The following is a 54,584-nucleotide window of genomic DNA, read 5'->3' on the forward strand; positions in this document are numbered from 1 at the left end:
GCCGAGCTGCAGCGCGAGGTGTCCAAGGCGGCCAACGCGCTGACCGAGCTGGGCGTGGGCGCCGAGGACCGGGTCGCCATCTACATGCCGATGATCCCCGAGGCGATCTTCTCGATGCTCGCCTGCGCCCGCCTGGGCGCGCTGCACAGCGTCGTGTTCGGCGGCTTCTCCGCCGAGGCGCTGCGCACCCGCATCGAGGACTCGCAGGCCAAGCTGGTGATCACGACCGACGGCCAGTACCGCCGCGGCAACCCGGCCGCGCTCAAGCCCGCCGTGGACGAGGCCGTCGCCAACGCCGCGAGCGTCGAGCACGTCCTGGTGGTCAAGCGCACGAACACCGACGTCGAGTGGACCGAGGGCCGCGACGTCTGGTGGCACGACCTGGTCGAGCGGCAGTCCGACCAGCACACGCCGGAGGCGTTCGACTCCGAGCACCCGCTGTTCATCCTCTACACCTCGGGGACCACGGGCCGCCCCAAGGGCATCCTGCACACGTCCGGCGGCTACCTGACCCAGGCGTCCTACACGCACCACTACGTGTTCGACCTCAAGCCGGACACCGACGTCTACTGGTGCACCGCCGACATCGGCTGGGTCACCGGCCACAGCTACATCGTCTACGGCCCGCTGTCCAACCGCGTCACGCAGGTCGTCTACGAGGGCACGCCGAACACCCCGCACGAGGGCCGGCACTGGGAGATCGTGCAGAAGTACGGCGTCTCCATCTACTACACCGCGCCGACGCTGATCCGCACGTTCATGAAGTGGGGCGCGGACATCCCCGCCAAGTACGACCTGTCGTCGCTGCGCGTGCTGGGCAGCGTCGGCGAGCCGATCAACCCCGAGGCGTGGATCTGGTACCGCGAGACCATCGGCGCGGGTCAGACGCCCATCGTGGACACCTGGTGGCAGACCGAGACCGGCGCGATCATGATCTCGCCGCTGCCCGGCGCGACCTCCACCAAGCCCGGTTCGGCGCAGCGCCCGCTGCCCGGCATCGGCGCGAAGGTCGTGGACGACCAGGGCAACGAGGTCCCGCACGGCGGTGGCGGCTACCTGGTGCTGGACGAGCCGTGGCCGTCGATGCTGCGCGGCATCTGGGGCGACGAGGAGCGCTACCGCGACACCTACTGGTCGCGGTTCGGCGAGCAGGGCTTCTACTTCGCGGGCGACGGCGCGAAGTACGACAACGACGGCGACATCTGGCTGCTGGGCCGCGTGGACGACGTGATGAACGTGTCCGGGCACCGCATCTCCACCACCGAGGTCGAGTCCGCGCTGGTCTCGCACCCGACCGTGGCCGAGGCGGCGGTCGTCGGCGCGACCGACCCGACCACCGGCCAGGGCATCGTCGCGTTCGTCATGCTGCGCGGCGGCGTGGCGGACGAGGCGTCCGGCGCGGAGGCGATCAAGGCGCTGCGCGACCACGTGGCCAAGGAGATCGGCCCGATCGCGAAGCCGCGGCAGATCATGGTCGTGCCGGAGCTGCCCAAGACCCGGTCCGGCAAGATCATGCGCCGCCTGCTGCGCGACGTGGCGGAGAACCGGGCGATCGGCGACGTCACGACGCTGGCCGACTCCTCGGTGATGGACCTCATCTCCAGCAGCCTGAAGTCGGGCGCCTCGGAGGACTGACCAGCGGGGCCGCGTCGGCTTGTCGTGTCGCCTTTCCCGACGATCACGTTCTTCGATCGGCGGGAAAGGCGGCGCGACGAGCCGACTCCACAGGCGGCCTCGCCGCGACGCCGGAGGCGGCGCGATCCAACACCGTTGGCGGGGCCCACGATCGTGTTAAGGTCCCGTACTGGTGAGCCGGGAAGTCTGGTCGGCACGAGGATGTCCTGTAGCCGATCTGCCCCGGAGCCCGCCCCATGAACCGCAAGCGCCAAGTCGTCGCCGAGTTCGCCCGCTACCTGCGCACCGAGACCGTCGGCGGCCTGATCCTGCTCGCCGCGACCGCCGTCGCGCTGCTGTGGGCGAACTCGCCGTTCAGCCCGGCGTACGAGGCGGTGCGCGACTTCCACATCGGACCCGAGTCGCTCCACTTGAGCCTGAGCGTCGGCGACTGGGCCAAGGACGGCCTGCTGGCGATCTTCTTCTTCGTCGCGGGGCTGGAGCTCAAGCGCGAGCTGGTGATCGGCGAGCTGAACAACCTCAAGGCCGCGATCCTGCCCGTGGTGGCGGCGGTGGGCGGCATGGTCGTGCCCGCGGTGGTCGCGATCGGGGTCGGGTGGGGCGAGCCGGGCATCGAGCGGGCGTGGGCGATCCCGGTGGCCACGGACATCGCGTTCGCGCTGGGCGTGCTGGCGATCACCGGGTCCGGGCTGCCGAGCGGCCTGCGGGTGTTCCTGCTGAGCCTGGCCGTGGTGGACGACCTGGGCGCGATCGTCCTCATCGCCGTCCTGTTCACGGCGTCGTTCAACCTGGTGGCGGCGCTGGTGGCGGTCGCGTTGCTGGGGTTGTACGCCTTCTTGCAGCACAAACGGGTCACCTCGCCGTTCTTGTACGTGCCGCTCGCCGTCGGGACGTGGGTCGCGGTGCACGAGGCGGGCATCCACGCGACCATCGCGGGCGTGGCGCTCGCGCTGCTGACGCGCGTGCGCAAGGACCACTACGAGCACGAAGCGCCGGCGCTGCGGTTGGAGCACCGGTTGCAGCCGTGGTCGGCCGGGGTGGCGGTGCCGGTGTTCGCGCTGTTCGCGGCGGGGGTGCCGGTGAACGGGGAGGCGTTGGGCTCGCTGTTCTCCGACAAGCTGGCGCTGGGCGTGATGCTGGGGCTGGTGGTGGGCAAACTCGTCGGCATCGTCGGGGCGTCCGCGCTGGCCGTGCTGTTCAAGGCGGCGGTGTGGCCGAGCGGTGCGGGGTGGCGGGACATCACGGCGGTGGCGATGCTCGGCGGCGTGGGGTTCACGGTGAGCCTGCTGATCGCCGACCTCGCTCTGGACGGTCAGGCCGCCGAACAGGGGAAAGCCGCGGTGCTGTTGGCGTCCATGGCGGCTTCGCTGCTGGCGGCGATCTTGTTGATCCGGCGCAGTCGGGTCCACCAGCGCTTGGACGAAGAAGTGTGAGGCTGTGTTGGATTGCGCCGCCTCCGGCGTCGCGCGCTCGCGGGTCGAGCGGCCGGCTGAAGGCGTGCATGGCACGATGAGCTTCGTGACCAGCGCTCGGGAGAACACCAACGGCAGCGGGCTGCCACCTGTTCCGTCGATCCCGTTGACCGCGGAGAGCGCGGCGAAGATCGCGGAGGAGACGTCCATCGGCGGGTTGGTCCGCGACGCCACGGCGCACCTGTCCACGTTGGTCAGGGCCGAGGTCGAGCTGGCCAAGTCGGAGATCGCGGGCGAGGTGAAGAAGGGCCTCAAGGGCAGCGTCTTCTTCGTCCTGGCGCTCACCGTGCTGGCGTTCGCCATGTTCTTCCTGTTCATGGCGCTGGGCTTCGGCCTGAACGACCTGTTCGGGCTGGGGCTGGGCTGGTCGTTCCTGATCACGTTCGGCGTCATGCTCCTCACCGCGGGCGCGTTCGGGTTCCTGGGGTACCGCAAGGTGCGCAGGATCAGGGCGCCGAAGCGGACCATCGCGTCGGCCAAGGACACCGTCGCGGCCCTGCGCCACCGCGGCGACGGGTCCTGAGCCGCGCCGTGCGGTTGCCGCCGGACCCGTCCACCGCCCGGGTCGCCGGACCCTGGGTCCACCGGGACGTGTCCGCCAACGGCATCCGCCTGCACGTGGCCGAACTGGGCGACGGCCCGCTCGTCCTGCTGCTGCACGGGTTCCCGGAGTTCTGGTGGACCTGGCGGCACCAGCTCGTGGCGCTGGCCGAGGCCGGGTACCGCGCGGTCGCGGTGGACCTGCGCGGCTACGGCGACTCGGACAAACCGCCGCGCGGCTACGACGGGTTCACCCTCGCCGGCGACATCGCGGGCCTGGTCAAAGCGCTCGGCGCGGCCCGCGCGCACCTCGTCGGGCACGCGTGGGGCGGCATGCTCGCGTGGACGGTCGCGGCCATGCACCAGCGGCTGGTCGACTCGATCACCACGATCTCCGCGCCGCACCCGCTCGCGCTGCGCCACGCGATCCGCCGGCACCCGCGCGGGCAGGGCCGGGCCAGCGGGCACGTCTTCCGGTTCCAGCTCCCCGTGTACCCGGAGCGGTGGCTGACCGCCGACGGCGGCGCGGCGGTCGCCCGGCTGCTCACGGCGTGGGCCGGTCCGAAGTGGACGGTGTCGCCGGAGTTCGACGAGGTGGTGCGGCGCAACCGGGAGGCGGTGCTGGTCCCCGGCGTCGCGCACTCCGCGATGGAGTACTTCCGGTGGGCGGTGCGCTCCCAGTTGCGCGGCGACGGGCGGCGCTTCGCCGAGGCGGTCGACCGGCGGCTGGACGTGCCGGTGCTACAGGTCCACGGCGCGCTGGACCCGGTGATGCTGGAGTCCACGGCGGCCGACTCGGGCCGCTGGATCGGGGCGGGCTCGCAGTTCCGCGGGCTGGCCGAGGTCGGCCACTTCCCGCACCAGGAAGCGCCGAACACGACCAACGGGCTGATCAGCGGGTTCCTGGCCGCAGTACAGCAGTGAACAGCATGAAAGCGGCCAAGAACCGCTCTCGCTGGAGGTCGTGCAGCCACTCGGCGGCCTCGTCGGCGTCGAGCTGACCGGCGCGCACGGCCCGTTCCGCGTTGCGGCTCAGCCCGAGGATGTCGTCGGCGGTCGCGAAGTCCCGCAGCACCGGGGTGGTGATCCGCAGGTCCACGGTGAACCCGGCGTCCTCCGCGAGCCGCACGACCCGCCGACCCACGGTCGCGTTGGTGACCACGTGGTCGCACACGAACTCCCGGACCTTCCGGTTGGTGCGCACGTCGCCGGGGTCCACGGTGATCGTGTCCCAGTCGGGCTGCGCCACCACCACGACACCGTCGTCCTTCACCACCCGGCGCAGCTCGGCGAACACGTTCTCCGGGTCGGGCACGTAGTGCAGCACCCGGTCCACCCGCGCCCGGTCGACCATCTTGTCCGCCACGGGCATCCTGCGCGCGTCCCCGGGGTGCACGGCGACGGCCGGGTACTCCTCCGTGCGACGCCGCGCCTCGGCGACCATCAACGGGTCGGCGTCGATCCCGATCACCCACTCCGCGCCGGTCGCCGCCAGGTCGAGCAGGTCGGTGCCGGGGCCGCAGCCCACGTCCAGGACGGTGTGGCGGCGGTGCACGTCGAGTGCGTCGAGCAACCTCAGCTTGTAGGCGCGGGCGTCGTCCAACGCGGCGGCCCGGTCCATGTACCCGATGGCGTCCATGCGCCCAGGCAAGCACTCACCTGTGGAGATCCTGTGGTCAAGACGCGCAGGTTTGGGTGGAAGCGCGACGGACCATGGTCGGGGCCTTGGCCACCTCGTCCGCGACTTCCTGCGCGGTGAGGACGAAACCGGTCTCCTGGTCGTCCACCGCCGCGCCGAACACGACGCCGATGACCCGGCCCTGCGGGTCGACCAGCGGTCCGCCGGAGTTGCCGCTGCGGACCTTCGCCCGGACCGTGTAGACGTCCCGCGTCACGGTGGTGGCGTCGTAGATGTCCGGTCCGCGCAGCATCTTGATCCGCTCGCGCACCCGCGCCTCGGACGCCGTGTACGGGCCGTCCAGCGGGTAGCCCAGGACTATCCCGTCCTCGCCCTGCTTGATCTCGTCGGTGCGGAACTGCAGCGGCGCGGCCTCCAGGTCCGGCACGGCGAGGATCGCGATGTCGGTCTGGGCGTCGTAGTGCACCACGGTCGCGTCGAACTGGCCGCGCCCGACCTCCACCGTCACCTCGGTGGTGCCCGCGACGACGTGCGCGTTCGTCATGACCCGCTCGGGCGAGATCACGAACCCGGTGCCCTCCAGCGCCCGCGAGCACGACGGCGCGCGACCGCGGACCTTCAGCACCGACGGGCGCAGCCGCTGCACGACCGGGTTGGCCGCCAGCGCCGGGTCCGGCGGGCCGACCTCGGCCAGCGGGGTCCGGTCGAACGGGTTCATCGCGGCCGGGAAGCCCGACACGTCGAACAGGTTGCGCAGGTCCTCGGACAGGGTGCGGGCGGCCTGCGGCATGGTGTCGTCGACCGTGGACAGGATCACCGACTGGTTGAGCGCCTTGGCCAGCGACGGCAGCCCGGCGACCATGGTCAGCGGCAGCGCGATCATCCACGCGACCACGAACACCACCGCGCCCTGCACGATCGCGCCCAGCGCGTTGTCCGCGCCGCGCAGCGGGCTGGAGTTCACCCGGGCCTTGAGCATCCGGCCGACGTACACGCCGAGCGTCTCGCCCAGCGCGACCAGCAGCACCACGATGCCGACCGCGAACACGACCTTGGTGACGACGTTCTCGAACTGCGCCACCACCAGCGGCGCGAGCTGCGTGCCCAGCACCAGGCCGACCAGGACGCCGACGAACGCGGGCAGCGCCACGACCATGCCCTGGCGCGCGCCCGAGACCGCCGCGAAGGCGGCCAGCGCCAACACCAGCAGGTCCACCCAGTTCACGCCGCCCAACCCTCCGTCACGTAGCGCGCAACGCTAGCTCAAGGTCGCGCACGTCGGTGGCATCCCACGGCCTTTCCCAGCCACCCAGCGCGAGCAGGCCGTTGAGCAGGCCCGCCGTGAAACCCCACACCAACATGCCCGGCGCGGAGAACGCCGGACCGACGTACCCCGACGAGTGGGTCACCCGGAACCGGTTCGCCGGGTCGGCGAGGTGCGCGATCGGCACCCGCGCCACGGCCGCGGTCTCCGCCGGGTCCACCGGGGCGACCGGCGACGGCTCGTCCCAGTGCGCCAGCACCGGCGTGACCACGAACCCGGACACCGGCACGTGCAGCTTCGGCAGGGTCGCCACCGGCCGCACGCCCTCGCGCAGCACCCCGGTCTCCTCGAACGCCTCGCGCAGCGCCGTGTCCACCGGCCCGTCGTCGGTCGGGTCGGCCGCGCCGCCCGGGAACGCGACCTGCCCGGGGTGGGAGCCGAGGGTGTCGGCACGGCGCAGCAGCAGCACGTCCGGCCCGTCCGCGCCCTCGCCGAACAGCATCAGCACGGCGGCCTCGCGGCCCGTGCCCGCGGGCGGCGGGGAGATCCGGGTGAACGCCCGGTGGTCGATCTCGGCGGTGGCCTTGACCAACCCGCCCATCCACTCCGGGACGTCCTCCGGCGACACCAGGGCGGTCATCCGACCACCTCGCGCACCTGGTCGACCGAGGTGAGCACGGTGTAGCGGGTCACCTCGGCGACCGCGCCGTCCGCGCCCACCACGTAGCTCTTGGGCAGGTGCGGCGGCGAGCCCAGGGCCCGGCGCACGGCGTCCGCCTCGCTGTGCACCGCGGGCAGGCGCACCCCCAGCTTGGTCAGCAACTCCAGCCCGTCCCCCTCCTTGCTGTTCACCAGCACGGTGAGCACCGGCACCGCGCCGGGCTGCCGGGCGTAGTCCTCCAGCACCCGCAGCTCCTCGTGACAGGGAACGCACCAGGTGGCCCAGAAGTTCACCAGCGCCTTGCCGGGCAGGGCCGCGCCGACGTCGACGGGCTGCCCGTCGGCCAGGCAGGTGACCGTGACACCGCGCAGGACGGCCGGGCCGCCCTCACCACGGGGGCACGGGTCCAGGGCGGCCTTTTCCCGCGCCGGTCCCAGGTCCTCGGCGGCGGCGGTCCGCTGTCGGTCGACCGGCGGCTCGGCGTCGCGCGGCCACAGCGCCACCACGGCGGCCACCGCGAGTACCAGGACGACGACCGCCCAGCGCACTGCTCGACTCACGCCAGTTTCTCCCCCGATCGCACCCGCTCGGCCAATGCGATCAGGTGCGGGGCCTCCTCGCCCTTCACCAGCTTCTCGGCCTTGACCGGATCGACCTGGCCGATCCCGTAGGACGGGCACTGGGGCGCGAGGAAGCACGCGCCGCACGCGGGCGTCCGGGCGTGGCAGACGCGGCGGCCGTGGAAGATCGTGCGGTGCGACAGGAGGGTCCAGTCGCGACGCTCGACGAGCTTGCCGACGGCGTGCTCGACCTTGACCGGGTCCTCCTCCTCCGTCCAGCCCCAGCGGCGCACGAGCCGGCCGAAGTGGGTGTCCACGGTGATCCCCGGCACGCCGAACGCGTCGCCCAGCACGACGTTGGCGGTCTTGCGGCCGACGCCGGGCAGCGTGACCAGGTCGGCGAGCTTGCCGGGCACCTCGCCGCCGAACCGCTCGACCAGCGCGGAACCCAGGCCGATCAGCGAGGTGGCCTTGTTCCGGTAGAAGCCGGTGGGGCGGATGTGCTCCTCCAGCTCGGTGCGGTCGGCGGAGGCGTAGTCGGCGGCCTTGCGGTAGCGCTGAAATAGCGCCGGCGTGACCTGGTTCACGCGGACGTCGGTGGTCTGGGCGGACAGGACGACCGCGACCAACAACTCCAACGGGTTGGTGAAGTCCAGCTCGCAGTGGGCGTCCGGGTACCCCGTCTCCAGCAGGCGGACCATCTTGCGCGCCCGCCGCGTGAGGCCGAGCGGGGTCTCGGGCTTCTTCACCGTGTTGCGCGCCGCCATGCGTTGAAGGCTACTCGTGCGCTCGACGGGCGGAGTCGGCGTCGCGGATGCACCATCTGATTGGCCAAACGGAACCTCGGGTAGTCGATGGGCAGACGCAAGAGGGACGCAACCGGCGGGGCCGGGCACACGTCCACCTCGTACAACGGCGGACTCGACACGCCGTAGTGACCCCCTCGCACGCGCGTCCCGGGGGATGCGCAAGGATCGGAGCCATCATGACTGCCTGGTTCGTCATCGCCGTTCCGATCGTGATCATGTTCTTCGCGCTCTTCATGGAGCGCGTTGAAGCTCGTCTCCGCCACGTCGCCGTCCAGGAGGACGAGGTCGAGGAGTTCCTGGAGTCGGCGCGCCCCGATGAGGTCAGGGCGCTGTACGGGCACGGCATCGGCCGCGCGCTGGAGCTGTTCCGGCTGCGCCGGCTGGGCGGTCGTGCCAGGAACCTGCGTCAGCGGCGCACCCGCCGCTAGCGCCGGCAAGGACCGGCGAGGCCCGCGGGGCACACCCCGGCGGGCCTTATCGGGCTGTCCGGGTCTGGTCGCACGGCGCGCCGGGAGGCGATCCACGACACAGCCCTTAGACTGCACTCAGTGATCGACGGCAGGCGCCGATCCGCCAGAAGGCGGAACGCACTCGACCGTCGCGTCGACAGGAGGGACGAGGTGGACGAGACCCTGGCCCGCGCGGGCATCTTCCAGGGGGTTGAACCGGCGGCAGCGGAGGCACTGGCGCAGACGCTGGAGTCCGTTGAATTCCCGCGTGGCCATGTGATCTTCGCGGAAGGCGAGCCGGGCGACCGGCTCTACATCATCCAGTCCGGCAAGGTGAAGATCGGCCGCAAGTCGCCCGACGGTCGGGAGAACCTGTTGGGGATCTTCGGGCCGTCCGACATGTTCGGCGAGCTGTCGATCTTCGACCCGGGCCCCCGCACGTCCACCGCGACGACGGTGACCGAGGTGCGCGCGGTGAGCATGGACCGCCCCGCGCTGCGGCAGTGGATCACGAACCGGCCGGAGATCGCCGAGCAGCTGCTGCGCGCCCTGGCGCGCCGCCTGCGGCGGACGAACTCCATGCTGGCGGACCTGATCTTCACCGACGTGCCCGGCCGCGTGGCGAAGGCCCTGCTCCAGTTGGCGCAGCGGTTCGGCAGCCAGGAGGCCGGCCTGCTCCGGGTCACGCACGACCTGACCCAGGAGGAGATCGCGCAGTTCGTGGGCGCGAGCCGCGAGACCGTGAACAAGGCCCTGGCCGACTTCGCGCACCGCGGTTGGCTGCGCCTGGAGGGCAAGAGCGTCCTGATCCTGGACCCCGAGCGCCTGGCGCGACGGGCGAGGTAGCGCCACACCGCTAGCGCGCGCCGGCCGCTAGCCCGAGCCACGCGGCCCCGCGGCTTCCCGCGAGGGCCGCGTCGGCTTGTCATCCGGCTCTCACCAGCAACAAGACCGGGCGCCGCCCCCGACGCGGCGCACCGGTCTTGTCGTGTGCGCGGCCCATCCCCCGACAGACCGCGCCTCTCCACACATCCGGTACCCGCAGGCCCCGACCCTCTGGCACCGGAAGGAGGTCTGGTTACCCCCGCTGACCTCGACCGAAACCGGTCAGCTGGCGTCTCGTCCACGATCGCACGGCAGTCCCCCCGCAACTCAAGCGAATTCACCCTCAAGGACCCGCCGTTCAGCGGTTTCGTTGCATGGTTTCACCCGGTCATCCCATTGTTGTAACCGAATCGCAACCTTCCAGGCCCCGGTGACCGACCTAACCGGTAAAAAGCTGGTACGGGCGTACCAAAGACGTGCATACTGGTACACATGTCCCACTCTGCCCGCCTCTCCGACTACCGCACCGCCCTGACCACCCCCGGCATGCGCGGCCCGGTGGTCGCGTCGCTGCTCGCCCGGCTGCCCATCGCCATGGTCGGCCTGTCGCTGCTGCTCTACGTGCAGCGCGAGACGGGCTCGTTCGCGGCGGCGGGCCTGGTGTCCGCGGCCTCGCTGGTCGGTGTCGCGGTCGGGTCGATCGTGCAGGGCAGGCTGATGGACCGCCTCGGCCCCACCCGGCCGCTGCTGACCGCGGTGGGCTTGTTCGCGGTGTTCGTGACCCTCGCCGTGACGGCCGTCGAAGCCGGCGCGGCGCTGGCGGTGCTGGTGCCGCTGGCGTTCGCGGTCGGGTTCACCGAGCCGATGGTGGGCTCGGCGTCGCGGGCGCTGTGGGCGCACATGCTGCCGCCGGGGTCGGCGCGGCTCGCCGGGTACGCCTACGAGGCGATCAGCATGGAGGTCTTCTTCATCCTCGGACCGGGCCTGTCCGGTCTGCTGGTCGCGGCCCCGTGGGCGGGCACCGGCGTGGTCGTCGGCGCGGCGTCGATGGTCGTCGGCGCGCTGTGGTTCGCGTTGAACCCGACCGTGCGCGGCGTGCGGCCGGAACCGGTGCGGCGCAACCTGCTGGGCGCGCTGGCGTCGCCGGGCATGCGGACGGTCGCGCTCGCCGCGCTCGGGTTCGGTGTGACGATCGGGTTCATCGAGGTCGCCGTGCCGGCCGCCGCGGCGAACGCGGGTCACGTGGGCCTGGGCGGTCTGCTGCTGAGCGTCTGGTCGGTCAGCTCGGTGCTGTTCGGCGTGGTGTACGCGATGCGCCCGTTCCCGCGGGCCATGCACCTGCGGCTGCCGGTGCTGCTGGGCGGGTTCGCGCTGCTGTCGGTGCTGCTGGCGGTGCCGACGTCGCTGCTCGGCCTGGGCGCGGCGCTGCTGGTCGTGGGCACGCTGATCACGCCGCAGGCCACCACGCACTCGGCCGCCATCGAACAGGTCGCGCCGGCGGGCACGGCCACCGAGGCGTTCGGGTGGGTCGTGACCGCGGTGACCGTGGGGCTGGCGATCGGGCAGTCGGCCAGCGGCCAGCTCGTCGAGTCGCACGGCACCGGGACCGCCTTCGTGGCGGCGGCCGGCGCGGGCCTGCTGGTCGCGGCCCTGGTGTGGGCGTTCCGCCGCACCGTGGCCGCCGGCGCGCCGCTGCCCCGGCAGGACGAGCTGGAGCTGGTGTCGCGCTGAACCCGGCGCGGGTTCACCCTTTCGTGTCCCCAGCCGACGGGCGGGAATTGTCGTACCCCGTCGATAGCGTCCCCGGCATGGACCTGACCGCCACCACCGCCGACCTGGCCGCCGCCGCCACCGAGGTGGCCCGCCTGCTGCCCACCCGGGTGCTCGACCCCGTCCTCGCGGGCCTCGTGCTGCGCGCCGACGGCACCGGGGTGGAGCTGGCGGGCAGCGACCGGGAGCGGGCCGTGCGGCTGCACCGGCCCGCCACCACCCACACCGACGGCGCGGCGCTGGTGCCCGCCAAGCCGTTCGCCGACACCCTGCGCGGCCTGGACGACCCGCGGGTCCGGCTGGTGGTGGAGGGGTCGCGGCTGGCGATCCGCACCACCACCGCCCGCTTCGCCCTGCCGCTGCTCGACCTCGCCACCCACCCGGGCGTCCCCGGGCTGCCGCCGAAGGCCGGCGAGATCCCGTCCGACGTCCTGGAGGCCGCGCTGGTCCCGGTCGCCAGCGCGACCTCCAAGGACGACGTCCTGCCGATCTTCACCGGCATCCGCATGACCGGCTCGGGTGACCGGGTCGAGCTGATCGCCACGGACCGCTACCGGATGGCGTACGCGACCGTCCCGTGGTCGCCTGAAGGTTCCCTGAACGTCCTAGCGCCGGCCGCCCTGATGGCTGACGTGTCGCGCCTTCCGCAGCACACTGTCGTGACCATCCACGCCGACGAAGATCGCATCGCCCTGTCCTGGCCGGGCGGCAGCGTCAGCACCGCGCTCCTGGCCGCACCGTTCCCCGACGAGAGAGCCCGCACACTGCTGGAGGCCATCATCGACAGCACCGTGGTTGTGGAGGCGGACGCCCTGGCCGGCGCCGTGAGGAGGGCGACCCCCTACTCCGGCCCGCACGGGTCCGTGACGTTGCACGTGGAGGACTCCGAGCTGCGCGTGCGCGGCAGCGACCCGCAGACCGGGGAGTCCGAGGAGTCGGTCAAGGCCACCACCGAGGGCAACCGGGTGACCAAGACCTTCCAGGCCCGCTACCTGGCCGACGCGCTGAAGGCGTTCAGCGGGCGGCGGGTCGAGCTGCGCATCCAGGACGGTCTGCGCTCCACCGTCCTCACCGCGCCCGCGGCCGACGACGGCATCGAGCTGAAGTACCTGGTCGTGCCGCTACGCACGGTCCACTGACCCCCACTCCCACAGCGCGTCCAGCACCCCGCGCAACGCCTGCCCGCGCGGGGTCAGGGCATAGCTCACCCGCGGCGGCCACCCGGCCACCCGCGACCGCTCCACCACCCCGCACGAGACCAGCTGCGCCAACCGGTCGGCCAGCACCTTGTCCGACACGGCCAACGCCGCCGCCAACTCGCTGTAGGTGCGGGCACCGCCGAGCAGTTCCCGCACCACCAACGTCGTCCACCGCCCGCGCAACGCGTGCAACGTGACCTCGACCGGACACTCCGCCGTCGGCCGGTCGACCTCCAGGTAGCTCACCACTCGTTCACCCCACTCCTCCGCCCGACCACCACCGCGCGCCGGAGGCGCGCCATCCGACACAGCAGCTCACCGTTTGGTTGGTCACGAAACGCCTCCCTAGCGTCGGTCCCATGCCCGCGCAGACACCGCACGAACTGCCCGCCCTGTTCGCCGAGCTGTTCAACCAGGGCGACCCGTCGTCCCTCTACGAACCCGGCGCGGAACCCGAGGTCCTCGCGGGGCACCTCGAACTCGACGCGAAGATGGAGGTCAGCCCCCGCAAGGTCTTGGTCAACGGCGACATCGCCCTGCTCGTCGTGGACTGGCGGCTGGGCGAGGTCACCGGCACCGCCACCGACGTCGCCCGCCGGGGTCCCGACGGCTGGCGGTACGTGATCGACAACCCGTCAGGCGTCGCGTAGGTACTCCAGCTGCGCGTTCACCGACCACTCGGCGGCGGCCCACAGCGACCGGTCGACGTCCGCGTACACGACCTCGACCACCTGGCGCGCGGTCGGTTCGCCGCCGAGCCGCTCGACCGCCGCCCGCACCTGCGCCAACCGCTCCTCCCGGTGCGCGAGGTAGGCCCGCGCGACCGTGCCCACGTCGGGCAGCTCGGGGCCGTGACCGGGCAGGACGACTGTCCCGGGCGGCAGGTCGGCGAGGACCTTGAGCGACTCCAGGTAGTCGCGCAGCTTGCCGTCGAGCACGGTCGTGCCGCGCCCGAGGATGGTGTCGCCGGTCAGCACGGCGTCCTCGACCAGCAGGCTCATCGAGTCGTCGGTGTGCCCGGGCGTCGCGACGACGCGGATCTCCAGGCCGCCGCCGACCACCACGTCACCGCCGGCGAGGCCTTCGGTGCCGAGCGCCGGGTTGCCCGCCCGCACCGGCGCGCCGACCAACCGGCCGAACTCCGCCGCGCCCTCCGAGTGGTCGGGGTGCCCGTGGGTCAGCAGGACCGCGTCGACCGGACCGAACGACGCCACGCGCTCCAGGTGCGCCCGGTCCAGCGGACCCGGGTCGACCACCACGCACGACTCCGCGCCGGGCGCGCGCAGCAGCCACGTGTTCGTCCCCTCCAGCGTCATCACGCCGGGGTTCTCCGCGAGCACGACCGACGCGAAGGCCGTGACCTCGCGCAACTGCCCGTACGTCGGCGTCACGGCACGACCACCCGGACCGCGTCGCCGTCCCGCACCAGCTTCGGGATGATCTTCTCCACCTCGCGCGGCGCCGCCAGCACGTCCGCCACCCCCGGGAACTCGGCCAGCTCCGACAACGTCACCCACGTGGGCGGCAGCAGCAGCCGCCGGCCCTCCTGCCAATCCTGCAACGCCTCGGCGGGCCGCTGCCAGCCCGCGTCCGAAGCCTCCGACGTGACGTCGTCCGCCTTCTGCCCGCCGGGCAGCACGGCGACGAAGAACCGCGTGTCGTACCGGCGGGGCTCCTCGGCGGGCGTCACCCAGTTCGCCCACGGCCGCAGCAGGTCGGCGCGCAGCACCAGCCCCTCGCCGGCCAGGAACTCCGCGAACGACAGGTCCCGCGCCACCAGCGCCTCGCGCGCGGCGGCGTAGGAGGACGTGTCGGCGACCACGGTGTCCGCCGACGGCCCGGCGAGCAGCACGCCGGACTCCTCGAACGTCTCCCGCACGGCCGCGCACACCAGTGCGCGCGCGAGTTCCGTCGAGCAGGCGAACCGCTGCGCCCACCACTCCGGCTCGGGCCCGGTCCACGCCACGGACGTGTCGGCGTCGCGCGGGTCCACGCCGCCGCCGGGGAAGACCGTCATCCCGCCCGCGAACGCCATGCCCAGGACCCGCCGCTGCAGGAACACCTCGAACCCGGTGTCGGCGTCGCGGACCAGCACGACGGTCGCGGCGTCACGCGGCGCCACCGGCACCTCGGGGACGACGTCGGGCACCATGCCCGCCGGCAGGACCAGTTGTTCGGGGAGTTCGCGCACGACCCGAGCCTACGACGAGGATGATCCGCTGTGGACACCGCGAAGAAGGGCTGCCTGCTCAACGTGCTGCTGTTCGTGCTCGGCGCGGTCGTCGGCACCGGCATGACGGCGGTGCTGGCCGTGCTCGCCTTCCTGCCCAGCCGCGACACGATCAGCGCCGACCCCGGCGATCCGGGAGTCTGGGTCAAGGAGGTGGACACGCTGCTCGGCGCACCGGAGTACGAGGTGTGGCTGGGCGGGTCCGAGGACCACGGCCACGTCGTCGAGGTCCCCGCGGGGTGGGGCCACTCGCCCGAGGTGGTGCGGCAGGCGGACGGCGTCGAGCTGCGGTTCGGCAACAGCGGCCGGATCTTCGTGCCCGCCTCGACTTACGTAGGCGGCCGATGAAAGTATGGGTGTCGTGGACGAACAGTTGCGCGTAGGACTCGTCGGAGCCGGACCGTGGGCGAAGCTGGTGCACGCGCCCGGCCTGGCCGACCACCCCGGAACCCGCCTGACCACGGTGTGGGCCCGCCGCCCGGAAGCCGCCGCCGAGCTGGCCGAGTCGTACGGGGCGTCGGTCGCCGCCGACCCCGACGAACTGCTGGCGGCCGTGGACGCGGTCGCGTTCGCCGTGCCGCCGGAGGTGCAGGCGGAGATCGCGACCAAGGCGGCCGGGATGGGCAAGCACCTGGTCCTGGAGAAGCCCATCGCGTCCACCGTGGACGACGCGGCCCGGTTGGCCGACGCCGTCGCCGACGCGGGGGTGGCGTCGCTGGTGGTGCTGACCCGGCGGTTCGCGCCGGAGACCGAGGAGCAGCTGGCGCAGCTGCGGCAGACCGGCGGGTGGGTCGGCGGCACCGCCCGGTGGCTGACCGGCGCGCTGCTGGACGGCCCGTTCTCGGGCTCGCCGTGGCGGCACGAACGGGGTCCGATCGACGACATCGGACCGCACGCGTTCGACATCCTGGACGCGGCGCTGGGGACGATCACCGAGGTGATCAGCGCACACCGGTCGGCGGCGGGCCTGTGGCAGCTGGCCCTGGCCCACGAGGGCGGCGCGACGAGCACGGCGACCCTGACCATGTCCCTGCCGCTGAACCCGCCGGTGGTCGAGGTGAGCGTGTTCGGCGAGCACGGCTACCGGCAGCTCGCGGACCGCGGGACGAGCGCGCAACAGTGCTACACGAACCTGCTGGACGACTTCGTGGCGATGGTCGACAGCGGCACCACCACCCACCGCTGCGACGTCCACCGCGGCCTGCACCTGCAACGGATCATCGAGGAGGCCCGCCGCAAGGCAGGCGTCTGACCACGGGCGGGCCAGATGTGCGGGAGCGCCGGACCGTCCAGAACGTGCGGGAGCGCCGGACCGTGGGACGGTCCGGCGCTCCGCTCCGGCTCTCAGCCCGGGTACTTGCCGTTGTTCGGCTTGGGCACGCCGTTCACGTACTCCGGCCCGCCGCCCGGCCACGACTGCTGCTCCCGCTGCGCCAACTCCTCGTGCAGCTGCTGCAACAGGGCCCGCTCGCGGTCGCTCAGCTTGGCGTCCACGGTCGGCGGCAGGTGCACCGACGCGGGGGCGTTGCCGTCCGCCAGGGCCGCCTGCAGCGCGGCCAGGTCGTCCGGGTTCAGCTCCGTCGTCTCCTCGGTGCGCGACACCGGCGGTTCCTCGACGCGGTTGCGCTTGTCCGCTCGGGACGCGCGCTTGGGCAGGTCCTCGGCGCGCGTCCGGGACGGCAGTTCCGGGCGCGGGTCCGGCGGCGGCGGGGGTTCCTCCGAGGCCGGGGCGACCGGGGCGACCGGCTCGGCCTGAGCCGCCGGGGGTTCCGGCGCGACGGGGGTCGCGGGGACCTCCTCCACCGGCTCCTCGACCTCGCGCACGGGCAGTCGCTTCACCGGCTTCGGCGGGAACGGCTGCGCGCCCTCGAACGACTCCGCCCGGGAGCGCCTCGACGTGGAGCCGGGTTCTGCTTCCGCGGGCACCGGTTCCGGCTCGACCACCGGTGCCCCGTCCCGGACCTCGCCGTCGAACCACGTGGCCCCGGCCGCCGCGGGCGGTGGCACCGGCGCCGACTGGAAGAAGACCTCGCGGGCCGTCGACGACGCCGCCGCGTGGTACTCGCCCATCGGCGTCCCCACGGTCAGCACCTCGACCACCGCGCGGATCCCCGCCCGGCGCAGCACGCCGTCCACCCGGTACGCCGTCGCGGGCGCGAACCCGGACGGGCCGATGTCCACCAGCAGCACCCGCTGCGGCAGCGGGCCGGGCGTCGCGCCCGCCGGGGTGGACCGCCACGTCGCCCGCACGGAGCGCACGTCCGGCAGCACCGACAGGGTCTTGCCCAGCACCTCGGCCAGGCCGTCCGCCGGGTCGGACTCGACGGTGAACCGGTGCCGCGGCACGGGCACCTGCTCGACCGCGAACAGCCGGTCCGCGAGCGCGACGTCCGAGCGGACCTCGCCGAGCAGCCAGCCGATCTCGCGTCTCTCGTCCACCGACACCGGGATCCGACCCGCCAGCAGGCAGCCCACGACCAGCTCGACCGCGCGGTCGAGTTCGGCGACCGCCAGCAGCTCCCGGGCCTGGGTCAGCGCGTCGTCGTCAACGCGTCCGGCCAACGCCAACAGGAGGTCGTGTAAACGGACGGGAAGCCCCACTCCGTCGTTCGTCACGCCTGCTCTCCTTCCGGCCCGCGCGGCTGCGACGGGTCTACACGGGCACCAGGTGCCCGTCGGCCTCGGCACCGGTGCACACCAGCTCCGAAGCCGCCAGAGCCGCCCGGTGGTAGGGCGGCAGGTCCGATCCGGCGGGCAGGACCTCCACGCAGGGGTCGTGCTCGCCCAACGCCCGCAGCACCCGCTGGAGTTCACCTGCCAGCCGGGCGTACCCGGAGGTGGCCGTGACCAGGATCAGCCTCCTGGTCCCACCCGGACCCCGACGCCACGAGGACCGGACTTCGCCGACCCCGGGGCGCCCGCGCAGGGTCGCGCCGAGCACCGCGGTCGCGGAATCTCCCATCAACACCCGTTCGGGTGATTCCGGGGTGAATGTGTAACCGGGTTCGGGCTCCTCGTCCAGTCCCTTGACAGAACTGATCGAGGAAAGATCGGCGCCGTGCGGCACGAGGGCCTCCGCGAGCAGGCGCTGCTCGTGGTCGGTCAGCCCGACCCGGTCGTGCAGCAACGTGCGGGGCAGGGCGCGGGCCAGCACCACGACGGCGTCGGACGCGGCCCAGTCGCGGAACCGCCACAGCACGTCGTCCGGCAGGCGGCCGGCCAGCCGCAGCAACAGCTCGTGGCACGTGTCCGACATCTCACTCCCCGATTTCGACGATCAGGTCCACCTCGACCGGCGCGCCCAGGGGCAGCTCGGCCACGCCGACCGCCGCGCGCGCGTGCTTGCCCGCGTCCCCGAAGACCTCGCCGAGCAGCTCCGACGCGCCGTTGACCACGGCCGGCTGCCCGGTGAACCCCTCGGCGGAGGCCACGTACCCCGTGAGCTTCACCACCCGGACGACCTTGTCCAGGCCGACCAGGTCGTCGATCGCGGCGAGCGCGTTGAGCGCGCAGGTCCGGGCGTGCGCCTTGCCCTCCTCGGGGCTGACGTCACCGCCGACCTTGCCGGTGGCGGCCAGCGAACCGGACACGAACGGCAGTTGGCCGGACGTGTAGACGTGGTTCCCGGACCGCACGGCCGGCACGTAGGCGGCGACCGGCGCGGCGACCGGCGGCAGCTCGACGCCCAGCTCCGCGAGGCGGGCCCGCCAGCTCATGCCTTGGGCCGCTTCAAGTAGGCGACGTGCTGCTCACCCGACGGGTTGGGCAGGACGGTGACCAGTTCCCAGCCGTCCTCGCCCCACTGGTCCAGGATCGCCTTGGTGGCGTGGATCAACAGCGGGACGGTGGCGTACTCCCACTTCTGCATGCCGGGGAGCCTAGCCGGACCGCTCGGGCCGCCGCGTCAGGTCCGGCCAACGAGACCGTTCACCAGCTCCACCGGCCCGCCGCGCCGGCCCGCCGCGCCAGCCCGGGTGAGCCAGCCCGTTCAGCCGGCCCCGGTGAGCCGGCCCCGTTGAGCCGGCACGGTGAGCCGGCACGGGTGAGCCGGTCGATCAACGTCCGCGTCTCGGCGATCGCCGCCACCACGTCCCGCAGCCCGCGCCGGTGACGATCTTGTCCCGGCCGACGACGTCGCCGAGGCCGCCGCCGACGCGAACCACCCGATCGATTCCCCCTCGACCCCCCGTACCACTGGTAACGTCATGTTCGCAGGACGCGCGCCGTGTCCTGCGATCGCTGCGAGAGGCAAGGGGGCTGTGTGAGCGGGGTGGACGGGGGCCGGCTCGACGTGAGCGGGCTCGCGCCGCGGTTGTTCGCCGTGGTGCAGGGGGACGAGGACGAGCAGTGGGTCGCGGCGTGGGGCATGGAGTTCGAGGACCACGCCGACGTGGCGGCGGTGTCCGGCGAGTTCCGGATGCTCACGAAGGACGCGGCGAGCTCGCTGAAGTACTTCGAGGAGGGGCACGAGATCGGGACGACCCTCGTCTGGGTGAACCCTGCCCGGCCAGGCGATTCGGCGCTACCTTGATCGAGTGGAGACCTGGCGGATCGTGGCGACGGGCGCCTTCGTGGTGGGCGGCCTCGTGCTCGTGCTCGTCGCGATGGCGCAGGCGCGGGACCGCAAGCACGCCCGGGGCGCCGACGTGTGGCGGGCCGGTCTCGTCGGCCTCGCCGTCGTCGGGCTCGTCGCGGTTCTGATCGCCTACTGGCTCCCCTCGGTGGCGGCCTGGGGCACCGTCGCCGCGACCGCCATGGCGGTGGCCTTCATCACGCTGATGGACTGACCGTGCCAGGCGGTTCTCAGGCGGACGCGCATACGCTGATCCGGTGAACGGCTGGACCGACGAGCTGACCCGCGCCCGGCTGCACGTCGTCACGGGCAAGGGCGGCACCGGCAAGACGACCGTCGCCGCGGCCCTGGCGCTGGCCCTGGCCACCGGCGGGCGGCGGGTGCTGCTCGTCGAGGTCGAGAACCGGCAGGGCATCGCCCAGCTCTTCGACCGGGCGCCGCTGCCCTACGCCGAGGAGCGGATCGCGTCCGCGCCCGGCGGCGGCGAGGTGCGCGCCCTGGCCGTGGACCCCGAGGCGGCGCTGCTTGAGTACCTCGACATGTTCTACAACCTGGGCTTCGCGGGGCGGACGCTGCGCCGGATGGGCGCGATCGAGTTCGCCACCACCCTCGCGCCCGGCCTGCGGGACGTGCTGCTCACCGGCAAGGTGAAGGAGTGCGTGCGGCGCGCCGGCAAGACGGGTCGGCACGAGTACGACGCCGTCGTGCTGGACGCGCCGCCCACCGGCCGCGTGGTGCGCTTCCTCGACGTCACCCGGGCCATGGCCGACCTCGCCAAGGTCGGACCGATCAAGGGCCAGAGCGAGGGCGTGGTGAACCTGCTGCACTCCGGGGACACCGCCGTCCACCTCGTCGCCCTGCTGGAGGAGATGCCGGTGCGCGAGACCCTCGACGCGGTCGCCGAGCTGGACGCCGCCGACCTGCGGCCCGGCGCGGTGTTCGTCAACCGGGTCCGGCCGCCCCGGCTGCCCGCCCGGTCGATCGCCGCCGCCGCCGAGGGCCGGGTGGACGAGGCCCGCCTGCTCGCGGGGCTGGAGGCCGCCGGTCTGGACGTGGCCGAGGACGTGCTGCACGGCCTGGTGGACCAGGCCGTCGAGCACGCGGCGCGGGTGCGGATGGAGCACCAGGCCAAGGAGCTGCTCGCCGAGGCCGACCTGCCGTCGGTGGAGCTGCCCGAGCTGACCGACGGGGTGGACGTGGCCGCGCTGTACGAGCTGGCCGAGGTGCTGGTCGGGCGGGGTGTGCGGTGAACCGGCTCGACGTCGACGCGCTGCTGGACGACCCGGCGACCCGGGTCCTGGTGTGCTGCGGCTCCGGCGGGGTCGGCAAGACCACCACCGCGGCGGCGCTGGCCGTGCGGGCCGCCGAACGGGGCCGCCGCACGGTCGTGCTCACCATCGACCCGGCGCGCCGGCTGGCGCAGTCGCTGGGCCTGCGCGAGCTGGACAACCACCCGCGCGAGGTCAAGGTCGACGGGTTCGCCCCGAAGGGTGAACTGCACGCGATGATGCTGGACATGCGCCGCACGTTCGACGACATGGTGTGGCAGCACGCGGGCCGGGAGCGGGCCGAGCAGATCCTGGCCAACCCCTTCTACCAGACGATCTCCACGTCGTTCTCCGGCACGCAGGAGTACATGGCGATGGAGAAGCTGGGCCAGCTCGTGGCCCGCGACGAGTGGGACCTGATCGTCGTGGACACGCCGCCCAGCCGCAGCGCCCTGGACTTCCTGGACGCGCCGCAGCGGCTCTCGACCGTGCTGGACGGCAAGCTGATCCGGCTGCTGTCGGCGCCCGCGCGGGCCGGCGGCCTGGGCCTGCGCAAGATCGTCGGGGCCGGGTTCGGCCTGTTCACCAAGGCCGTCTCGACCATCGTCGGCGGCCAACTGCTGCACGACGCGTCCACGTTCGTGCAGGCCTTCGACAGCATGTTCGGCGGCTTCCGGCAGCGCGCCCAGGCCACCTACGACCTGCTGCGCTCACCGGGTACGGGGTTCCTGGTGGTCGCGGCGGCCGAGCCGGACGCGCTGCGGGAAGCCAGCTACTTCGTGGAACGGCTGTCCGCGGAGGACATGCCGATCAACGGCTTGGTGGCCAACCGCACGCACCCGGTGCTGGCGTCCCTGCCCGCACCGGGCGCGCTGGCCGCCGCGGAGAAGCTGGAGCGTTCGGGAGACGCCCCCCTGGCGGCTGCGGTCTTGCGGGTGCACGCGGACCGCGTGGCGGTCGCCGATCGGGAGCGGCGACTGCTGGCGCGGTTCACCCGCGCGCACCCGGCTGTACCCCTGGTCGGGGTGCCCGCGCTGCCGACCGACGTGCACGACCTGGACGGCCTGCACGAGATCGGCCGGCGGCTCGCGGGCGAGTGACTACCCGACCTTCGCTTCCCGGTGCTCCTGGCGCGCGGTGTCCAGGAGTTCGTGCCACGACGTGACGTCGGGCCGCCGGCGCAGGAGCGCGCGACGCTCCCGTTCCGTCATGCCGCCCCAGACGCCGAACTCGATCCGGTTGTCCAGGGCTTCGGCAAGGCACTCGGTGCGCACCGGGCACCCGAGGCACACCACCTTGGCCTTGCGCTGCTCCGCACCCCGGACGAAGAGCTGGTCCGGCTCTTCATCACGGCACGAAGCCTTGATCCGCCAATCCCCCTGTTGCATAACCCCCACCTCAGTTCACACAGTGCCCAGACTCTTCAGAAATCCGCCACACCCCTGCCGCGGATGCCGTAGGCTCACCATCGAGTGGTCGTGCCATCGGCTGCTGTCTTGGACAGTGACGGACTGTAGAGCCTTCCGGTTCCACCTCCAACCCTGGGTTGCCCACCTGTTACCTGTCTTGAGTACTCGTACTCATCCAGGGTGATGAATGGCCCGCGACCCGTCTCACCTGGATGTGTCCTGGGTAACCTGACCTGCATGAGGGCCAGGAACGGCGTGCTCAAACTGCTCGGCCTGTGTCTGCTCGCGGGGGTGCTCCTCGCGGGCATGATGTTCCCCGTCGTGGGCTCGCTGGGTCTGGTGTCGAACAGAGCCAGCGACACGGTCGACAGCATCTCCGCCGACCTGGTCACCACCGACCCGCCGCTGATCACGACGATCACGGACAAGGACGGCGCGCCCATCGCGTACCTGTACGACCAGTACCGCGTGCTCGTCCCGCCCGAGAAGATCTCGCCCACGATGAAGGCGGCGCTGGTCTCGGTCGAGGACCGGCGGTTCTACGAGCACCAGGGCGTGGACTGGCGGGGCACGATCCGCGCGGGGTTGACCAACCAGGTCAGCGGCGCGGTGACGCAGGGTGCCTCCACGCTCACCCAGCAGTACGTGAAGAACTACTTGGTCCACGTGGTCGCGCGGAACAACCAGGTCGAGGCGCAGAAGGCGCAGGAGCAGACGATTGCGCGCAAAGCCCGGGAAGCGCGCATTTCCCTGCAACTGGAACGCAAACTGGGCAAGGAGGAAATCCTCGCCCGCTACCTCAACGTCGTACCGTTCGGTTCAACGATCTACGGCATCTCCGCGGCGGCGCAGGCGTACTTCAACACCACGCCCGACGCGTTGACCGTCCCGCAGGCGGCGGTGCTCGCGGGCATGGTCAACAGCCCGTCCGCGCTCAACCCGGAGGCGTTCCCGGAGAAGGCGCTGGAGCGGCGCAACCAGGTCATCGACAAGATGGTCGAGAACGACAAGCTGTCCAAGGACGCCGCCGAGGCCGCGAAGAAGGAGCCGCTGGGCCTCGCGACGCCGGTCCGCACCCCGCCCAACGGGTGCGTCGGCGCCGGCCCGGAGAACGGGTTCTTCTGCTCGTACGTGGTGACCTACCTGCAACGCAACGGGTTCAGCCTGGAGCAGCTCAAGACCGGCGGGTACACCGTCCAGACCACCCTGGACCGGACGATCACCTCGCACGCCAAGGCGGCGGCGGAGGCGCAGGTCGCGAAGGACACCGAGGGCATCGCGAACACGATGGCCGTCGTGCGGCCGGGCCGCGAGCGGCACGAGGTGCTGGCGCTGGTCGCGAACCGCGACTACGGCCTGAAGGCGGACCAGTTCCAGACCACCTACGACCTGCCGTCCGGGGTGGAGAACAAGTTCGGCGCGGGCTCTGTTTACAAGGTGTTCACCGCGGCGGCGGCCCTGGAGAAGGGCATGGGCATCGAGAACATGATGTCCACGCCGAACTCGCACGTGTCGCGGGTGTTCAAGGGCGGCGGCGACAAGTGCCCGCCGACCGGTGAGCCGGGCACCCGCTGGTACTGCCTGGGCAACGCGACGTCGAACTACCCGCCGCAGATGAACCTGCAGACCGCGTTGCAGACCTCGCCGAACACCGGGTTCGTGATCCTGGAGGAGCAGCTCGGCATGGACCCGGTGGTGGACATGGCGTCCCGGCTGGGCATGCGCGAGACGATGGCGACCAACCTGGCCGGCGAGCGGCCCAACCCGAAGGCCAAGGAGCAGGGCCTGCGGGTGTCGCAGACCGAGTTCTACAAGGCCAACGGCGGCAACGCGTCGTTCACCCTGTCGCCCGCGCCGGTGTCCACCCTGGAGCTGGCGAACGTGGCGGCGACGATCATCAGCGGCGGCATGTGGTGCCCGCCGTCGCCCATCGGGAAGGTGACCGACCGCAACGGCAAGCCGGTGCCGGTGAACGAGGCGCCGTGCGAGCAGGTCGTGGCCGAGGGCCTGGCGAACGGCCTGGCGGCCGGCATGAGCAAGGACGACCAGGGCCAGGGCACCGCGGCGGCGGCGGCCAAGGGCGTCAACTGGGACCGGCCGGTGATCGGCAAGACCGGCACCACCGAGGACTACAAGTCGGCGGCGTTCATCGGCGCGACCCCGGACTTCGCGGGCGCCGTGCAGACGTTCAACGACGGCACCAGCCCGCGCGGCATCTGCGTGAACGGCGGCCCGCCGAGGCTGTGCGGCGAGGGCGACATCTACGGCGGCACGGTTCCGGCGCGCACGTGGTTCGGGACCATGACGAAGGTCCACGAAGGACTGCCGCGCCGCGAGCTGCCTCCGGTGGAGGAGCGCTACCTCAAGGGCGGCAAGGAGATCCAGATCCCGGAGGTCGTCGGCCGCAACGTCAACGACGCCACCCGGATCCTGGAGGAGGCCGGCTACAAGGTGACGGTGTCCAACCGGAACTCCGGGCAGCCCAAGGGGACGGTCGTCGGCCAGACGCCGCGCGGTTCCGCGTTGCGCGGCACGGTGGTCACGCTGCTCGTGTCGACGGGTTACGTGCCGCCGCCGGCGCCGACCGAGACGAACACCGAGAACCCGCCGGCGCCGGGTGATCCGCAACCACCGGGCAACGGCAGACCGACCGACCCGCCGCAGATCACCCTGCCGACCGACCCGCCGGGCCGATAGCGGACGAGCCGCCCGCCACTTCCCGTGGCGGGCGGCTCGCGTTCCGCAGGTCTCGTGGGCCGGGCGGCTCGTGTTCCGCCGGTCCGCAAGGGGCCGTCAGGCCAGCTTCGCCTTGACCGCCGCCGCGACCCGGCCGCCCTCCGCGCGTCCCGCGACCTTCGCGTTGGCGGCCTTGATGACCTGCCCCATCTGCCGGAGGCCGGCGGCTGCGCCGACCTGCGCCTCGACCTCCGCGACGGCCTCGGCCACGATCGCGGCCAGCTCGTCGTCGGACAGCTGGGCCGGCAGGTAGTCCTCCAGCACCGCCGACTCGGACCGCTCCAGCTCGGCCTGCTCGGCGCGCCCGGCGCCGGCGAACGCCTCGGCCGCCTCGCGCCGCTTCTTGACCTCGCGGGTGATGACCTTGAGCACCTCGTCGTCGGTCAGCTCGCGCGCGGCCTTGCCGGAGACCTCCTCGGTGGTGATCGCGGCCAGCGTCATCCGCAGCGCACCCGCCCGGACCGTCTCCCGATTCTTGATCGCCGCCGTCAGATCCGCCTGCAACCGCGCCTTCAGCTCCGCCATGTGGGCAAACGTTACCGGGCACCGGTGCGCACCCCGAACCGGTTAACCCCCTACCCTCGAAGACGTGAACACGCTCGGCCGCACGCTGCTCGCCACGACCGCCCTCGGCACGGCCACGCTCGCCTACGCGGCGGGCATCGAACGCCGGCACTGGACCCTGCGCCAGGCGACCGTGCCGGTCCTCGCGCCCGGCTCCGCGCCGCTGCGCGTCCTGCACATCTCGGACCTGCACATGCTGCCGGGCCAGAAGTCCAAGCAGCGCTGGGTCGCCGCGCTGGACGAGCTGGAACCCGACCTCGTGGTGAACACCGGCGACAACCTGGCGCACAAGCAGGCCGTCCCCGCCGTGATCCGCGCCCTGGGCCCGCTGCTCAACCGCCCGGGCGTCTTCGTGTTCGGCAGCAACGACTACTACGCGCCGCGCCCGAAGAACCCGGCCCGCTACCTGCTGCCGTCGGCGAAGACCAAGCGCATCCACGGCATCCCGCTGCCGTGGCGCGACCTGCGGGCCGCGATGGTCGAGCGGGGTTGGCTGGACCTGACCCACGAGCGCCGGACGTTCGAGGTGGCGGGCCAGCCGGTCTTCGCGGCGGGCCTGGACGACCCGCACCTCAAGCGCGACCGGTACGCCGACATCGCGGGCCCCGTCCCGGACGCGGCGCTGCGCCTGGGCGTCACCCACTCGCCGGAGCCGCGCGTGCTGGACCCGTTCGCGGCCGACGGCTACGACCTGGTGCTGGCGGGCCACACCCACGGCGGTCAGCTCCGCCTGCCGGGCTACGGCGCGATCGTGACGAACTGCGACCTGGACCGCTCGCGCGCCCGCGGCGTCTCCCGGTGGGGCGCGCACATGTGGCTCAACGTCTCCGCCGGCCTGGGCACGTCGCCGTACGCGCCGGTCCGCTTCGCCTGCCCGCCGGAGGCGAGCCTGCTCACCCTCGTCCCGCGTCCCGTCGACGCAGGTCAGACGGCGTCCGCGGCGGAAAGGGATACCCGGTTCGGAGTGGGCGGGAACGTCAGGTAGAGTTCTCCTCGTTCGGTTCCCCGAGGGGAGCCGGGCGAGAGGCGGGGTGTGGCGCAGTTTGGTAGCGCGCTTCGTTCGGGACGAAGAGGTCGCAGGTTCAAATCCTGTCACCCCGACCAGCCGAAGGGGCTGTCCGAGAGCATCGGGCAGCCCCTTCGTCGTTGGCTACTCACCGATCTTCTTCGCCGACAGCAGGACTTCCGTCGCGCAGTCGACGACCGAGCTCGCGGGGACGCTCTGGGCCGTCGTCGTCCAGTTGCGGTCCATGACGAGCACGCGGCCCTGGCCGGTGGCGTCCTCCTCGCGCAGGCGGTAGAGGCCGGCGGCCTGCATGGTGTCCTGGGCGGTCTGGTGGACCATGCCCACCACGTCCGGCACGGTGCACGTCTTCGTCGTGGGCGCGGCCGGGGGTGGCGCGATGGTGGTGCCGGCGGGCGGGGACGCCTCGGTCGTCCTGGTGGACGGCGGGGACGTGTCGGCGGGCCGGGTGGCGGACGTGGACGGCGTGCACGCGGTCAGGGCGAGCAGGGCGAACGCGGTGGCGGCCGGGCGCTTCATGGGTGGCGGGTCCCTTCGGTCGGGGTCACGGTTGCGGTGTCGGAGCGCTCCGTGACCGCGTTACGCCGCTGGGTGGCCGCTCGCACAGCGCCACACGATGGAGTGAACCTTGAGTCGAGTAGCCGGAACATGACCTAACGTAGTAAGACACGCGAGCAATAGTCACTTACCGTTAACAATTACGAATGAAGGTTGATATTTCAACTCACGTTACGTAACGGGCGGCGAGATCGACGCGAAACGCGGGACAGCGCGTCGGCCCAGATGCTGTAGAGGAGTCACCCATGGGCACCGTCTCCGCGACGAAACCCACTTCCACCGGTTGGGTGCGCTTCGCCGCCTGGGCGGTGGTCTGCCTCGGTGCCGCCGCGGTCGTGACGGTGGTCGCGACCCCCGTCGCGGGCCTGGTCACCGGGCTCGCGGTCGCGCTGCTCGGGCTCGCCGTGTCCGCCCTCACCCGCGCCTCGCGCAGGATGGACCGGATCTTCGAGGAGGAGCTGGACCGGGGGACCCGGCACCATCGGGAGCATGGCTGATCAGGCGACCCGGGCCGAGGTCCGGCGGCGGACCTACGGCGAGCGCGACCTCGCCACCCTGCACGTCTTCGCGGGCGGCTTCATCAACTTCGGGTACTGGCGGGACGTCCCGCTCGACGGCGAGCTGACCGTCGAGCAGCGCGTCGCCGCCCAGCGGGCCCTGTACGACACGGTCCTGGACACCCTCCACGTCACCGCGCACGACCGCGTCCTGGAGGTCGGCTGCGGCCAGGGCGTCGGCGCGCGGCAGGTGCTGGCGCGCGGGCCGCGGCTCGTCCACGGCGTCGACCTCGTGCCCGAGCAGGTCGAGCGGGCCCGGCGGAACACCCCGGACGCGAACTTCGGCACCGGGGCGGCGGACGACCTCCCGTTCGCCGACGACTCCTTCGACCGCGTGCTGTCGGTCGAGGCGGCGCAGCACTTCGAGGACCTCGCCGGGTTCGCGCGGGAGTGCGCGCGGGTGCTCGTGCCCGGCGGGCGGCTCGCGGTGACGACGTTCTTCGCCGCCCCCGGCGCCGGCCCCGAGCTGGCGGACCTGCTGGAGTCGTTCGCGAACGGCCTCGACCTGCCGCACACCGTCGAGGGCTTCCTGGCCGACCTGCGCGCGGCCGGGTTCGCCGAGGTGCGGGCGGAGAGCATCGGCGCGCACGTGTGGGCGGGCCTGGACCGGTGGCTCGCGCAGGGCCCGCACCGCGACCACTGGGACCGCGGCTGGTTGCGCGCCGCGGAACGCGGTCTCGTGGACTACCACCTGGTCACCGCGCGGCAGCCGGCAGGATCGGAGGGGTGACGACGCACCCGACCGCCGAAGTTCCCGAGCCGCTGTTCGACGACCCCGAGGCCGAGGCCCGCTGGCGCGACCGGTTCACCGCGCCGCGGGTGAGCCTGCCCGGCTGGGCGGACGACGCGCCGGACCGCAGCCTGTACCTGTCGAACTCCAGCGGCGTGTGGGAGATCTACGCGTGGGACCGCGGCGCGGACACCCACCGCAAGGTCACCGACCGCCCGAACGGCACGTCCCACGCGGCGCTGAGCCCGGACGGCGAGCAGATCTGGTGGTTCGACGACACCGACGGCGACGAGTTCGGCGTGTGGGTGCGTGAGCCGTTCAAGCCCGGCGGGCAGGTCGAGGCCGCGGTCGAGGGCGTGCCCGCCGCGTACCCGGCGGGGTTGGAGATCGGGCACGAGGTCGTGGTGGTCGGGACGTCCACCGACGACGGGACCGCGGTGTACGTGTCCCGGTCGGGCGGCCCGGCGACGGTCGTCTACGCCCACGAGAACGACGGCGGCGTGGCCGCGCTGTCCAAGGACGAGACGCTCATCGCCCTGGCGCACTCCGAGCACGGCGACAACCGGCACGCGGCGCTGCGCGTGGTGACCCCGGACGGCACGAAGGTCGCCGAGAAGTGGGACGGCCCCGGCAAGGGCCTGGACGCGATCGCGTTCAGCCCGGTGCGCGGCGACAACCGCCTGCTGGTGCTGCACGAGCGGCGCGGCCGGGAGGAGCTGCTGATCTGGGACGTCGAGGCGGACACCGAGACCGAGATCGCGGTGGACCTGCCCGGCGAGATCAGCGCCGACTGGTACGAGGACGCGTCCGCGCTCCTGGTGGTGCACACGTTCCAGGCGCGGAACACGTTGCACCGCTACGACCTGAGCACCGGAAACCTGTCCGCTTTGGACACTCCGCACGGGACGGTCGGGTCGGCGAACGTCCGCCCGGACGGCGCCGTGGAGTACTCGTGGTCCTCGGCCGCGCAGCCGGGCGTGGTGCGCGTGCTGGACGTGGACGGCGACGAGCGCGTGCTGCTGTCCCCGCAGGGCCACAAGGCTCCCCCGTCGGTCGGGCTGGAGGACGTGTTCGTCGGTGACGTGCACGCCCTGGTCGCCCGTCCCCAGGACGCCGGCGACGGCCCGCTGCCCACGGTGTTCAGCCTGCACGGCGGCCCGCACGCGGCCGACGAGGACCGGTTCTCGGCGTACCGGGCGGTGTGGCTGGACGCGGGCTTCGCGGTGGTGCACGTCAACTACCGGGGCTCCACCGGCTACGGCTCGAAGTGGCGCGACGCGATCGAGGGCCGGCCGGGCCTGACGGAGCTGGAGGACGTGGCGGCGGTCCACGACTGGGCGGTGTCCTCGGGCTTCGCCGACCCGGCGAAGTGCGTGGTCAACGGCGCGTCGTGGGGTGGTTACCTGACCCTGCTGGCCCTGGGCACGCAGCCGGAGCGGTGGGCGGCGGGCATCGCCGGCGTCCCGGTCGCCGACTACCTGGCGGCCTACGAGGACGAGATGGAACCGCTGCGCGCCTTCGACCGCGCCCTGTTCGGCGGCTCCCCGGAAGAGGTCCCCGACCGCTACCGCGAGTGCTCACCGCTGACGTACGTGGACGCGGTCCGGGCCCCGGTCCTGGTCCTGGCCGGCGAGAACGACCCCCGCTGCCCGATCCGCCAGATCGACAACTACCTGGACCGCCTGGCGGCCCGGGGCGCGGAGTACGAGGTGTACCGCTACGACGCGGGCCACGGTTCGCTGGTGGTCGCGGAGACGATCCGGCAAACGGCAGCCGAAGTGGCCTTCGCCCGCCGCGTCCTCTAACGACGGAACGCACACCACAACCGCCGCTTCCCGCGCGAGCGCGGCTCTTCGCCGCGCTCCGCGCGGCGGGCTGGCTCCCAGCCACAAGGGGCTCCGTGTTCCCCACCGTATGACCTGCCCGAAGGGCTACCACAGATTTCCGGGGTCGGGCCAAAAAGTTTTGCGAGGAACGAGCAAAAGTTTTTCGACCGACCCCGGCAATCTGTGGTTGGCTCCGCCAGGTCATGCGGTGGGGAACACGCAGCCCTTCCCCCACTGGAGGCCTCCCAAGCCCGCTTTTAAGTTTGAGAGCGCGCCAGCGCGATCGCTTGAAAGCGCGCCAGCGCGACCGCTTGAAGCGCTAGAAGCGCTAGAAGCGCCAGAAAGCCGGAACGCCCCGCCGGACGCCGATCCGACGTCCTGCGAGGCGAGGTCCCCGTTCCGGCTGTTCAGGCCTGTTGGGCCTGCCACATCCAGTGGGCCTGTTCGAGCTGCTTCGTGATTTCGATCAGCAGGTCCTGCGTGACCAGGTCCGACTTGTCGGTCTCGTCGATCCGCGCCCGCAGCCGCTCGATGAGCTTGGCCAGCGCGCTGACCACGGCCGCGACGACCTGGTCCTCCTTGAGCCAGTTGTCCGGGAACTCCGGCACGCCCGACGCCGACGCCACGGTCTTGGCCTTGCCGTTCGGCGAGATGCCGAGGGCGGCGGCTCGTTCGGCCACCTCGTCGGTGTAGGTGCGCGCGGTGGTCACCAGTTCGTCCAGCTGGAGGTGCACGCTGCGGAAGTTCTTGCCGACCACGTTCCAGTGCGCCTGCTTGGCGACCAGGGACAGGTCGATGAGGTCGACCAGCGTCGCCTGGAGCACCGCGCCGACGGACTTCTTGTCCGACTCGGACAGCGGGCTGGTGATCGGGGACTTGCTCATGGACGCCTCCTTCACACGGTGGCGGTGAGCGCCACCTCGATGTTGCCGCGCGTGGCGTTGGAGTACGGGCACACCTGGTGCGCCTTGGCGACCAGGTCCTCGGCCACGTCCTGGGTCACGCCCGGGAGGTGGCTGTGCAGGTCGACGGCCAGCAGGTAGCCGCCGTTGCCGTTCGGCCCGAGGTTCACCTTCGCCGTCACGGTGGTTTCGCCGAGGGCGACCTTGCCGTGCCGCGCGACCAGCTTCAGCGCGCTGTGGAAGCACGCCGCGTAACCGGCCGCGAACAGCTGCTCCGGGTTGGTCTTGTCGCCGCCGGGGCCGCCGAGCTCCTTGGGAGCGGCGAGCTGCTCGTCGATGACGCCGTCCGAGGACCGGACCTCGCCGTTGCGCCCGTCGCCGACCGCCGTCGCCTCCGCCGTGTAGAGCACCTGCATGGTGAACGCTCTCCTTTGAGCTGGTGGTTGGAGCTTCCGATCACCCCAACACCCGGCCGAAGCCGAACCACACCCGCTGGTGTGGCAGCTCACGCCCCTCGCAGAAGTACCCGCCCAGTAGAACCGCTTAACGGACTTGTGACGCGGCGAACTCCGCCACCTGTCGCCCGATCGTGCGCAAATTGTCCGCGACCGTGGTATCCGAGCAGCCCCCTTCGAGGTCGAAGTCGACCTGGCGGGAGTTGATCGCGGCGCCCAGCGGGGTGGGCCAGCCGCGCAGGGCGTGCACGATCGAGCGCAGCGCGGTGAGGGTGGTGACGGCCGCCTGCCAGCCGTGCGCGGCGGCGATGCAGCCGACCGCGCGCCCGTGCAGGTAGGGGCGTTCGTCCTCGCGGAGGTCCTCGATGTAGTCGAGGGCGTTCTTGACCAGGCCGGACACCGTGCCGTGGTAGCCCGGCGAGACCAGCACCACGCCGTCGGCGACCCGCAGCGCGTCGACCAGGCGGCGGGCGTTGGCGGGGCGGTCGGGGACGGCGGGGTCGTAGAACGGCAGCACGAGGTCGGGGCCGGCCACCTCGATGACCTTGGCGCCCGCGTCCGCCGCCGAGTCGAGGACGATGCGCATCGCGCGCTCGGACTGCGAGTTCGGGCGGAGCGACCCGCCGATGCCCACCACCGTGACCGTCATGCCCCGATCCTGCCACCTCCACCTAGCTGGAGGTCCACTCCTGGCTTCGGGACCTACCCGCTAGTAACGTGCGTCTCATGTCGAAGCTCGCCGAGTCGGTTCCCCCCGGTCTGGTCGCCGGCGTCCTGCGGTTCGCGTTCAGCCTGCCCCGGCCGCTGCGCGACCTGGTGATCGGTCGCCCGATCGTGTTGGACGGGCAGCGCCTGCACCCCGAGGCCCAGTTGATCCTGCGCCTGCAGCAACTGTCCGGCGAGGAGTGGACGACGACCACCCCGGCCGCCAACCGCACCGCCCTGACCCGGAGCAACGCGCTGGTCAGCGGCCCGGTCGTGGAGGGCGTGACGGTCCGCGCGGTGGACATGGACGGCGTGCCCGGCCGCTTCTACACGCCGCACGGCCTCGCGGAGGGCTCGCCGCTGCTGGTCTTCTACCACGGTGGCGGGTGGGTTTCGGGTGATCTCGACAGCCACGACAACCTGTGCCGGTTCCTGGCCGTGGCGGCCGGGGTGCGGGTGCTGTCCGCCGACTACCGGCTGGCGCCGGAGCACCCGTTCCCGGCGGCGGCGGACGACGCGCAGGCCGCGTTCGAGTGGGCGGTGGCGAACGCTTCGGGGTTGAAGGTGGACCCGGCGCGGATCGCCCTGGGCGGTGACAGCGCGGGCGGCAACCTGGCGGCGGTGACCGCGTTGCACGCGCGGGTGGCCAAGCCGGTGTTCCTGCTGCTGTTCTACCCGGCGGTGGACGCGACGGTGCGGCGGCGGTCGCGCGAGCTGTTCGGCCGGGGCTTCTTCCTGACCGACGAGAAGATGGACTGGTTCCTGGACCACTACGCGCCGTCGCGCGAGAGCCACGCCGACCCGCGCCTGTCGGTGCTGCTGGCGGAGGACCTGAGCGGCCTGCCGCCGACGTACCTGGCGACGGCGGGCTTCGACCCGCTGCGCGACGAGGGCGAGGCGTTCGCGGAGAAGCTCGCGGCGCAGGGCGTCCCGGTGGTGCTGCGGCGGCACGAGGGCCTGTTCCACGGGTACGCGAACATCCTCGGCGTGGGCGGGGTGTTCCGGGAGGCGGTGGCCGAGGCCGTGGGCGCGCTGCGCACGGGCCTGGCCCTGGCGAACGCCCGCCAGGAGGTCCCGGAAACGGCCTGACGCGACCGGGCCGCCCTCGCTCGCGGTGAGGACGGCCCTCCTCGTCGGTTCTGCTGCTGTGCCACTCGCCCAACACGGCGGCGGCACGCCCGCCACGGCGGTCGAGCGGCCTACTCGCCGAACGCGCCGGCGATCTTGTCGCCGATCTCCTTGTCGATGTTGCGCCAGTACTCGAACACCCGCTTGAGCACCGGTGCCGAGACGCCGTTGGACGCGTGCGCCACCACGGTTTCCACCAGGCGTGCGCGCTGGGCGTCGTCGAACACCTCGCGGATCAGGGTGCCCGCCTGGCCGAAGTCGTCGTCCTCCGCGTGCAGCCGGTACGCCGAGCGCACGACCTCGTCCTCCGCCCCGTACGCGGACACCGTCTCGCCGGCCGCCACCGCGTTGGCGTGCGGGCCGCCGTAGGAGTTGGGCGCGTAGACCGGGTCGGACGCGTTGGTGTAGCGCATCGCGCCGTCCTTGGCGTACGAGTTCACCGGCGACTTGGGGCGGTTCACCGGCAGCTGCGCGTAGTTCGCCCCGATCCGGTACCGGTGCGCGTCCGGGTAGGAGAAGATCCGGCCGATCAGCATCTTGTCCGGGGACGTGCCGATGCCCGGCACCAGGTTCGTCGGCTCGAACGCGGCCTGCTCGATCTCGGCGAAGTAGTCCGCCGGGTTGCGGTCCAGGACCAGCTTGCCGACCTTGACCAGCGGGTAGTCGGCGTGCGGCCACACCTTGGTCAGGTCGAACGGGTTGAACCGGTAGGTCGCGGCCTCCGCGTACGGCATGACCTGCACGTACAGCGTCCACGACGGGAACTCGCCGCGCTCGATGGCGTGCCACAGGTCGGCGCGGTGCGCGTCGGCGTCCTCGCCGGCGACGCGGGCGGCCTCCGCCGAGGTCAGGTTCTGGATGCCCTGGTCGGTCTTGAAGTGGTACTTGACCCAGAACTTCTCGCCGGCCGCGTTCTCCCACAGGTAGGTGTGGGAGCCGTACCCGTTCATGTGCCGCCACGTGCGCGGGATGCCCCGGTCGCCCATCAGCCACGTCACCTGGTGCGCGGTCTGCGGCTGGAGGGTCCAGAAGTCCCACTGCATGTCGTGGTCGCGGCGGCCGGTGTCGGCGCGGCGCTTCTGGGAGCGGATGAAGTCGGGGAACTTGATCGGGTCGCGCAGGAAGAACACCGGGGTGTTGTTGCCGACCAGGTCGTAGTTGCCCTGGGTCGTGTAGAACTTCAGCGCGAAGCCGCGCGGGTCGCGCCAGGTGTCGGGCGAGCCGAGTTCGCCGGCGACGGTGGAGAAGCGCAGCAGCGTCTCGGTCTTCACGCCCGGCTGGAACAGGGCGGCCTTGGTGTAGCGGCTGACGTCCTCGGTGGTCTCGAACCACCCGAACGCCCCGCCGCCCTTGGCGTGCACGACGCGCTCGGGGACGCGTTCGCGGTTGAACTGGGCGTTCTTCTCGATCAGGTAGTGGTCCTGGAGCAGGATCGGCCCGTTCGGGCCCAGGGTCAGCGAGTGGTCGTCGCTGGCCACCGGGATGCCCGCGTTGTTGGTGGTGTGACGCGGTTCGGTCACCGGGGGAACTCCTTCGCGGTCGACTGGCAGTCCGGGCACAGCCCCCAGAACAGGACCTCGGCCTCCTCGACGGCGAAGCCGGACGGGTCGGCGGGGCGCAGGCACGGCGCGGCGCCGTGGACGCAGTCGACGTCCTCGGTCCGACCGCACCGCCTGCACACGAGGTGGTGGTGGTTGTCACCGGTCCGCGTCTCGTAGCGCGCCGGGCTGCCCGCGGGTTCGATGCGGCGCAGCAGACCGGTGCGCGAGCACGCGTGCAGCACGTCGTAGACGGCCTGCGTGGACACGCTGCCCAACCGGGCCCGCACGCCCTCCGCGACCTGTTCGGCCGTGGCGTGCGGGTGTGCGGCGAGCCACTCCAGCACCGCGATCCGGGGCGCGGTGACGCGCAGCCCGGCGTCCTTGAGCAGCTCACGTGGTCCTGGGGTCATGGCTCCTCCACTGCACCACGTTTTCTGGAGTAAGTCAAGAAAACGATTCATTAAAGACATTGCCCGCCCGGTGAAGATGTACCGGTGAACCTCGCCCCCTACTTGGCCGTCCTGCGCACGCCCCGGGTCCCGTCCTTCCTGGTCCTGATGCTGTTCGCGCGGATACCGGCCACGGCGGCGGGCATGACGATCACCATGCACGTCCTGCTCGGCCTCGAACGCGGGTACGGCGCGGCGGGGCTGGTCGGGGCCATGTCCACCATCGGCATCGCCCTCGGGTCACCGCTGATGGGCCGGCTCACCGACCGGCGCGGCCTGCGCGCGATGCTGTCGTTGTCGCTGGTCGTCGAGGGCGTGTTCTGGTTCGTGGCGCCGGCGCTGCCGTTCGGGGCGCTGCTGGTGACGTGCTTCCTGGCGGGGATCGCGACCATGCCGGTGATGTCGCTGGGCCGGCAGATCACCACCGCCCTGGTCGGCGAGTCCGGTCGGCGCACCGCGCTGGCGCTGGACTCGATGGCCGTCGAGGTGGCGTTCATGGGCGGGCCGGCGCTGGGCGTGTTCCTCACCACCCACTGGGGCAGCCGGGTCGCCATGTGGACCATCGGCGCGCTGCTGGTGCTGTTCGGCCTGGTCCTGGCCGCGGTGGACCCGCCGGTCAGCTCGACCTCCGGCGAGCGGGCGCCGCGGCGGGAATGGCTGACCCGGCGGCTGGCGGGCGTGCTGATCAGCGCGGGCGGTGCGACGTTCGTGCTGTCCGGCGTGGAGGTGGCGGTCGTCGCGGCCATGCGCGACCTGGGCCTGACCGACTGGATCGGCGCGGTGGTCGTCGTGATGTGCGTCGGCTCGCTGGTCGGCGGCTTCGTCTACGGCGGGGTGCGCACCGCGCCGCCGGTGTGGGTGATGATGGGCGCGATGGGCCTGCTGGCGGTGCCGGTCGGGCTGTTCACCGGGTCGGTGTGGGCGCTGGTGCTCGCTCTGGTGCCGACGAACTTCCTGTGCGCGCCGACGATCGCGGGCACGGGCGACGCGATCGCCGAGCTGACGCCGGGCAACGCGCGGGGCGAGGCGCTGGGGTTGCAGGGTTCGGCGTTCACGCTGGGCGCGGCCCTGGGCGCGCCCCTGACCGGCTGGGTGATCGACCACTCCGCGCCGGGCTGGGGCTTCTTCGTGGCGGGCGTCGGCGCGGTGGCGATCGCGGCGGCCTCGCTGGTGCTGGGCCGGGAGCGGTCAGCGCAGCTCGTGTAGGGCGCGGTAGAGCCTGGCGACCAGGGGGCGGGTCCGGGCGTAGTGCTCGACCACCTCGGGCCCGACCGCGACCCGCTTGGTCGGCTTGATCAGCCGGGCCGCCTCGGTCAGGTCGGACAGGTCGCCCAGCGCGTGCCAGGCGAGCAGCGCCGCGCCGACGCCCGAGCCCTCGCTGTCCTCGGCGATCTCCAGCGGCAGGCCCAGAGTCCCGGCCAGGACGGTCGCCCAGATCTCGCCGCGGAACGCGCCACCCGTCGCCCGGACGGCGTCCACCTCCGCGACCGAGCGCACGGCGTCGAGCACCAACGCGAGTTGCTGCGCCACGCCCTCGACCAGGGCGCGGGTGATCTCCGCCGGACCGTGCTCCCGGCGCACCCCGATCAGGGCGGAGGACGCGTCCGGGTCCCACCACGGAGCCCGTTCGCCGAGCAGGTAGGGCAGGGCGGTGATGCCGGCCGCGCCGGGCGGCACGCGGGAAGCCTCGTCCAGCAACGCGGGCAGGTCCCTGCCGAAGGTGTCCGCCGCCCACCGCGCCACCACGCCGCCGTTGCTGACGGCGCCGCCCAGCACCCACAGCCCGCCGCCGATGGCGTAGCAGAACACCCGCCCGTCCTGGTCCACGGCCGGCCGGTCGCGGACCACCCGCAACGCGCCGCTGGTCCCCAGCGACACCGCCGCCACCCCGGGCACGACCGCGCCGACGCCCAGGTTCGCCATCGGCCCGTCCCCGCCGCCCAGGACGACGGGGGTGCCGAGCGGGAGGCCGGGGACCTCGAAGGTCAGCGGGAGGGCGTCGGTCGGCGCGTGCAGGTCGGGCAGCTCGGCGGCGGTCACGCCCGCGAAGGCCAGCGCCTCGGGGTGCCACGACAGCGTCGCCAGGTCGAGCAGGCCGGTGGCGGAGGCGGAGGAGTGCTCGGTCGCGAGGACGCCGGTGAGCCGGTGGGTGACGAAGTCCTTGAGCCCGCACCACCGGGCGGCCGTGAAGCCCCGCCCGGCGAACCAGGCGAGCTTCACCAGCGGGGACATCGTGTGGATCGGGGTGCCGGTGGCGCGGTGCAGGGCGATCCCGTCGAGCGTGCCGCGCAACCGGGCCACCTCGGCGACGGCCCGGTTGTCCGCCCAGCTCAACGACGGCGTGACCGGGTTGAAGTCGGGCCCCAACCCCACCAGCGTGTGCATCGCGCCCGTCAACGACAGGGCGCGCACGGTGTGCCCGGCGGACGCGACCTCCCGCAACGCGCGAACGGCCGCGCCCCACACCTCTTCCGGGTCGTGCGTCGCCTCACCGGAGGGCGTGGTGCGCATCGGGTACCCGTGCTCCGCCGATGCCACCACGCCCGCGTCCCGGTCGACCGCGATCACCTTGGTCGCCGTAGTTCCCAGGTCGATCGCGAGCACCACGTCCGCCATGACGGCGAACCTACAGCCGGTTGGCCAGTTCCTCGGCGATCTCGTAGGTGTTGAGCGCCGCGCCCTTGCGGAGGTTGTCGCCGCACACGAAGAAGTCCAGCGTGTTCGGGAAGTCCAGCGCCTGGCGCACCCGGCCCACGTAGGTCGGGTCCTCGCCGACGACGTCGGCCGGCGTCGGGAACTTCTTCGTCGTCGGGTCGTCCACGAGCACGATCGACGGCTGCGCCTCGAAGATCTTGTGCGCCTGCTCGACGGTCACCTCGCGGGCGAACGTCGCGTGCACCGCCAGCGAGTGCGTCGTCACGACCGGGACGCGCACGCACGTCGCCGACACCTTCAGGTCCGCGATGCCCAGGATCTTGCGGGACTCGTTGCGGACCTTCAGCTCCTCGCTGGTCCAGCCCTCGTCCTTCAGCGACCCCGCCCACGGCACCACGTTCAGCGCCAGCGGGGCCGGGAACGGCGAGTCCGACACCGGCAGGCCGGCGGCCTCCAGCGCCTCCCGCACGTCACCCGCGCGGACGCCGACCTCCTTGCCCGCCAACGCCTCCAGCTCGCCGTACAGGCGGTCGATCGCCGCCTGGCCGCCGCCGGACGCCGCCTGGTAGGACGCCACGACCAGCTCGCGCAGCCCGAACTCCCGGTGCAGCGCGCCCAGCGCGGCCATCATCGACAGGGTCGTGCAGTTCGGGTTCGCGATGATCCCCTTGGGGCGCTCGGAGATCTGGTCCGCGTTGACCTCCGGCACCACCAGCGGCACCTCGGGGTCCATGCGGAACGCGCCCGAGTTGTCCACCGCCACCGCGCCGCGCGCCGCCGCGATCGGGGCCCACTGCGCGGACACCTCGTCCGGCACGTCGAACATCGCGATGTCGACGCCGTCGAAGGCCTCCGGCGACAGCGCGACGACGGTCAGCTCCTCGCCGCGCACGGTGATCTTCTTGCCCGCCGAGCGCGCGGACGCGATCAGCCGGATCTCACCCCACGGCACGGACGGCCGGCCGTTGATGATGTCGATCATGACGGTGCCCACGGCGCCGGTCGCGCCCACCAGGGCCAGGCTGGGCTTGCGCGGGGTACCCGCACCCGAGTTGCTCATCGTCCACTCCCGGCGTACACCACGGCCTCTTCGTCCCCGCCCAGCTCGAACGCGTCGTGCAGCGCACGGACCGCGTCGTCGAGCTGGGTGTCCCGGCAGATCACGGAGATTCGGATCTCCGAAGTCGAGATGATCTCGATGTTCACGCCCGCCGACGCGAGCGCCTCGCAGAACGTGGCGGTCACGCCGGGGTGCGAGCGCATGCCCGCGCCGATCAGCGACACCTTGCCCACGTGGTCGTCGTAGAGGACCTGCTCGAAGCCGATCTCCTCACGCGCCTTGTTCAGCGCCGCCACGGCCCGCGGGCCGTCGTCCTTGGACAGCGTGAAGGTCACGTCGGTGCGGCCGGACACGGCCTGGGACACGTTCTGCACGACCATGTCGATGTCGAGTTCCGCCTCGGCCACGACGCGGAAGATGCGGGCCGCCACGCCGGGGTGGTCCGGCACCGCCGTCACGGTGACCTTGGCCTCCGACCGGTCGTGCGCGACGCCGGTGATCATCGCCTGTTCCACGGGAAGGTCCTCCACTGACCCGGACACGATGGTCCCGGGCTTGTTGCTGAACGAAGATCGGACGTGCACCGGGACGCCGTAGCGGCGGGCGTACTCGACGCAGCGGAGCATGAGCACCTTGGCCCCGCACGCCGCCATTTCGAGCATCTCCTCGTAGGTGATGGTCTCCAGCCGCTTGGCGTTCGGCACGATGCGCGGGTCGGCGGTGAACACGCCGTCCACGTCGGTGTAGATCTCGCAGACGTCGGCCTTGAGCGCCGCCGCGAGGGCCACCGCGGTGGTGTCGGTGCCGCCGCGGCCCAGCGTGGTGATCTCCTTGCTGTCCTGGCTCACGCCCTGGAAGCCCGCGACGATCGCGATGGCGCCCTCGGACAGCGCGTCCTGGATGCGGCTGGGCGTCACGTCGATGATGCGCGCCTTGCCGTGCACGGACGTGGTGATCACGCCGGCCTGCGAGCCGGTGTAGGACCGCGCCTGCGCGCCCAGCGAGTGGATCGCCATGGCCAGCAACGACATGGAGATGCGCTCACCGGACGTGAGCAGCATGTCCATCTCGCGGGCGGGCGGCACCGGGGACACCTGGCGCGCGAGGTCGAGCAGCTCGTCGGTCGTGTCACCCATGGCGGAGACCGCGACGACGACGTCGTTGCCCGCCTTCCTGGTCGCGACGATGCGCTCGGCCACCCGTTTGATCCGCTCGGCGCTCTCGACCGAGGAACCGCCGTACTTCTGGACGACGAGCGCCACTGATCCTTCTCCCTCCGAGCCGACAACGGGCGAGGGGCGTTCCACGCAGCCGGTTACGCGGGCGTGAAACCCCAGCTCGGGGGCAGACTACCTGGCCCAAGGAGTGGACAGCGGGCACCGTGACGGGCACTACCCTGTCCTGCTGTGTCGACCCTGGAGGCGGTTCGCGTGGAGCCCGAGGACGCGCCGAGCGCGCGTGACCGGCTGGCGCGCGCGGCCAGACACCGGGTCACCCTGGCCCTGGCCCCGGCCGTCGCGTACCTGGTGGTGCGGGAGTTCGGGCTGCTGGTGCTGGCGCTGATGGCGGACCGGTGGAACAAGGACGTCACCCGCGCGCTCACGTCGTGGGACGGGCAGTGGTTCCTGGGGATCGCCGAGGGCGGGTACGGCAGCGTGCCGCCGTTCCTGGTGGACGCGTTCGGGCGGCGCAGCCCCGAGACGCCGCTGGCGTTCTTCCCCGGCTACCCGGCGCTGGTGCGGTGGGTGGACGGGCTGCCGGGCGTCGAGCCGGTCGGCGCGGCGTTCGCGGTGAGCCTGGTCAGCGGGGTGTTCTGCGCCTACGGGTTGCAGCGGCTCGGGTCGCGGGTGTTCGGCGGGTCCTACCGCGCGGGTCTCGTCCTGGTGGTGCTGTTCGCGGCCTCGCCGATGGCGGTCGTGCTGTCGATGACGTACTCCGAGGCGACGTTCTGCGCGTTGGCCGCGTGGTCGCTGGTGGGCGTGGTCGAACGGCGGTGGGTGCTGGCCGGGCTGTGCTGCGCGTGCGCCGGTCTGGTGCGGCCGACGGCGGCGGCGCTGATCCTGGCGGTGTGCCTGGCGGCTCTGGTCGAGATCGTGCGGCGGCGGGACTCGTGGCGGCCGTGGGTGGGTGGTCTGATCGCCCCGCTCGGGCTGCTCGGGTACCTGGCGTACGTGGCGGTGCGCACCGGCCAGTGGGACGGGTGGTTCGCCGTGCAGCAGCGCGGGTGGGACTCCCGGTTCGACGGCGGGGCGGCCACGTGGAAGTTCGCCCTGCTCGTCCTGGGTGAGCCGCGGTCGGTGCTGGAGCTGGCCACGGTGTGGTTCCTGGTCGTGGCGATCGCCCTGGTCGTGCTCGGGCTCCGGCACGGGCTGGAGTGGCCGCTGGTGGTCTACGGGGCCGGGGTGCTGGCCATGGACCTGGGGTCGAACGGCCTGATGAACTCCAAGGCCAGGTTGTTGCTGCCCGCGTTCACGCTGCTCGTGCCGGTGGCGCTGGCGCTGGCGCGGCGGCGGACGTCCACGGTGGTGGCGGTGCTGACGGGGTTGGTGGTGTTCAGCGCCTGGTTCGGCGCCTACGCCATCACGGCTTGGCAGTATGCGATCTGATGGAACTGAACCCGATCATCGCCCGGCGCTGGAGCCCGCGCGCGTTCGACCCGTCGGCCGTGCTGACCGCGGCCGACCTGCGGCCGTTGCTGGAGGCCGCCCGGTGGGCCCCTTCGCACGGCAACACCCAGCCGGCGCGGTTCGTCGTCGGGTTCCGGGGCGACCCGGGGTTCGAGCGCGTCTTCGACGCGTTGCGGCCGGGCAACCAGGCCTGGGCGGGGCGCGCCTCGGCGCTGGTGGTGGCCTGCCGGGTGACCGGGGACGACCGCGGGCCGATGCCCAACACCGAGTACGGCGTGGGTCTGGCGGTGGCGAACCTGAGCCTCCAGGCGGTGGAGAACGGCCTGGTCACGCACCAGATGGGCGGGTTCTCGAAGGACGCGGTGCGCGACGCCTTCGGACTCCCGGAGGACGTGGTCCCCGTGGTCGTGGTGGCCGTCGGGGTGCTCGGCGACGACTCGGACCTGCCGGAGGACCTGCGCGCGCGGGAGCGGCGGGTCCGCAAGCGCAAACCGCTCACCGAGACGGTCTTCACCGGCAGCTGGGGACAGCCGCTGTACTCAGCCGAGCCGGCGGACGAGCTTCACGACCAGTGACCGCGCGATGAGCCAGAAGACGGCCGCGATGCCGTAGTTGACCAGGACGCGCAGCTTGGCGTCCTCGGGCGTGAACAGGTCGCGGAAGCCGAGCGCGAACCTGTCGGCCCAGGTCGCGACCGTCGTGGTGATCGAGTTGGCCGGGTTCGCCCCGCCCACGGTCAGCAGGACGTGCGCGACCAGGACGACCGCGACGAGCAGCCCGACCCAGCCGACGACTCCCGCCACGACCGACACGATCCGCGTCCGCACATCCGAAGACGCCGTGTGCTCAGCCATGACGGGAGTCTGGCACGGATCACCTGGCTACGACACGGGCCAGGACGCCCGTCACCACCAGCCAGAACACCGCCGCGAGACCGTAGTTCACGATGACGTCCAGGTTGGGGTTGCCGAACTGGAACAGCCCTGGGAAGAACAGCGCCAGCGGCTCGGCGAGCTGCTGGATGAAGCGGAAGAACGCGTTGGCCTGGTTCGCCCCGAAGAGGATCATCAGGATGTAGAGGACCTCGATGAGTGCGAACACAGCGCCCACGCCGCTGATCACTCTCGCGGCGGTGAAGCTGCCGCTGCGCGTTGAGGTTCGCCATCTGGACATGCCGTTCAGGTACCTCACACGAACGAGTGATAAACACCCGCTAACCCCGACCACCTGCTCGGACGCCCCACGCCTGCGAACCGTCCGGCACGTCCACCATGTGGGCGTCCGGTTCCAGGTCCCGGCGGAATGTGGTTAACCTGTCGAACGTGGCACGTGCCCTCCTGCTTCGCCGCCGTGACGGGGTCTGATCAGACCGGCCCCCCGTCGCGGGATCGAGCGTTGCCGCCGGTCGTCCTCCCGAACGGCCAGCAGGAGCTGTGAGCACCATGACCACGTCACCCGACGCGTACACGTCCGGCGCCAGCCGCATCCGCACCCCGGCCCGCCCCGCGCCCGCCGACCAGCCCGCCTGGAACCCGCAGCGCGGCACGTCGATGCCGGTGCACCGCTACCGACCGTTCCACGAGCAGGTGGAGACCGTCGACGTACCGGACCGCACCTGGCCGACCAAGCGGATCGAGAAGGCCCCGCTGTGGTGCGCGGTGGACCTGCGCGACGGCAACCAGGCCCTGATCGACCCGATGTCCCCCGCCCGCAAGCGCAAGATGTTCGACCTGCTGGTGCGGATGGGCTTCAAGGAGATCGAGGTCGGCTTCCCGGCCGCCTCGCAGACCGACTTCGACTTCGTCCGCGAGATCATCGAGGACGGGGCGATCCCGCCGGACGTCACCATCCAGGTGCTGACGCAGTGCCGGCCCGAGCTGATCTCCCGCACGTTCGAGTCGCTGCGCGGCGCGCACAAGGCGATCGTCCACTTCTACAACTCCACGTCGATCCTCCAGCGGCGCGTGGTGTTCAAGTCCGACCGCGAGGGCATCAAGAAGATCGCCACCGACGCGGCGGCGTTCGCGCTGGAGGAGGCGAAGAAGTACCCGGAGACGGACTTCCGCTACGAGTACTCCCCCGAGTCCTACACCGGCACCGAGCTGTCCTACGCGCTGGAGGTGTGCGACGCGGTCTCCGCGGTCGTCCAGCCCACGCCCGAGAAGCCGCTGATCGTCAACCTGCCCGCGACCGTCGAGATGGCCACGCCCAACGTGTACGCCGACTCGATCGAGTGGATGTCGCGCAACCTGGCCCGCCGCGACTCGATCATCCTGTCGCTGCACCCGCACAACGACCGGGGCACCGGCGTGGCCGCCGCCGAGCTGGGCTACCTGGCGGGCGCGGACCGCATCGAGGGCTGCCTGTTCGGCAACGGCGAGCGCACCGGCAACGTGTGCCTGGTGACGCTGGGCATGAACATGTTCAGCCAGGGCGTGGACCCGCAGCTGGACTTCTCCGACATCGACGAGGTCCGCCGCACGGTCGAGTACTGCAACCAGCTGCCGGTGCCCGAGCGCCACCCGTACGGCGGCGACCTGGTGTTCACCGCGTTCTCCGGGTCCCACCAGGACGCCATCAAGAAGGGCTTCGAGGCCCTGGAGGACGCGGCCAAGGCGGCCGGGCAGCACGTGGACGAGTTCCCGTGGGAGGTCCCGTACCTGCCGATCGACCCGAAGGACGTGGGCCGCAACTACGAGGCCGTCATCCGGGTCAACTCGCAGTCCGGCAAGGGCGGCGTGGCCTACCTGATGAAGACCGAGCACCACCTGGACCTGCCCCGGCGGTTGCAGGTGGAGTTCTCCCGGGTCATCCAGGAGGTCACCGACACCCAGGGCGGCGAGATCTCGCCCAAGGACATGTGGGACGCGTTCTCCCAGGAGTACCTGGACCCGACCGCGCCGCTGAAGCTGCTGCGCCAGAAGGTGTCCGGCGACGGCAGCGGCCACGAGACGATCAAGGCCGTGGTCGTGGTGGACGGCGAGACCCAGGAGGTCACCGGTTCGGGCAACGGCCCGATCGCCGCGTTCGTCGACGCGCTGGCCTCGGTCGGCTACGACGTGCGGGTGCTGGACTACTTCGAGCACGCCATGTCGTCCGGTGACGACGCCCGGGCGGCGGCCTACCTGGAGTGCGCGGTGGGCGACCGGGTCCTGTGGGGCGTGGGCATCGACTCGTCCACGGTCTCGGCGTCGCTGCGCGCGGTCGTCTCCGCCCTGAACCGGGCCCACCGCTGAGGTTGTCCCGGGGGTCGCCTGAGCCTTTGCTGAAGGTCGGGCGACCCCCGGAGTTCACCCGGTCCGGCTAGCGTTCTCCGATCATGACCGCCCTCGTGGTGCTGTTCGTGGTCGCCGCCGTGCCGTTGGCGCCGACCGAGGCCGTGCTCATCGGCTGCGGTGTGCTGGCGGCGTCCGGCGAGCTGCCGCTGGCCGGGGTGATCGCGGTGGCGGCGGCCGGGTGCTTCGTGGCCGACCTGGTCAACTACTCGCTCGGCCGCAGTGCCGGGATGCGGGCGCTGCGCCGGTTCAGCCGGCGGCCGGGGTCGCGGGCGGTGGTGGAGTGGACGGCGGCGCGGCTGGCCTCGCGGGGCGAGCCGATCCTGGTGGCGGTGCGGTGGGTGCCGGGCGGCGGGTTGGTCGGGGCGTTGCTGGCGGGGTCGTTGCGGTGGCCGAGCCGGCGGTTCGCGCCGGTCGCCCTGGTCGGGGCCGCGCTGTGGAGCGGCTACACGGCGTTGATCGGCTACTTCGGCGGCCAGGTGATCGACGACCCGTTGCTCGCGATCGCCCTGTCGTGGGGCACGGCGGTGCTGATCAGCATCCCGCTCGGCATGGCCGTGAAGGCCGCCCAGCGCCGAGTGGTCGAGACCGCCGCCGCGGCCTGATCACCCGATCGCGCGGTCCAGGCAGGAGCGGACGGCGGCGCGGGCGCGGGTGTAGGCGGCCGGGTCGTCGTGCAGGACGGACTGCGCGTTGGCCATCTCCAGGAACGCGACCAGCTCGAACGCCACCTGCCCCGCGTCCACCGCCAGGTCCGGCACGCCCTCGACGGTCTCCCGGACCAGCGCGTTCCAGCTCCGCCCGTACTCGGCGACCGCGTCGCGCACCCGGCCGGGCCGGGCGTCGAACTCCGCCTGCACCGCGTAGAAGAAGCACCCGCCGGGGAACGTCCGGCGCTCCGAGTAGGCGAGCCACCCCTCCAGCAGCAGCTCCAGCCGCGCCACGCCCGGCGGCAGGTCCAGCGCCGGCGTCACCACCTCGTCCACGAAGATCTTCGCCGCGGCCCGGACGGTGGCCAGCTGGAGCTCCTCCTTGGACCCGAAGTGGGCGAACACGCCGCTCTTGCTGACCTCCAGCTCGGTCGCCAACCGCCCGATCGAGAGGCCCTCCAGCCCCTCGACCGACGCGATCTCCGCGGCCCGCCGCAGGATCTGCCTGCGGGTCTGCTCGCCGCGCTCCACCCGTCCGTCGACCTTCACGCCGCCCACGCTAGCCGCCCTTGACGGCACATCCCAAACTAACTGTACGATCGTTCGTACAAATTCCCGGAGGGGGACCGATGGACCTGCTCGACCTCAACCGCGCCGCGCTGGACCTGAACGCCACGCTCTACCGCAAGCTGGAGCCGCACCACTTCGACCTGCCCACGCCGTGCGCCGGCTGGACCGTCCGCGACCTGCTGCGGCACCAGGTGGACAGCACCTTGAAGTTCGACGCCGCCGCGCGGGAGACCGACAAAGCGCCCCAGGCGAGCGACGACCTGCTGGAGGCGTACCTGGCCGCCGGCGACCGGGTCACCGAGGCCTTCCGCGCCGCCGGGTTCCTCGACCGGCCCAGCGTGTTCCCCGGCTTCGGGCCCCAGCCGGGGCGCGGCCTGGTGGCCGGGCACTTCGTGGACAACCTGGTCCACGCCTGGGACCTCGCGAAAGCGGTCGGGTTCGACCCGACGCTGGACGAGGGGATGGCGTCGGCCGCTTTCAAGATGGCGAGCCGCTACCCCTCGACCCCGGACGTGCGGGGGCCGGGCGCGGCCTTCGGGCTGCCGGTCGACGTGCCGGAGGACGCCCCGCTCACCGACCGGCTCGTGGGCCTGCTCGGCCGGGAGCCCGACTGGCGGGCCTGACGAAGAGCGGGGGTGCGGCCCAGGGGGACGCACCCCCGCTGTGTCTGATGACCGCGACTGGCGTCGCGGCGGCGAGGCCGCCTGGCAGTCGGCTCGTCGCGCCGCGTTTCCCGCCGATCGGAAAAGCTGATCGGCGGGAAGGCGACGCGACAAGCCGACGCGGCCTCGCGTCCTACGGGTTGAGCACCTCGGTCACCGAGGACGGCCCGATCAGCGGCACGTCGGGCGAGATACCGCCCTCCTCCACCAGCACGGTCTCCACCTCGTGCGGCCGGATGCGGCCGGCCTGGATGTCCTCCGCCCAGTGGCACGCCACCTTGTGCCCCGGCCGCACCTCGCGCAGCACGGGCCGGTCGGTGGCGCACTTCGTCTCCTGCTTCCACGGGCACCGGGTGTGGAACCGGCAGCCGTTCGGCGGGTTCGCGGGCGACGGCAGGTCACCGGTGAGCAGGATCCGCTCGCGCCGGTCCTCGACCTCCGGGTCGGGCACCGGGATCGCCGAGAGCAGCGCCTTCGTGTACGGGTGCAGCGGCTCGGCGTAGAGGTCGTCCGAGGACGCCTCCTCCACGATCCCGCCCAGGTACATCACGCCCACCCGGTCGGAGATGTGCCGCACCACGGCCAGGTCGTGCGCGATCACCAGGTAGGTCAGGCCGAACTGCTCCTGCAACTCCTCCAGGAGGTTGACCACCTGCGCCTGCACCGACACGTCCAGCGCGGACACCGGCTCGTCGGCGATGATCAGGTCGGGCTCCACCGCCAGCGCGCGGGCGATGCCGATGCGCTGCCGCTGGCCGCCGGAGAACTCGTGCGGGTACTTCCGCAGCGAGGTCGACGGCAGGCCCACCGCCGCGAGCAGCTCGCGCAAGCGCTTGCCGGTCGCCTCGCGGCCCTTGTCCAGGCCGTGCGCCCGCAGCCCCTCGACCAGGATCGACTCCACCGACTGCCGCGGGTCCAGCGACGACATCGGGTCCTGGAAGACCATCTGGATCCGCCGCCGCATCTTGCGCAGCGACTCGCCCTTGAGCGTCACCAGGTCCGTGCCGTCGAACACGACCTTGCCGCCGGTGGGCTCCACCAGCCGCAGCATGCCGCGCCCGAGCGTGGACTTGCCGCAGCCGGACTCGCCGACCAGGCCGTAGGTCTCGCCGCGCCGGATCTCCAGGTCCACGCCGTCCACGGCGTAGACGTGGCCGACCGTGCGGTCCACGATCAGGCCGCGCTTGATCGGGAAGTGGACCTTCAGGTCCTGCACCGAGACCAGCGACCCGCCCACGGGCGCGTCGGCGGCCGTCGGCTCGACTGCGGCGGTCATGCGGGCACCTCCTGTGCGGCGGGCGTTCCCGGCAGCACCGGGTTGTGGCAGCGCAGCGACCGCCGGTCCTGGAGCTCCAGCGCGGGCGTCACCTGGCGGCACACGTCCAGCGCGTTCGGGCAGCGCGGCGCGAACGCGCAGGCGCTGTCCCAGGGGATGTTGTCCGCCACCGAGCCCTTGATCGGCACCAGCTTCTCGCCGCGCGCCGCGTCCAGGCGCGGGATGGAGGCCAGCAGGCCGTGCGTGTACGGGTGGCGCGGCTCGGCGAACAGCTCGTGCCGCTCCGCCCGTTCCACGACGCGACCGCCGTAGAGGACGTTCACCTCGTCGCACAGCCCCGCCACGACGCCCAGGTCGTGCGTGATCATGATCAGCGCGGTCCCGGTGTCCTGCACCAGCTCCTTGAGCAGGGCCAGGATCTGCGCCTGGATGGTCACGTCGAGCGCGGTGGTCGGCTCGTCGGCGATGAGCAGCCGCGGCCGGCACGCCAGCGCGATCGCGATCAGCGCGCGCTGCCGCATCCCGCCGGAGAGCTGGTGCGGGTACTCCGAGAGCCGCCGGGTCGGGTCGGGGATGCCGACCTTGTCCAGCAGTTCGGCCGCCTCGACCATCGCCTTCTTGCGCGGCATGTCGCGGTGCCGTTCCAGCACCTCGGTGACCTGGAGGCCGATCGGGATCACCGGGTTCAGCGACGACAGCGGGTCCTGGAACACCATGCCCAGGTCCCGGCCGCGCCGGTCCCGCATCTCCCGGTTGGACAGGGTCAGCAGGTCGGTGCCCTCGAACTGCACCTTGCCGGTCACCTTGTTGCCGCGCGCGGGCAGCAGGCCCATGATCGCGAGCGAGGTGACCGACTTGCCGCAGCCGGACTCGCCGACCAGGCCCACGGTCTGCCCCGGGTCGACGTCGAAGGAGACGCCGTCCACGGCGCTGAACGGTTCGGTGCCCCGGCGCTGGAACACCACGCGCAGGTCACGCACTTCGAGCAAGGCCACAGCGGATCACCTCCGGTTCTTCGGGTCGAGAGCCTCGCGCAGCGACTCGCCGAGCAGCGTGAAGCCCAGCGCCACGATGATGATCGCGATCGCCGGGTAGTAGGCCAGCTCCGGCTTCACGTCGATGTAGCGCTGGGAGTTGCCCAGCATCAGGCCCCACTCCGCGCGCGCCGGGTCGGGGTCGCCCAGGCCGAGGAACGACAGCGACGCGGCCTCGATGATCGCCGTGGCCAGGGTGAGCGTGGCCTGCACGATCACCGGGCCCAGCGAGTTGGGCAGCATGTGCCGGAACACGATCGTCTTGCGCTTCACGCCCAGCGCCGTCGCCGCCAGCACGTGGTCGCTGTGCCGTTGCGCCAGCATCGCGCCGCGCAGCAGGCGGGCGAAGATGGGCACCGTGGTCACGGCGACCGCGATGATGACGGTGGTCTGGCTGCCCCGGCTGGCCAGCGCCGCGATGGAGATGGCCAGCAGCAGGCTCGGGATGGACAGCATGATGTCGGTGAACCGCATCAGCCACGAGTCCACCCAGCCGCCGAACGCGCCCGCCGCGCCGCCGATGACCATGCCGAGCACCAGGCCGATGAGCGTGGCGCCGACACCGACGACCAGCGACTGCTGCGCGCCGACGAGCAGCCGGCTGAAGAAGTCGCGGCCCAGCTCGTCGCTGCCCAGCAGGAACCCGGGCATCGCGCCCGGGATGTTGTCCGGGCGCAGCTGGTCGAGCAGCTCCGGGTACCGCTGGTAGGGGTCCTTCGGCGCGATGAACGGCGCGATCACCGACAGCACCAGGAACGCCAGCACGATCACCGCGCCGAGGATGGCGACCGGGCTGCGCGACATGCGCTTGAGCGCATCGGCCGCGAGGCTCGTGCCGGCCGACTCGGCGAGGGCGTCGACCTTCTGCTTCTTGCGGTTCAGCAGTGTGGTCATGATGTCCGCACCCTCGGGTCGATGATGGCGTACGAGATGTCCACCAGCAGGTTCACCAGCACGTAGACCACGGCCGCGAGCAGCAGCAGCGCCTGCAGGCGGGGGTAGTCGCGGCGCTCGATGCCCTGGGCCAGCAGCGACCCGAGCCCGCCCCACACGAACACGCGCTCGGTCAGCACCGCGCCGCCGAGCAGCAGGCCCGTCTGGAGGCCGATGGTCGTGGACACCGGCAGCATCGCGTTGCGCAGCACGTGCCTGCGCCGCACGATCGTCGCCTGGAGGCCCTTCGCGTTGGCGGTGCGCACGAAGTCCTCGTTGAGCACGTCCAACACGGACGCGCGGGTGATCCGGACGATCACGGCGAGCGGGATGCTGCTCAGCGCGATGGCGGGGAGCACCAGGTGCCACAGGGCGTCGATGGAGGCGTCCCACTCCTGGGTGAGCAGGCCGTCCAGCACGGCGAAGTTCGTGACGTGCGTCGGGTCGATCGTGACGTCCTGGCGGCCTGACGGCGGGAACAGCGCCAACTCCTGGGCGAACACCTGCTTGAGCAGGATGCCCAGGAAGAACACCGGGACGGCGACGCCGACCAGGGTGCCGATCACGGTGAGGTTGTCGAGGAAGCGACCGCGGTAGCTCGCCGCGAGGTAGCCGAGCGGGATGCCCAGCACGACGGCGAACAGCAGCGCCGCGATGGACAGCTCGATCGTCGCGGGCAGCGCCCGGCCGATCTCGGTCATCACCGGCTCGCCGCTGATCAGCGAGCTGCCGAAGTCCCCGGTCAGGGTGCGCCCGAGGAACTTGAAGTACTGGATGATCAGGGGCTGGTCGAGCCCGAGCACCTTGTTCAGCGCCTCGATCTTCTCCGGGGTCGCCTTGTCGCCGAGCAGCGCGCCGGACGGCCCGCCGGGCAGCGACCGCAGCCACGCGAACACCAGCAGGGAGAGGATCAGCAGCGTCGGAATCGCCTGGAGCAGGCGACGGACTATGAATCGCAGCATGATGGAAACCCCTTGGACAGCAAGGTGGTGGCGCCCGGGTCACGAGCGCCACCACCTGCACTGACCAGTCGGATCAGCCCTTGCTCACCGTGTCGAAGCGCTCGTCGGTGAGCGGGCTGGGCACCAGGCCCGAGATCTTGCTGCTCACGACGATCGCCGGCGGGGAGTGGGAAACGGGCACCGCAGGCAGGTACTTGCTCATGATGTCGCGGTTGACCTGCTTGTAGGCGTCCGCGTGCTTGGTCTGGTCGACGACCGCGTCGGCCGCGGCCAGGGCGTCGAACAGGTTCTTGTCGTCGAAGCCGAACTCGGCCTTGGCGCGACCGAAGAACGTGCCGACGAAGTTGCCGGCGTCGTTGTAGTCACCGGTCCAGCCCAGCAGGTGCAGGTCGTGCTTGCCGGCCTTCTGGACGTCGTCCTTGTAGCCGCCGTTCCACGGGCGGGACACGATCTCGACGTTGATGCCCGCGGCCTTCAGGTCGTCCGTGATCACGGCCGCGATCTCGGTCGGGTTCGGCATGTACGGGCGGCTGACCTCGGTCGGCACGTAGAACTTCAGCGTCAGGCCGGTGGCGCCGGCCTGGGCCAGCAGCTCCTTGGCCTTGTTGACGTCGTACGGGTACTTCTGCACGTCGTCGGCGTAGCCCGCCACCGTCTTCGGGTGGAACTGGGTGGCCACCTCGGCGCCGGCCGGGAGCTTGGTCTTGACCAGCTGCTCGCGGTTCACGGCGTAGGCGATGGCCTGGCGCACCCGCAGGTCCTTCAGGGCCGGGGTGTTCGCGCCGTTGATGCCCAGGTACAGGATGTTGAACGCCGGGCGCGGCGTGACGTTGAAGCCGTCGGACTTCAGGGTGTTGTAGTCCGCCGGGCTCGGGTAGTCGTAGCCGTCGATCGTGCCGGCCTTGAGCTCCTGCTTGCGGGCGTTCTCGTCCGGGATGATCTTGAAGATCAGCTTGTCGAGCTTGGCCTTGTCACCCCAGTAGTCGTCGTTGCGGACCAGGGTGATGGTCTTGTTGGCCTTGTCGAACTTCTCGAACTTGAACGCGCCGGTGCCGGTCGGGTGCTCGGTCGCGTACGCCGGGTAGGTGAACGAGTCGCCCGACTGCTGCACGGCGTCGGCGTCGTACTTCTTCAGCGCGTCGGGGCTGGAGATGGAGAACGACGTGAGGCCGAAGGCGGCCGGGAACGCGCCCTTGTAGGCGTTGAGGTTCAGGACCGCGGTGCCCTCGTCCTTGGCCTCGCAGGACTTGTACAGCGGCTCACCGGCCGCGTCGCCCTCGTTCTTGGCGAAGCCGCCGAACACGTCGCCGTAGTAGATCATCTGGCTCTGGGCGGCGGCGCCCTTCATGTTGAACCAGCGGTCGAAGTTGAAGCAGACCGCGGCGGCATTGAACGGAGTGCCGTCGTGGAATTTCACATTTTTCCTCAGTGTGAACGTCCACGACTTGCCGTCCGCGCTCGGCTCCCACTTCTCCGCGAGGCCGGGCGCGAGGTCCGCCGAACCACGCTTATAGGTGATGAGCGTGTCGTACATCTGGCGGATCGGGCGGAAGCTCTCACCGTCGTCGTTGAAGATCGGGTCGAAGTTCTTGGGCTCGCCTGCGGCCCCGAAGACCATCGTCCCGCCGGTCTTGCCGGACCCGGAGTCTCCACCACGCTCGGATTGCGCGCAGGCGGACAGTGCGAGGACGGCGGCGCCGGTCAGGCCGATCGCGGCCGTCCAGCGGCGCCGAGCCGTTCGGGAATGGACCATCAAACACCCCTTGGGAAATCCGGGATCTCTCGGTGTGGTGTCGGACCCTAACCGTTGTGCGCAACCCTTCCGCAGTAAGCCAGGTCACGATCCGGCCACGTGGATCGGCATTCTCGTACTTCCAGCGCAGGTTCGCTGACCCAACGTGACGACGACCGATCCTTCTAACGCTCTCCTACGCTGTACAACGGACAACACCAAACCCGTGCGCGGGAGGGGAGGTCGGGACGGGTGGGCCCTCAGGTCGAGTTCCGCGTCCTCGGGCCGTTGCAGGTGCTGGTCGACGGCGAGCAGGTGGTCGTCCGCGCAGGTCGGCAGCGGGCGCTGCTGGTGTCGCTGCTGATGCGCGCCGGCGCCGGCGTGTCGGTGGACGAGCTGGCCGAGCACGTGTGGGGCGCCGAACCGCCGGCCCGCGCCCGCGGCACCCTCCAGACCTACGTGATGCGCCTGCGGCAGGTCCTGGGCCCGGCGGTGCCGATCCGGACCGTGCCCGACGGTTACCTGATCGACGTCGACGAACGCACGATCGACGTGGTCCGGTTCGAACAGCTGGTCGAGGAGGGCGAGCAGGAGCGGCTCGCGGGCCGGCTGGAACCGGCGTCGGCGATCTTCACCGCCGCGCTCGGGCTGTGGCGGGGGCCGGCGATGGTGGACGTGCCGTCGGAGGTGCTGCACCGCGACGAGGTGCCCCGGCTGGGCGAGCGGCGGCTGCACGTCGAGGAGCGGCGGGTCGAGGTCGAGCTGGAGCTGGGCCGCCACGCCGAGCTGATCCCCGAGCTGTCCCGGCTGACCAGCGAGCACCCGCTGCGCGAGCGGCTGTGGTCGCAGCTGATGACCGCCCTGTACCGGTCGGGGCGGCAGGCCGACGCGCTGCACGCGTACAAGCGGGTCAGCGACCTGCTGGCCGACCAGCTGGGCATCGACCCCGGTGACGAGCTGCGGCGCGTGCACCAGCAGGTGCTCGGCGGGTCGCTGGAGGCGTCCGGGTCGGCCGCGCCGGCGCGGCGGGACCGGGTGGTGCCGTCGCAGCTGCCCGCCGACATCGGCGACTTCGTGGGCCGCGAGCAGGCGGTTCACCTGATCGAGGCGTTGTTGCGGACGGCGCAGGGCGTGCCGGTGGTGACGCTGGCCGGCCCGCCCGGGGTGGGCAAGACGGCGTTGGCCGTGCACGCGGCGCACAAGATGCGCAAGTACTTCCCGGACGGCCAGCTCTACGTGAACCTGCGCGGGTACGCCCCGGGCCCGCCGCTGAGCGCGGTGGACGTGCTGCCGCGGTTCCTGCGGGCGCAGGGCGTGGCGCCGGAGTCGGTGCCGCTGGACCAGGACGAGCAGGAGGCGATGTTCCGGTCGCGGCTGACCGACCAACAGGTGCTGCTGGTGCTGGACAACGCGGCCAACGCCGAGCAGATCCGGCCGCTGCTGCCCGGGTCGCCGGGCTGCGCGGTGCTGGTGACCAGCCGCGACACGCTGCGCGGGCTGGCGGTGAGCCACGCGGCGTCCAACGTGCGGCTGGACGTGCTGGACCGGCAGGAGACGCGGGCGCTGCTCGCGGGCATGCTCGGCGAGGACGTCGTGGCGGAGCAGTCCGAGGCCGCCGACCAGCTGGCCGAGCTGTGCGCGCACCTGCCGCTGGCGCTGCGGATCGCCGC

59 protein-coding genes and 1 tRNA gene (2 of these 60 cut by a window edge) are annotated in these 54,584 nt (G+C 72.0%); 29 read left to right on the top strand and 31 right to left on the bottom strand.

All coding sequences use genetic code 11. The features are described from left to right. From acs to ABD126_RS21235, 4 genes are all read left to right on the top strand, one after another. Positions 1-1,635 carry the 3' portion of an acetate--CoA ligase gene (acs, locus tag ABD126_RS21220; protein ID WP_343935604.1) on the top strand. It extends 351 nt beyond the left edge of the window, so 1,635 of the gene's 1,986 nt are visible here — the last part of the coding sequence; its start codon lies beyond the left edge, outside the window; its stop codon occupies positions 1,633-1,635. A 236-nt stretch (positions 1,636-1,871) separates the two neighbouring features. Continuing rightward, positions 1,872-3,068, top strand: a complete 1,197-nt coding sequence (nhaA, locus tag ABD126_RS21225) for a Na+/H+ antiporter NhaA (protein WP_343935605.1) — start codon at positions 1,872-1,874, stop codon at positions 3,066-3,068. Positions 3,069-3,144: 76 nt separating this feature from the next. Next, entirely contained in the window at positions 3,145-3,630 is a 486-nt protein-coding gene (locus tag ABD126_RS21230; protein ID WP_343935606.1) for a phage holin family protein, read from the top strand. An 8-nt stretch (positions 3,631-3,638) separates the two neighbouring features. Beyond that, positions 3,639-4,571 (top strand): alpha/beta fold hydrolase, encoded by a 933-nt coding sequence (locus tag ABD126_RS21235; RefSeq protein ID WP_343935607.1) that lies wholly within the window; start codon positions 3,639-3,641, stop codon positions 4,569-4,571. Here ABD126_RS21235 and ABD126_RS21240 read toward each other — a convergent pair. The 5 genes from ABD126_RS21240 to nth are packed head-to-tail and all read right to left on the bottom strand — an operon-like array spanning position 4,540 to position 8,538. Next, positions 4,540-5,286 carry a methyltransferase domain-containing protein gene (locus tag ABD126_RS21240; RefSeq protein WP_343935608.1) on the bottom strand — a complete coding sequence of 249 codons (747 nt, stop codon included), beginning with the start codon at positions 5,284-5,286 and terminating at the stop codon, positions 4,540-4,542. The genes ABD126_RS21235 and ABD126_RS21240 overlap by 32 nt on opposite strands. Positions 5,287-5,323: 37 nt before the next feature. Next, positions 5,324-6,511 carry a MarP family serine protease gene (locus ABD126_RS21245; RefSeq protein ID WP_343935609.1) on the bottom strand — a complete coding sequence of 396 codons (1,188 nt, stop codon included), beginning with the start codon at positions 6,509-6,511 and terminating at the stop codon, positions 5,324-5,326. A gap of 16 nt (positions 6,512-6,527) precedes the next feature. After that, positions 6,528-7,190: an NUDIX hydrolase gene (locus tag ABD126_RS21250; protein WP_343935610.1), complete on the bottom strand. Its 663-nt coding sequence runs from the start codon at positions 7,188-7,190 to the stop codon at positions 6,528-6,530. Continuing rightward, positions 7,187-7,771, bottom strand: a complete 585-nt coding sequence (locus ABD126_RS21255; protein ID WP_343935611.1) for a TlpA family protein disulfide reductase — start codon at positions 7,769-7,771, stop codon at positions 7,187-7,189. Before ABD126_RS21255 ends, ABD126_RS21250 begins: the two co-directional genes overlap by 4 nt. After that, positions 7,768-8,538 carry an endonuclease III gene (nth, locus tag ABD126_RS21260; RefSeq protein WP_343935612.1) on the bottom strand — a complete coding sequence of 257 codons (771 nt, stop codon included), beginning with the start codon at positions 8,536-8,538 and terminating at the stop codon, positions 7,768-7,770. The genes ABD126_RS21255 and nth overlap by 4 nt, the downstream gene beginning before the upstream one ends. Before the next feature lie 218 nt (positions 8,539-8,756). Here nth and ABD126_RS21265 point away from each other — a divergent pair, with 218 nt between their 5' ends. From ABD126_RS21265 to dnaN, 4 genes are all read left to right on the top strand, one after another. Then, the gene (locus ABD126_RS21265; RefSeq protein ID WP_015097743.1) at positions 8,757-9,008 is read left to right on the top strand and encodes a hypothetical protein; all 252 of its coding nucleotides are present in this window, start codon (positions 8,757-8,759) and stop codon (positions 9,006-9,008) included. Between the two features lie 192 nt (positions 9,009-9,200). Next, a complete protein-coding gene (locus ABD126_RS21270) occupies positions 9,201-9,875 on the top strand; it encodes a Crp/Fnr family transcriptional regulator (protein ID WP_015097742.1) in 675 nt (224 codons plus the stop codon). Positions 9,876-10,346: 471 nt separating this feature from the next. Continuing rightward, positions 10,347-11,585: an MFS transporter gene (locus ABD126_RS21275; protein WP_343935613.1), complete on the top strand. Its 1,239-nt coding sequence runs from the start codon at positions 10,347-10,349 to the stop codon at positions 11,583-11,585. Between the two features lie 77 nt (positions 11,586-11,662). Further along, the gene (gene dnaN / locus ABD126_RS21280) at positions 11,663-12,763 is read left to right on the top strand and encodes a DNA polymerase III subunit beta (RefSeq protein ID WP_343935614.1); all 1,101 of its coding nucleotides are present in this window, start codon (positions 11,663-11,665) and stop codon (positions 12,761-12,763) included. Here the strand turns inward: dnaN and ABD126_RS21285 are convergent. Continuing rightward, positions 12,746-13,069, bottom strand: coding sequence for a winged helix-turn-helix transcriptional regulator (locus ABD126_RS21285; protein ID WP_343935615.1), 324 nt, complete (start codon positions 13,067-13,069; stop codon positions 12,746-12,748). The genes dnaN and ABD126_RS21285 overlap by 18 nt on opposite strands. Before the next feature lie 113 nt (positions 13,070-13,182). Here ABD126_RS21285 and ABD126_RS21290 point away from each other — a divergent pair, with 113 nt between their 5' ends. Continuing rightward, positions 13,183-13,473 carry a YybH family protein gene (locus ABD126_RS21290; protein ID WP_343935616.1) on the top strand — a complete coding sequence of 97 codons (291 nt, stop codon included), beginning with the start codon at positions 13,183-13,185 and terminating at the stop codon, positions 13,471-13,473. Here the strand turns inward: ABD126_RS21290 and ABD126_RS21295 are convergent. Both ABD126_RS21295 and ABD126_RS21300 read right to left on the bottom strand, forming a co-directional pair. Beyond that, complete coding sequence (locus ABD126_RS21295) at positions 13,459-14,214, bottom strand: MBL fold metallo-hydrolase (protein WP_343935617.1); 756 nt, start codon at positions 14,212-14,214, stop codon at positions 13,459-13,461. The two genes, ABD126_RS21290 and ABD126_RS21295, sit on opposite strands and share 15 nt — an antisense overlap. After that, positions 14,211-14,975 carry an NUDIX hydrolase gene (locus ABD126_RS21300; protein ID WP_343935734.1) on the bottom strand — a complete coding sequence of 255 codons (765 nt, stop codon included), beginning with the start codon at positions 14,973-14,975 and terminating at the stop codon, positions 14,211-14,213. The genes ABD126_RS21295 and ABD126_RS21300 overlap by 4 nt, the downstream gene beginning before the upstream one ends. A 69-nt stretch (positions 14,976-15,044) precedes the next feature. Here ABD126_RS21300 and ABD126_RS21305 point away from each other — a divergent pair, with 69 nt between their 5' ends. Both ABD126_RS21305 and ABD126_RS21310 read left to right on the top strand, forming a co-directional pair. After that, the gene (locus ABD126_RS21305) at positions 15,045-15,401 is read left to right on the top strand and encodes a hypothetical protein (RefSeq protein ID WP_343935618.1); all 357 of its coding nucleotides are present in this window, start codon (positions 15,045-15,047) and stop codon (positions 15,399-15,401) included. A gap of 4 nt (positions 15,402-15,405) precedes the next feature. Continuing rightward, positions 15,406-16,305: a Gfo/Idh/MocA family protein gene (locus ABD126_RS21310; RefSeq protein ID WP_343935619.1), complete on the top strand. Its 900-nt coding sequence runs from the start codon at positions 15,406-15,408 to the stop codon at positions 16,303-16,305. 92 nt (positions 16,306-16,397) lie between these two features. On the opposite strand, the gene ABD126_RS21315 is transcribed toward ABD126_RS21310, so the two are convergent. From ABD126_RS21315 to sp36, 4 genes are read right to left on the bottom strand one after another with little or no spacing between them, the layout of a single operon-like run. Further along, positions 16,398-17,669, bottom strand: coding sequence for a hypothetical protein (locus tag ABD126_RS21315; protein WP_343935620.1), 1,272 nt, complete (start codon positions 17,667-17,669; stop codon positions 16,398-16,400). Positions 17,670-17,706: 37 nt separating this feature from the next. Next, positions 17,707-18,309, bottom strand: a complete 603-nt coding sequence (locus tag ABD126_RS21320; RefSeq protein ID WP_343935621.1) for a hypothetical protein — start codon at positions 18,307-18,309, stop codon at positions 17,707-17,709. A 1-nt stretch (position 18,310) separates the two neighbouring features. Further along, positions 18,311-18,769, bottom strand: a complete 459-nt coding sequence (locus ABD126_RS21325; protein WP_343935622.1) for a RidA family protein — start codon at positions 18,767-18,769, stop codon at positions 18,311-18,313. Beyond that, positions 18,766-18,921, bottom strand: coding sequence for a Sp36 family protein (sp36, locus tag ABD126_RS21330; protein WP_121223613.1), 156 nt, complete (start codon positions 18,919-18,921; stop codon positions 18,766-18,768). Before sp36 ends, ABD126_RS21325 begins: the two co-directional genes overlap by 4 nt. Before the next feature lie 393 nt (positions 18,922-19,314). Here sp36 and ABD126_RS21335 point away from each other — a divergent pair, with 393 nt between their 5' ends. Genes ABD126_RS21335 through bagB form a run of 4 tightly spaced genes read left to right on the top strand, consistent with a single transcriptional unit; the run spans position 19,315 to position 21,994 of the window. After that, a complete protein-coding gene (locus ABD126_RS21335) occupies positions 19,315-19,584 on the top strand; it encodes a hypothetical protein (RefSeq protein WP_343935623.1) in 270 nt (89 codons plus the stop codon). Positions 19,585-19,588: 4 nt separating this feature from the next. After that, positions 19,589-19,840, top strand: a complete 252-nt coding sequence (locus ABD126_RS21340) for a hypothetical protein (protein WP_343935624.1) — start codon at positions 19,589-19,591, stop codon at positions 19,838-19,840. Positions 19,841-19,883: 43 nt separating this feature from the next. Beyond that, complete coding sequence (gene bagA / locus ABD126_RS21345; protein WP_343935625.1) at positions 19,884-20,876, top strand: ATPase BagA; 993 nt, start codon at positions 19,884-19,886, stop codon at positions 20,874-20,876. Beyond that, positions 20,873-21,994 carry an ATPase BagB gene (bagB, locus tag ABD126_RS21350; RefSeq protein WP_343935626.1) on the top strand — a complete coding sequence of 374 codons (1,122 nt, stop codon included), beginning with the start codon at positions 20,873-20,875 and terminating at the stop codon, positions 21,992-21,994. The genes bagA and bagB overlap by 4 nt, the downstream gene beginning before the upstream one ends. Here the strand turns inward: bagB and ABD126_RS21355 are convergent, their stop codons facing one another. Continuing rightward, a complete protein-coding gene (locus tag ABD126_RS21355) occupies positions 21,995-22,282 on the bottom strand; it encodes a WhiB family transcriptional regulator (protein WP_121223621.1) in 288 nt (95 codons plus the stop codon). A 258-nt stretch (positions 22,283-22,540) separates the two neighbouring features. Between ABD126_RS21355 and ABD126_RS21360 the strand changes: the two genes are divergently transcribed. Beyond that, a complete protein-coding gene (locus ABD126_RS21360) occupies positions 22,541-25,000 on the top strand; it encodes a transglycosylase domain-containing protein (RefSeq protein WP_343935627.1) in 2,460 nt (819 codons plus the stop codon). A gap of 96 nt (positions 25,001-25,096) precedes the next feature. Here the strand turns inward: ABD126_RS21360 and ABD126_RS21365 are convergent, their stop codons facing one another. Continuing rightward, complete coding sequence (locus tag ABD126_RS21365; RefSeq protein WP_343935628.1) at positions 25,097-25,564, bottom strand: GatB/YqeY domain-containing protein; 468 nt, start codon at positions 25,562-25,564, stop codon at positions 25,097-25,099. Positions 25,565-25,628: 64 nt separating this feature from the next. Here ABD126_RS21365 and ABD126_RS21370 point away from each other — a divergent pair, with 64 nt between their 5' ends. Further along, on the top strand, positions 25,629-26,588 hold the full coding sequence (locus ABD126_RS21370; RefSeq protein WP_343935629.1) for a metallophosphoesterase: 960 nt from the start codon (positions 25,629-25,631) through the stop codon (positions 26,586-26,588). Positions 26,589-26,630: 42 nt separating this feature from the next. Continuing rightward, a tRNA-Pro gene (locus ABD126_RS21375) sits at positions 26,631-26,707 on the top strand. A 46-nt stretch (positions 26,708-26,753) separates the two neighbouring features. Here the strand turns inward: ABD126_RS21375 and ABD126_RS21380 are convergent. Then, the gene (locus tag ABD126_RS21380) at positions 26,754-27,146 is read right to left on the bottom strand and encodes a hypothetical protein (RefSeq protein ID WP_343935631.1); all 393 of its coding nucleotides are present in this window, start codon (positions 27,144-27,146) and stop codon (positions 26,754-26,756) included. Between the two features lie 284 nt (positions 27,147-27,430). On the opposite strand from ABD126_RS21380, the gene ABD126_RS21385 reads away from it, so the two are divergent. Genes ABD126_RS21385 through ABD126_RS21395 form a run of 3 tightly spaced genes read left to right on the top strand, consistent with a single transcriptional unit; the run spans position 27,431 to position 30,277 of the window. Further along, the gene (locus ABD126_RS21385; protein WP_343935632.1) at positions 27,431-27,682 is read left to right on the top strand and encodes a hypothetical protein; all 252 of its coding nucleotides are present in this window, start codon (positions 27,431-27,433) and stop codon (positions 27,680-27,682) included. Beyond that, a complete protein-coding gene (locus ABD126_RS21390) occupies positions 27,675-28,472 on the top strand; it encodes a class I SAM-dependent methyltransferase (RefSeq protein ID WP_343935633.1) in 798 nt (265 codons plus the stop codon). Before ABD126_RS21385 ends, ABD126_RS21390 begins: the two co-directional genes overlap by 8 nt. Continuing rightward, complete coding sequence (locus ABD126_RS21395; protein ID WP_343935635.1) at positions 28,469-30,277, top strand: prolyl oligopeptidase family serine peptidase; 1,809 nt, start codon at positions 28,469-28,471, stop codon at positions 30,275-30,277. The genes ABD126_RS21390 and ABD126_RS21395 overlap by 4 nt, the downstream gene beginning before the upstream one ends. Positions 30,278-30,705: 428 nt before the next feature. On the opposite strand, the gene ABD126_RS21400 is transcribed toward ABD126_RS21395, so the two are convergent. The 3 genes from ABD126_RS21400 to ABD126_RS21410 all read right to left on the bottom strand — a co-directional run bounded on the left by ABD126_RS21400 (position 30,706) and on the right by ABD126_RS21410 (position 32,304). Continuing rightward, positions 30,706-31,182, bottom strand: a complete 477-nt coding sequence (locus tag ABD126_RS21400) for a Dps family protein (protein WP_343935636.1) — start codon at positions 31,180-31,182, stop codon at positions 30,706-30,708. A gap of 11 nt (positions 31,183-31,193) precedes the next feature. After that, positions 31,194-31,616, bottom strand: coding sequence for an organic hydroperoxide resistance protein (locus tag ABD126_RS21405; RefSeq protein ID WP_343935638.1), 423 nt, complete (start codon positions 31,614-31,616; stop codon positions 31,194-31,196). 127 nt (positions 31,617-31,743) lie between these two features. Next, positions 31,744-32,304, bottom strand: coding sequence for an NADPH-dependent FMN reductase (locus tag ABD126_RS21410; protein ID WP_343935639.1), 561 nt, complete (start codon positions 32,302-32,304; stop codon positions 31,744-31,746). Between the two features lie 77 nt (positions 32,305-32,381). Here ABD126_RS21410 and ABD126_RS21415 point away from each other — a divergent pair, with 77 nt between their 5' ends. Next, positions 32,382-33,449 (top strand): alpha/beta hydrolase, encoded by a 1,068-nt coding sequence (locus tag ABD126_RS21415; RefSeq protein WP_343935640.1) that lies wholly within the window; start codon positions 32,382-32,384, stop codon positions 33,447-33,449. A gap of 110 nt (positions 33,450-33,559) precedes the next feature. Here the strand turns inward: ABD126_RS21415 and ABD126_RS21420 are convergent, their stop codons facing one another. Further along, positions 33,560-35,008: a catalase gene (locus ABD126_RS21420; RefSeq protein WP_343935641.1), complete on the bottom strand. Its 1,449-nt coding sequence runs from the start codon at positions 35,006-35,008 to the stop codon at positions 33,560-33,562. After that, positions 35,005-35,439: a Fur family transcriptional regulator gene (locus tag ABD126_RS21425; RefSeq protein WP_343935642.1), complete on the bottom strand. Its 435-nt coding sequence runs from the start codon at positions 35,437-35,439 to the stop codon at positions 35,005-35,007. The genes ABD126_RS21420 and ABD126_RS21425 overlap by 4 nt, the downstream gene beginning before the upstream one ends. 84 nt (positions 35,440-35,523) lie before the next feature. Between ABD126_RS21425 and ABD126_RS21430 the strand changes: the two genes are divergently transcribed. After that, a complete protein-coding gene (locus ABD126_RS21430) occupies positions 35,524-36,684 on the top strand; it encodes an MFS transporter (RefSeq protein WP_343935643.1) in 1,161 nt (386 codons plus the stop codon). Here the strand turns inward: ABD126_RS21430 and ABD126_RS21435 are convergent. Genes ABD126_RS21435 through ABD126_RS21445 form a run of 3 tightly spaced genes read right to left on the bottom strand, consistent with a single transcriptional unit; the run spans position 36,667 to position 40,455 of the window. After that, positions 36,667-38,094, bottom strand: coding sequence for a gluconokinase (locus ABD126_RS21435; protein ID WP_343935644.1), 1,428 nt, complete (start codon positions 38,092-38,094; stop codon positions 36,667-36,669). The two genes, ABD126_RS21430 and ABD126_RS21435, sit on opposite strands and share 18 nt — an antisense overlap. 10 nt (positions 38,095-38,104) lie before the next feature. Next, a complete protein-coding gene (locus ABD126_RS21440; RefSeq protein WP_343935645.1) occupies positions 38,105-39,193 on the bottom strand; it encodes an aspartate-semialdehyde dehydrogenase in 1,089 nt (362 codons plus the stop codon). Beyond that, a complete protein-coding gene (locus ABD126_RS21445) occupies positions 39,190-40,455 on the bottom strand; it encodes an aspartate kinase (RefSeq protein WP_121223638.1) in 1,266 nt (421 codons plus the stop codon). Before ABD126_RS21445 ends, ABD126_RS21440 begins: the two co-directional genes overlap by 4 nt. 144 nt (positions 40,456-40,599) lie before the next feature. Here ABD126_RS21445 and ABD126_RS21450 point away from each other — a divergent pair, with 144 nt between their 5' ends. Both ABD126_RS21450 and ABD126_RS21455 read left to right on the top strand, forming a co-directional pair. Beyond that, positions 40,600-41,799 (top strand): hypothetical protein, encoded by a 1,200-nt coding sequence (locus ABD126_RS21450; protein ID WP_343935646.1) that lies wholly within the window; start codon positions 40,600-40,602, stop codon positions 41,797-41,799. Continuing rightward, positions 41,799-42,395, top strand: coding sequence for a nitroreductase family protein (locus ABD126_RS21455; protein ID WP_343935648.1), 597 nt, complete (start codon positions 41,799-41,801; stop codon positions 42,393-42,395). The genes ABD126_RS21450 and ABD126_RS21455 overlap by 1 nt, the downstream gene beginning before the upstream one ends. Here the strand turns inward: ABD126_RS21455 and ABD126_RS21460 are convergent. Both ABD126_RS21460 and ABD126_RS21465 read right to left on the bottom strand, forming a co-directional pair. Beyond that, the gene (locus ABD126_RS21460) at positions 42,360-42,674 is read right to left on the bottom strand and encodes a hypothetical protein (RefSeq protein WP_343935649.1); all 315 of its coding nucleotides are present in this window, start codon (positions 42,672-42,674) and stop codon (positions 42,360-42,362) included. The genes ABD126_RS21455 and ABD126_RS21460 overlap by 36 nt on opposite strands. 19 nt (positions 42,675-42,693) lie before the next feature. Next, positions 42,694-42,993, bottom strand: a complete 300-nt coding sequence (locus ABD126_RS21465) for a hypothetical protein (protein WP_343935650.1) — start codon at positions 42,991-42,993, stop codon at positions 42,694-42,696. 269 nt (positions 42,994-43,262) lie between these two features. Between ABD126_RS21465 and leuA the strand changes: the two genes are divergently transcribed. Next, a complete protein-coding gene (gene leuA, locus ABD126_RS21470) occupies positions 43,263-45,056 on the top strand; it encodes a 2-isopropylmalate synthase (protein ID WP_343935651.1) in 1,794 nt (597 codons plus the stop codon). A gap of 83 nt (positions 45,057-45,139) precedes the next feature. Continuing rightward, a complete protein-coding gene (locus tag ABD126_RS21475; protein WP_343935652.1) occupies positions 45,140-45,700 on the top strand; it encodes a DedA family protein in 561 nt (186 codons plus the stop codon). Here ABD126_RS21475 and ABD126_RS21480 read toward each other — a convergent pair whose 3' ends face one another. After that, entirely contained in the window at positions 45,701-46,294 is a 594-nt protein-coding gene (locus ABD126_RS21480) for a TetR/AcrR family transcriptional regulator (protein ID WP_343935653.1), read from the bottom strand. A gap of 80 nt (positions 46,295-46,374) precedes the next feature. On the opposite strand from ABD126_RS21480, the gene ABD126_RS21485 reads away from it, so the two are divergent. After that, positions 46,375-46,938, top strand: a complete 564-nt coding sequence (locus ABD126_RS21485; protein WP_343935654.1) for a TIGR03086 family metal-binding protein — start codon at positions 46,375-46,377, stop codon at positions 46,936-46,938. A gap of 172 nt (positions 46,939-47,110) precedes the next feature. On the opposite strand, the gene ABD126_RS21490 is transcribed toward ABD126_RS21485, so the two are convergent. The 5 genes from ABD126_RS21490 to ABD126_RS21510 all read right to left on the bottom strand — a co-directional run bounded on the left by ABD126_RS21490 (position 47,111) and on the right by ABD126_RS21510 (position 52,935). Next, the gene (locus ABD126_RS21490; protein WP_343935655.1) at positions 47,111-48,253 is read right to left on the bottom strand and encodes an ABC transporter ATP-binding protein; all 1,143 of its coding nucleotides are present in this window, start codon (positions 48,251-48,253) and stop codon (positions 47,111-47,113) included. Next, entirely contained in the window at positions 48,250-49,248 is a 999-nt protein-coding gene (locus ABD126_RS21495) for an ABC transporter ATP-binding protein (RefSeq protein WP_343935657.1), read from the bottom strand. The genes ABD126_RS21490 and ABD126_RS21495 overlap by 4 nt, the downstream gene beginning before the upstream one ends. 6 nt (positions 49,249-49,254) lie before the next feature. Continuing rightward, entirely contained in the window at positions 49,255-50,181 is a 927-nt protein-coding gene (locus ABD126_RS21500; RefSeq protein WP_343935658.1) for an ABC transporter permease, read from the bottom strand. Continuing rightward, on the bottom strand, positions 50,178-51,182 hold the full coding sequence (locus ABD126_RS21505) for an ABC transporter permease (RefSeq protein WP_343935659.1): 1,005 nt from the start codon (positions 51,180-51,182) through the stop codon (positions 50,178-50,180). Before ABD126_RS21505 ends, ABD126_RS21500 begins: the two co-directional genes overlap by 4 nt. A 73-nt stretch (positions 51,183-51,255) precedes the next feature. Further along, the gene (locus tag ABD126_RS21510; protein WP_343935660.1) at positions 51,256-52,935 is read right to left on the bottom strand and encodes an ABC transporter substrate-binding protein; all 1,680 of its coding nucleotides are present in this window, start codon (positions 52,933-52,935) and stop codon (positions 51,256-51,258) included. Positions 52,936-53,166: 231 nt separating this feature from the next. Here ABD126_RS21510 and ABD126_RS21515 point away from each other — a divergent pair, with 231 nt between their 5' ends. Beyond that, positions 53,167-54,584, top strand: partial view of an AfsR/SARP family transcriptional regulator gene (locus ABD126_RS21515; RefSeq protein ID WP_343935661.1) — the 5' end (the start) only. The gene runs 1,837 nt beyond the window's last position; the window shows 1,418 of its 3,255 coding nt (coding positions 1-1,418); its start codon is at positions 53,167-53,169; its stop codon lies off the right edge, out of view.

Source organism: Saccharothrix mutabilis subsp. mutabilis, from assembly GCF_039521145.1.
In the GTDB taxonomy this organism is placed as follows: Bacteria; Actinomycetota; Actinomycetes; order Mycobacteriales; family Pseudonocardiaceae; genus Actinosynnema; species Actinosynnema mutabilis.

Coding starts and splice junctions, on each gene's coding strand:
- nth (WP_343935612.1), bottom strand. CDS start 8,538: ATGGCGGCGCGCAACACGGTGAAGAAGCCCGAGACCCCGCTCGGCCTC.
- ABD126_RS21425 (WP_343935642.1), bottom strand. CDS start 35,439: ATGACCCCAGGACCACGTGAGCTGCTCAAGGACGCCGGGCTGCGCGTC.
- ABD126_RS21460 (WP_343935649.1), bottom strand. CDS start 42,674: ATGGCTGAGCACACGGCGTCTTCGGATGTGCGGACGCGGATCGTGTCG.
- ABD126_RS21475 (WP_343935652.1), top strand. CDS start 45,140: ATGACCGCCCTCGTGGTGCTGTTCGTGGTCGCCGCCGTGCCGTTGGCG.
- ABD126_RS21405 (WP_343935638.1), bottom strand. CDS start 31,616: ATGCAGGTGCTCTACACGGCGGAGGCGACGGCGGTCGGCGACGGGCGC.
- ABD126_RS21505 (WP_343935659.1), bottom strand. CDS start 51,182: ATGCTGCGATTCATAGTCCGTCGCCTGCTCCAGGCGATTCCGACGCTG.
- ABD126_RS21465 (WP_343935650.1), bottom strand. CDS start 42,993: ATGTCCAGATGGCGAACCTCAACGCGCAGCGGCAGCTTCACCGCCGCG.
- ABD126_RS21380 (WP_343935631.1), bottom strand. CDS start 27,146: ATGAAGCGCCCGGCCGCCACCGCGTTCGCCCTGCTCGCCCTGACCGCG.
- ABD126_RS21230 (WP_343935606.1), top strand. CDS start 3,145: ATGAGCTTCGTGACCAGCGCTCGGGAGAACACCAACGGCAGCGGGCTG.
- ABD126_RS21310 (WP_343935619.1), top strand. CDS start 15,406: ATGGGTGTCGTGGACGAACAGTTGCGCGTAGGACTCGTCGGAGCCGGA.
- nhaA (WP_343935605.1), top strand. CDS start 1,872: ATGAACCGCAAGCGCCAAGTCGTCGCCGAGTTCGCCCGCTACCTGCGC.
- ABD126_RS21385 (WP_343935632.1), top strand. CDS start 27,431: ATGGGCACCGTCTCCGCGACGAAACCCACTTCCACCGGTTGGGTGCGC.
- ABD126_RS21265 (WP_015097743.1), top strand. CDS start 8,757: ATGACTGCCTGGTTCGTCATCGCCGTTCCGATCGTGATCATGTTCTTC.
- ABD126_RS21435 (WP_343935644.1), bottom strand. CDS start 38,094: ATGGCGGACGTGGTGCTCGCGATCGACCTGGGAACTACGGCGACCAAG.
- ABD126_RS21365 (WP_343935628.1), bottom strand. CDS start 25,564: ATGGCGGAGCTGAAGGCGCGGTTGCAGGCGGATCTGACGGCGGCGATC.
- ABD126_RS21360 (WP_343935627.1), top strand. CDS start 22,541: ATGAGGGCCAGGAACGGCGTGCTCAAACTGCTCGGCCTGTGTCTGCTC.
- ABD126_RS21455 (WP_343935648.1), top strand. CDS start 41,799: ATGGAACTGAACCCGATCATCGCCCGGCGCTGGAGCCCGCGCGCGTTC.
- ABD126_RS21290 (WP_343935616.1), top strand. CDS start 13,183: ATGCCCGCGCAGACACCGCACGAACTGCCCGCCCTGTTCGCCGAGCTG.
- ABD126_RS21240 (WP_343935608.1), bottom strand. CDS start 5,286: ATGGACGCCATCGGGTACATGGACCGGGCCGCCGCGTTGGACGACGCC.
- ABD126_RS21320 (WP_343935621.1), bottom strand. CDS start 18,309: ATGTCGGACACGTGCCACGAGCTGTTGCTGCGGCTGGCCGGCCGCCTG.
- dnaN (WP_343935614.1), top strand. CDS start 11,663: ATGGACCTGACCGCCACCACCGCCGACCTGGCCGCCGCCGCCACCGAG.
- ABD126_RS21440 (WP_343935645.1), bottom strand. CDS start 39,193: ATGAGCAACTCGGGTGCGGGTACCCCGCGCAAGCCCAGCCTGGCCCTG.
- ABD126_RS21510 (WP_343935660.1), bottom strand. CDS start 52,935: ATGGTCCATTCCCGAACGGCTCGGCGCCGCTGGACGGCCGCGATCGGC.
- ABD126_RS21300 (WP_343935734.1), bottom strand. CDS start 14,975: ATGGTGCCCGACGTCGTCCCCGAGGTGCCGGTGGCGCCGCGTGACGCC.
- sp36 (WP_121223613.1), bottom strand. CDS start 18,921: ATGCAGAAGTGGGAGTACGCCACCGTCCCGCTGTTGATCCACGCCACC.
- ABD126_RS21250 (WP_343935610.1), bottom strand. CDS start 7,190: ATGACCGCCCTGGTGTCGCCGGAGGACGTCCCGGAGTGGATGGGCGGG.
- ABD126_RS21500 (WP_343935658.1), bottom strand. CDS start 50,181: ATGACCACACTGCTGAACCGCAAGAAGCAGAAGGTCGACGCCCTCGCC.
- ABD126_RS21410 (WP_343935639.1), bottom strand. CDS start 32,304: ATGACGGTCACGGTGGTGGGCATCGGCGGGTCGCTCCGCCCGAACTCG.
- ABD126_RS21400 (WP_343935636.1), bottom strand. CDS start 31,182: ATGAGCAAGTCCCCGATCACCAGCCCGCTGTCCGAGTCGGACAAGAAG.
- ABD126_RS21275 (WP_343935613.1), top strand. CDS start 10,347: ATGTCCCACTCTGCCCGCCTCTCCGACTACCGCACCGCCCTGACCACC.
- ABD126_RS21390 (WP_343935633.1), top strand. CDS start 27,675: ATGGCTGATCAGGCGACCCGGGCCGAGGTCCGGCGGCGGACCTACGGC.
- ABD126_RS21485 (WP_343935654.1), top strand. CDS start 46,375: ATGGACCTGCTCGACCTCAACCGCGCCGCGCTGGACCTGAACGCCACG.
- ABD126_RS21355 (WP_121223621.1), bottom strand. CDS start 22,282: ATGCAACAGGGGGATTGGCGGATCAAGGCTTCGTGCCGTGATGAAGAG.
- leuA (WP_343935651.1), top strand. CDS start 43,263: ATGACCACGTCACCCGACGCGTACACGTCCGGCGCCAGCCGCATCCGC.
- ABD126_RS21490 (WP_343935655.1), bottom strand. CDS start 48,253: ATGACCGCCGCAGTCGAGCCGACGGCCGCCGACGCGCCCGTGGGCGGG.
- ABD126_RS21415 (WP_343935640.1), top strand. CDS start 32,382: ATGTCGAAGCTCGCCGAGTCGGTTCCCCCCGGTCTGGTCGCCGGCGTC.
- ABD126_RS21325 (WP_343935622.1), bottom strand. CDS start 18,769: ATGAGCTGGCGGGCCCGCCTCGCGGAGCTGGGCGTCGAGCTGCCGCCG.